This window comes from Amycolatopsis pittospori (assembly GCF_013870525.1).
Classification (GTDB): Bacteria; Actinomycetota; Actinomycetes; order Mycobacteriales; family Pseudonocardiaceae; genus Amycolatopsis; species Amycolatopsis pittospori.
Map to the genome: position 1 here is coordinate 1 of NZ_JACBXD010000045.1, position 57,671 is coordinate 57,671.

47 protein-coding genes, 2 pseudogenes and 1 riboswitch (1 of these 50 running past the window's edge) are annotated in these 57,671 nt (G+C 69.2%); of the genes and pseudogenes, 29 read left to right on the forward strand and 20 right to left on the reverse strand.

Translation table 11 applies throughout. The annotated features are described in order from the left end of the window. A pseudogene (locus tag H5J31_RS23860) lies at positions 1–405 on the reverse strand (PucR family transcriptional regulator); the annotation flags it as partial. A gap of 4 nt (positions 406–409) precedes the next feature. Beyond that, complete coding sequence (locus H5J31_RS23865) at positions 410–988, reverse strand: TetR/AcrR family transcriptional regulator (protein ID WP_181774867.1); 579 nt, start codon at positions 986–988, stop codon at positions 410–412. Between the two features lie 83 nt (positions 989–1,071). On the opposite strand from H5J31_RS23865, the gene H5J31_RS23870 reads away from it, so the two are divergent. Then, a complete protein-coding gene (locus tag H5J31_RS23870) occupies positions 1,072–1,977 on the forward strand; it encodes an SDR family NAD(P)-dependent oxidoreductase (protein ID WP_181774868.1) in 906 nt (301 codons plus the stop codon). Positions 1,978–2,124: 147 nt separating this feature from the next. Here H5J31_RS23870 and H5J31_RS23875 read toward each other — a convergent pair whose 3' ends face one another. The 5 genes and pseudogenes from H5J31_RS23875 to H5J31_RS23895 all read right to left on the reverse strand — a co-directional run bounded on the left by H5J31_RS23875 (position 2,125) and on the right by H5J31_RS23895 (position 7,139). Continuing rightward, positions 2,125–3,522, reverse strand: coding sequence for a PepSY-associated TM helix domain-containing protein (locus tag H5J31_RS23875; protein ID WP_181774869.1), 1,398 nt, complete (start codon positions 3,520–3,522; stop codon positions 2,125–2,127). Between the two features lie 115 nt (positions 3,523–3,637). Further along, the gene (locus tag H5J31_RS23880) at positions 3,638–4,177 is read right to left on the reverse strand and encodes a hypothetical protein (RefSeq protein ID WP_207898630.1); all 540 of its coding nucleotides are present in this window, start codon (positions 4,175–4,177) and stop codon (positions 3,638–3,640) included. Between the two features lie 373 nt (positions 4,178–4,550). Next, positions 4,551–5,066: pseudogene (locus H5J31_RS23885) on the reverse strand (ABC transporter ATP-binding protein); the annotation flags it as partial. Beyond that, positions 5,063–6,154, reverse strand: a complete 1,092-nt coding sequence (locus tag H5J31_RS23890) for a FecCD family ABC transporter permease (protein ID WP_181774871.1) — start codon at positions 6,152–6,154, stop codon at positions 5,063–5,065. The gene H5J31_RS23890 and the pseudogene H5J31_RS23885, both read right to left, overlap by 4 nt. Further along, the gene (locus H5J31_RS23895) at positions 6,147–7,139 is read right to left on the reverse strand and encodes a helical backbone metal receptor (RefSeq protein WP_181774872.1); all 993 of its coding nucleotides are present in this window, start codon (positions 7,137–7,139) and stop codon (positions 6,147–6,149) included. The genes H5J31_RS23890 and H5J31_RS23895 overlap by 8 nt, the downstream gene beginning before the upstream one ends. A 103-nt stretch (positions 7,140–7,242) precedes the next feature. Between H5J31_RS23895 and H5J31_RS23900 the strand changes: the two genes are divergently transcribed. After that, entirely contained in the window at positions 7,243–8,427 is a 1,185-nt protein-coding gene (locus tag H5J31_RS23900) for an MFS transporter (protein WP_181774918.1), read from the forward strand. A 23-nt stretch (positions 8,428–8,450) separates the two neighbouring features. Here the strand turns inward: H5J31_RS23900 and H5J31_RS23905 are convergent, their stop codons facing one another. Then, positions 8,451–9,152 carry a hypothetical protein gene (locus H5J31_RS23905; RefSeq protein WP_181774873.1) on the reverse strand — a complete coding sequence of 234 codons (702 nt, stop codon included), beginning with the start codon at positions 9,150–9,152 and terminating at the stop codon, positions 8,451–8,453. Positions 9,153–9,236: 84 nt separating this feature from the next. Between H5J31_RS23905 and H5J31_RS23910 the strand changes: the two genes are divergently transcribed. The 5 genes from H5J31_RS23910 (at position 9,237) to H5J31_RS23930 (ending at position 15,265) form a co-directional block, all read left to right on the forward strand. Beyond that, positions 9,237–10,238, forward strand: coding sequence for a LacI family DNA-binding transcriptional regulator (locus tag H5J31_RS23910; RefSeq protein WP_181774874.1), 1,002 nt, complete (start codon positions 9,237–9,239; stop codon positions 10,236–10,238). 187 nt (positions 10,239–10,425) lie between these two features. Then, the gene (locus tag H5J31_RS23915) at positions 10,426–11,802 is read left to right on the forward strand and encodes an ABC transporter substrate-binding protein (protein WP_181774875.1); all 1,377 of its coding nucleotides are present in this window, start codon (positions 10,426–10,428) and stop codon (positions 11,800–11,802) included. After that, positions 11,780–12,754, forward strand: a complete 975-nt coding sequence (locus H5J31_RS23920) for a carbohydrate ABC transporter permease (RefSeq protein ID WP_181774876.1) — start codon at positions 11,780–11,782, stop codon at positions 12,752–12,754. The genes H5J31_RS23915 and H5J31_RS23920 overlap by 23 nt, the downstream gene beginning before the upstream one ends. Further along, positions 12,751–13,620 carry a carbohydrate ABC transporter permease gene (locus H5J31_RS23925; protein ID WP_181774877.1) on the forward strand — a complete coding sequence of 290 codons (870 nt, stop codon included), beginning with the start codon at positions 12,751–12,753 and terminating at the stop codon, positions 13,618–13,620. Before H5J31_RS23920 ends, H5J31_RS23925 begins: the two co-directional genes overlap by 4 nt. Before the next feature lie 46 nt (positions 13,621–13,666). Next, complete coding sequence (locus tag H5J31_RS23930; protein WP_181774878.1) at positions 13,667–15,265, forward strand: glycoside hydrolase family 13 protein; 1,599 nt, start codon at positions 13,667–13,669, stop codon at positions 15,263–15,265. Here the strand turns inward: H5J31_RS23930 and H5J31_RS23935 are convergent, their stop codons facing one another. Then, on the reverse strand, positions 15,266–16,825 hold the full coding sequence (locus tag H5J31_RS23935; protein ID WP_181774879.1) for a BTAD domain-containing putative transcriptional regulator: 1,560 nt from the start codon (positions 16,823–16,825) through the stop codon (positions 15,266–15,268). It abuts the gene before it with no gap. 138 nt (positions 16,826–16,963) lie between these two features. Here H5J31_RS23935 and H5J31_RS23940 point away from each other — a divergent pair, with 138 nt between their 5' ends. Beyond that, complete coding sequence (locus tag H5J31_RS23940) at positions 16,964–17,395, forward strand: organic hydroperoxide resistance protein (protein ID WP_181774880.1); 432 nt, start codon at positions 16,964–16,966, stop codon at positions 17,393–17,395. Between the two features lie 30 nt (positions 17,396–17,425). On the opposite strand, the gene H5J31_RS23945 is transcribed toward H5J31_RS23940, so the two are convergent. Next, positions 17,426–20,119: a helix-turn-helix transcriptional regulator gene (locus tag H5J31_RS23945; RefSeq protein ID WP_181774881.1), complete on the reverse strand. Its 2,694-nt coding sequence runs from the start codon at positions 20,117–20,119 to the stop codon at positions 17,426–17,428. 156 nt (positions 20,120–20,275) lie between these two features. Between H5J31_RS23945 and H5J31_RS23950 the strand changes: the two genes are divergently transcribed. The 4 genes from H5J31_RS23950 (at position 20,276) to H5J31_RS23965 (ending at position 25,113) form a co-directional block, all read left to right on the forward strand. Further along, entirely contained in the window at positions 20,276–21,853 is a 1,578-nt protein-coding gene (locus H5J31_RS23950) for a tannase/feruloyl esterase family alpha/beta hydrolase (RefSeq protein ID WP_181774882.1), read from the forward strand. 301 nt (positions 21,854–22,154) lie between these two features. Further along, complete coding sequence (locus H5J31_RS23955; protein ID WP_181774883.1) at positions 22,155–23,495, forward strand: alpha-lytic protease prodomain-containing protein; 1,341 nt, start codon at positions 22,155–22,157, stop codon at positions 23,493–23,495. Continuing rightward, positions 23,480–24,121, forward strand: a complete 642-nt coding sequence (locus tag H5J31_RS23960) for a sigma-70 family RNA polymerase sigma factor (RefSeq protein WP_236005351.1) — start codon at positions 23,480–23,482, stop codon at positions 24,119–24,121. The genes H5J31_RS23955 and H5J31_RS23960 overlap by 16 nt, the downstream gene beginning before the upstream one ends. After that, positions 24,118–25,113 (forward strand): LysR family transcriptional regulator, encoded by a 996-nt coding sequence (locus tag H5J31_RS23965; RefSeq protein ID WP_181774884.1) that lies wholly within the window; start codon positions 24,118–24,120, stop codon positions 25,111–25,113. The genes H5J31_RS23960 and H5J31_RS23965 overlap by 4 nt, the downstream gene beginning before the upstream one ends. 19 nt (positions 25,114–25,132) lie before the next feature. Here H5J31_RS23965 and H5J31_RS23970 read toward each other — a convergent pair whose 3' ends face one another. Next, positions 25,133–25,378, reverse strand: a complete 246-nt coding sequence (locus H5J31_RS23970) for a hypothetical protein (protein ID WP_181774885.1) — start codon at positions 25,376–25,378, stop codon at positions 25,133–25,135. A 158-nt stretch (positions 25,379–25,536) separates the two neighbouring features. Between H5J31_RS23970 and H5J31_RS23975 the strand changes: the two genes are divergently transcribed. Both H5J31_RS23975 and H5J31_RS23980 read left to right on the forward strand, forming a co-directional pair. Continuing rightward, positions 25,537–26,016 carry a DUF6130 family protein gene (locus tag H5J31_RS23975; protein WP_236005352.1) on the forward strand — a complete coding sequence of 160 codons (480 nt, stop codon included), beginning with the start codon at positions 25,537–25,539 and terminating at the stop codon, positions 26,014–26,016. Between the two features lie 60 nt (positions 26,017–26,076). Continuing rightward, positions 26,077–27,168: an aldo/keto reductase gene (locus H5J31_RS23980; protein WP_181774886.1), complete on the forward strand. Its 1,092-nt coding sequence runs from the start codon at positions 26,077–26,079 to the stop codon at positions 27,166–27,168. A gap of 476 nt (positions 27,169–27,644) precedes the next feature. On the opposite strand, the gene H5J31_RS23985 is transcribed toward H5J31_RS23980, so the two are convergent. Then, positions 27,645–28,652, reverse strand: a complete 1,008-nt coding sequence (locus H5J31_RS23985) for a hydroxyacid dehydrogenase (protein ID WP_181774887.1) — start codon at positions 28,650–28,652, stop codon at positions 27,645–27,647. A gap of 181 nt (positions 28,653–28,833) precedes the next feature. Here H5J31_RS23985 and H5J31_RS23990 point away from each other — a divergent pair, with 181 nt between their 5' ends. From H5J31_RS23990 to H5J31_RS24030, 9 genes are all read left to right on the forward strand, one after another. Continuing rightward, positions 28,834–30,162: a sugar ABC transporter substrate-binding protein gene (locus tag H5J31_RS23990; RefSeq protein ID WP_181774888.1), complete on the forward strand. Its 1,329-nt coding sequence runs from the start codon at positions 28,834–28,836 to the stop codon at positions 30,160–30,162. Next, positions 30,159–31,115 (forward strand): carbohydrate ABC transporter permease, encoded by a 957-nt coding sequence (locus H5J31_RS23995; protein ID WP_181774889.1) that lies wholly within the window; start codon positions 30,159–30,161, stop codon positions 31,113–31,115. The genes H5J31_RS23990 and H5J31_RS23995 overlap by 4 nt, the downstream gene beginning before the upstream one ends. Further along, a complete protein-coding gene (locus H5J31_RS24000) occupies positions 31,112–31,978 on the forward strand; it encodes a carbohydrate ABC transporter permease (RefSeq protein WP_181774890.1) in 867 nt (288 codons plus the stop codon). Before H5J31_RS23995 ends, H5J31_RS24000 begins: the two co-directional genes overlap by 4 nt. A gap of 27 nt (positions 31,979–32,005) precedes the next feature. After that, complete coding sequence (locus H5J31_RS24005) at positions 32,006–33,301, forward strand: alpha-L-fucosidase (RefSeq protein WP_181774891.1); 1,296 nt, start codon at positions 32,006–32,008, stop codon at positions 33,299–33,301. A gap of 13 nt (positions 33,302–33,314) precedes the next feature. Next, entirely contained in the window at positions 33,315–34,757 is a 1,443-nt protein-coding gene (locus H5J31_RS24010) for a polysaccharide lyase 6 family protein (protein WP_181774892.1), read from the forward strand. Positions 34,758–34,827: 70 nt separating this feature from the next. Continuing rightward, the gene (locus H5J31_RS24015) at positions 34,828–35,865 is read left to right on the forward strand and encodes a LacI family DNA-binding transcriptional regulator (RefSeq protein WP_181774893.1); all 1,038 of its coding nucleotides are present in this window, start codon (positions 34,828–34,830) and stop codon (positions 35,863–35,865) included. Further along, entirely contained in the window at positions 35,862–36,623 is a 762-nt protein-coding gene (locus H5J31_RS24020; protein WP_181774894.1) for a sugar phosphate isomerase/epimerase family protein, read from the forward strand. Before H5J31_RS24015 ends, H5J31_RS24020 begins: the two co-directional genes overlap by 4 nt. Further along, on the forward strand, positions 36,620–37,252 hold the full coding sequence (locus H5J31_RS24025) for a GDSL-type esterase/lipase family protein (protein WP_181774895.1): 633 nt from the start codon (positions 36,620–36,622) through the stop codon (positions 37,250–37,252). Before H5J31_RS24020 ends, H5J31_RS24025 begins: the two co-directional genes overlap by 4 nt. Before the next feature lie 65 nt (positions 37,253–37,317). Then, positions 37,318–38,634, forward strand: coding sequence for a protein kinase domain-containing protein (locus H5J31_RS24030; RefSeq protein ID WP_181774896.1), 1,317 nt, complete (start codon positions 37,318–37,320; stop codon positions 38,632–38,634). On the opposite strand, the gene H5J31_RS24035 is transcribed toward H5J31_RS24030, so the two are convergent. The 3 genes from H5J31_RS24035 to H5J31_RS24045 form a co-directional block, all read right to left on the reverse strand. Next, a complete protein-coding gene (locus H5J31_RS24035; protein ID WP_181774897.1) occupies positions 38,631–39,641 on the reverse strand; it encodes a LacI family DNA-binding transcriptional regulator in 1,011 nt (336 codons plus the stop codon). The genes H5J31_RS24030 and H5J31_RS24035 overlap by 4 nt on opposite strands. 2 nt (positions 39,642–39,643) lie before the next feature. Next, entirely contained in the window at positions 39,644–40,288 is a 645-nt protein-coding gene (locus tag H5J31_RS24040) for a flavodoxin family protein (protein ID WP_181774898.1), read from the reverse strand. Between the two features lie 76 nt (positions 40,289–40,364). Next, the gene (locus tag H5J31_RS24045; RefSeq protein ID WP_181774899.1) at positions 40,365–41,069 is read right to left on the reverse strand and encodes an alpha/beta fold hydrolase; all 705 of its coding nucleotides are present in this window, start codon (positions 41,067–41,069) and stop codon (positions 40,365–40,367) included. Between the two features lie 126 nt (positions 41,070–41,195). Here H5J31_RS24045 and H5J31_RS24050 point away from each other — a divergent pair, with 126 nt between their 5' ends. Then, on the forward strand, positions 41,196–41,756 hold the full coding sequence (locus H5J31_RS24050; protein WP_181774900.1) for a TetR/AcrR family transcriptional regulator: 561 nt from the start codon (positions 41,196–41,198) through the stop codon (positions 41,754–41,756). A 348-nt stretch (positions 41,757–42,104) separates the two neighbouring features. Continuing rightward, entirely contained in the window at positions 42,105–43,688 is a 1,584-nt protein-coding gene (locus tag H5J31_RS24055; protein WP_181774901.1) for an AMP-binding protein, read from the forward strand. A gap of 46 nt (positions 43,689–43,734) precedes the next feature. Here the strand turns inward: H5J31_RS24055 and H5J31_RS24060 are convergent, their stop codons facing one another. Then, complete coding sequence (locus H5J31_RS24060) at positions 43,735–45,324, reverse strand: FAD-binding oxidoreductase (protein WP_181774902.1); 1,590 nt, start codon at positions 45,322–45,324, stop codon at positions 43,735–43,737. A 470-nt stretch (positions 45,325–45,794) separates the two neighbouring features. Between H5J31_RS24060 and H5J31_RS24065 the strand changes: the two genes are divergently transcribed. Together H5J31_RS24065 and H5J31_RS24070 are read left to right on the forward strand one after the other, a co-directional pair. Beyond that, complete coding sequence (locus H5J31_RS24065; RefSeq protein ID WP_181774903.1) at positions 45,795–48,248, forward strand: LamG-like jellyroll fold domain-containing protein; 2,454 nt, start codon at positions 45,795–45,797, stop codon at positions 48,246–48,248. A gap of 131 nt (positions 48,249–48,379) precedes the next feature. Then, positions 48,380–49,339: an amidohydrolase family protein gene (locus tag H5J31_RS24070; RefSeq protein ID WP_181774904.1), complete on the forward strand. Its 960-nt coding sequence runs from the start codon at positions 48,380–48,382 to the stop codon at positions 49,337–49,339. On the opposite strand, the gene H5J31_RS24075 is transcribed toward H5J31_RS24070, so the two are convergent. The 4 genes from H5J31_RS24075 to H5J31_RS24090 are packed head-to-tail and all read right to left on the reverse strand — an operon-like array spanning position 49,325 to position 54,518. Continuing rightward, a complete protein-coding gene (locus H5J31_RS24075; protein WP_181774905.1) occupies positions 49,325–50,971 on the reverse strand; it encodes a DUF885 domain-containing protein in 1,647 nt (548 codons plus the stop codon). The two genes, H5J31_RS24070 and H5J31_RS24075, sit on opposite strands and share 15 nt — an antisense overlap. 40 nt (positions 50,972–51,011) lie before the next feature. Beyond that, positions 51,012–52,133 (reverse strand): bifunctional 2-methylcitrate synthase/citrate synthase, encoded by a 1,122-nt coding sequence (locus H5J31_RS24080; RefSeq protein WP_181774906.1) that lies wholly within the window; start codon positions 52,131–52,133, stop codon positions 51,012–51,014. Between the two features lie 10 nt (positions 52,134–52,143). After that, positions 52,144–53,037 (reverse strand): methylisocitrate lyase, encoded by an 894-nt coding sequence (gene prpB / locus H5J31_RS24085; RefSeq protein WP_181774907.1) that lies wholly within the window; start codon positions 53,035–53,037, stop codon positions 52,144–52,146. Next, positions 53,037–54,518: an MmgE/PrpD family protein gene (locus H5J31_RS24090; RefSeq protein ID WP_181774908.1), complete on the reverse strand. Its 1,482-nt coding sequence runs from the start codon at positions 54,516–54,518 to the stop codon at positions 53,037–53,039. Before H5J31_RS24090 ends, prpB begins: the two co-directional genes overlap by 1 nt. Positions 54,519–54,732: 214 nt before the next feature. Here H5J31_RS24090 and H5J31_RS24095 point away from each other — a divergent pair, with 214 nt between their 5' ends. Further along, the gene (locus H5J31_RS24095; protein ID WP_181774909.1) at positions 54,733–56,133 is read left to right on the forward strand and encodes a short-chain fatty acyl-CoA regulator family protein; all 1,401 of its coding nucleotides are present in this window, start codon (positions 54,733–54,735) and stop codon (positions 56,131–56,133) included. Between the two features lie 103 nt (positions 56,134–56,236). Then, a riboswitch (cobalamin riboswitch) is annotated at positions 56,237–56,404 on the forward strand. A 165-nt stretch (positions 56,405–56,569) separates the two neighbouring features. Next, positions 56,570–57,671: the 5' portion of a CoA-acylating methylmalonate-semialdehyde dehydrogenase gene (locus tag H5J31_RS24100; protein WP_181774910.1), read on the forward strand. Its footprint extends 398 nt past the window's final position; the window shows 1,102 of its 1,500 coding nt (coding positions 1–1,102); the start codon lies at positions 56,570–56,572; its stop codon lies beyond the right edge, outside the window.

A 57,671-nucleotide genomic window follows, 5' to 3' on the forward strand; every position in this document is an offset into this window, starting at 1 on the left:
CAGCAATTCGACCAGCGCGGGATCGGCCAGATGCGGTGCCGGTCCGACCGGCTCGGCGCGGCCGAGCAACCGGGCGGCCATCGCGAACCGTTCCAGGACGAGGTCGTCGAGCGGCCCCGGCGACCCGGCGCGCTCCAGCCACACCTGCCCCGCGGGATGCCGGCCGAGGTCCGCCGACGTGGGTTCGGCCGTCGCCTCACCGGCGCGCTCGCCGTCCGGCGTGAACCGCAGCTGCGTGCCGTCCCTCGTCAGCCCGGCCACGCAATCCGCCAGCACCGCGGTGGCGCGCACGAGATCGGAAAGGCGGGCCTGCCGGGCCACGAGTTCGTCGAAGTAGGCGATGACCCGGACCGCGGCTTCCGCGTCGGCGTCCACCGCGGACAGTCGCAGGAGCAGACCCTTCATCTCTTCAGATTAGCCCCGGCCAGCCTCGTCGCAGGTGGGCGAAAGCGGCGTCCAGCGCGGCGGGCGGATCCGGTTCGGTGCCCGCCAGATCGGGGATCTCCAGGACGTAGCGGGCCAGCAGACGCGCGGAGAACGCCTCCTCGCCCGCCTGCTCGGCGATCACCTCGGCCAGCGCGGCCTCGCAACCGGTCCACAGCGTCCTGGCGTAAGCACGCAAGGCCGGGGTGGCGACGACCAGATCCGCGACCCGGCGCGACAGCGGATCGGGCGCCGGGTCGAACGGACCGCGAGTCGCGAGGAAGTCGCGCAGCGCTTGCAGGATCGTGACGCCGTCGGCACGGTTCCGCACCGCGGCGGCCAAGGCCTCTTCGCGTTCGCCTCCGTGGCCGAGGACCAGCGCTTCCTTACCGCCCGGAAAGTGCGCGAACAGCGTCGACACCGCCGTATCCGCCGCGTCCGCGATCTCGGCGACGGTGACGTTGTCGAAACCCCGCTCCAAGAACAGGTCCCGCGCCGCCCCCGAGAGCGCCTGCCGGGTCGCCGCCTTCTTCCGCTCACGCCTGCCCGGCTCTGCCTGTGCCATGCGAGTCATGATACATCGAAGTCACTCCGAACTCAGAGTGAGTATATATTCGAAGTGACTTCGACTTTGAACAAGGGGCCATCATGTCGCACTGGGACGTCCACCACCCGCCTCGCGCCGAGGGCAAGACCTTCCTCGTCACCGGCGGCAACGCGGGGATCGGCTACTTCGTCGCCGAGCAACTGGCCGGGACCGGGGCCACCGTGCTCCTCGGCAGCCGGAACGCCGCCAAGGCCGAGGCGGCGATGAAGTCGATCCGGTCCCGAGTCTCGGACGCCCGGCTCGGTCATCTGGAACTCGACCTTTCCGATCTCGCGTCCATCGAGTCCTCTGTGGACACACTGGAGATCGAGCGGCTCGACGCGGTCGTCTGCAACGCGGGCGTCCTCCTGGAGGAACCGGCTCGACGCGAGACGCCCGAGGGGCACGAGTTGATGTTCGCCACCAACCATCTCGGGCATTTCGTCCTGGTCCACCGCTTGATGCCCCTGCTCGAGGCGGGCGGGCGTGTCGTCACGACCGGCAGTTTCGTGGGCAAGTCGGCCGAACTCGACCTCGACGACCTGCAGAGCGAGCGGGATTACCAGCCCAAACGCACCTACTCGCGATCGAAGCAGGCCCAGATGCTGTTCGCCTTCGAGCTCGACCGGCGGCTGCGCGCGACCGGGAGCAAGGCGATGAGCGTCGTCGACCATCCGGGCGGCGCCCTCGACTCCCTGACCCCGGCCAGGCCGGTGCACGAGACGCCGAGCGGACGGAAGTTCCCGGCGGGACTTCTCCTGCAGGGCAAGGAGGCCGGCGCCTGGCCCGCGGTCCGTGCGGTACTGGACCCGGCCGTGCGCGGTGGCGAGATGTTCGGGCCCAGGGTGTTCGGCCTGCGCGGTGAGCCCCGGCTCGAACCGGTCCGCGGCAGGCTGGCCGACGCCGATCTCGCCGCCCGGTTGTGGACGGCGAGCGCCGACCTGACCGGCGTCGGGATCAGGTCATGAATCCGGGCCCCGCGCCGTCACACGGCAGGACCCGGCAAAGTCGCACAACTGCCGAGCAGGTGGGGTCGTGAGTGGCGTTTCGGGTTCTAACCCGAAACGCCACTCACGACCCACCTGGCTCGGTAATCGACCTTGCCGGGACCTGCGTCACACGGTGACGTCGGTGGAATCGGGTTTCGACCTGCTGCCGGACCGGAGGCCCAGCAGCAGATCGATCACCAGGAACGCCAGCAGGCTGATCCCGAACAGCGGAATGAACCAGCCGACCGCCGCGGCGAGCACGAGGAGCCCGATCATCAACGCGGGCGGGACCTTCCGCCATTGCCCGCGCGCGATGGGACGGCCGAAGGTCAGCCCCGTGGCGCGGGTCGGCCTGCGCTTCCACCACATCCGGTAGCCGAGCACGACGAGCGTGACCAGCCCGGCGCCGAGCAGGAGCAACGCGATCTGGTTGGGCCAGCCGAAGAGCACACCCATATGCGCGTCGATCCCCCAGCGGGCGAGCTTCGCCATCAGCGGGTAGTCGTCGAAGCGGACCTCGCCGAGGATCTGCCCGGTGGTGCCGTCGACCGCGACGGCGTCGACCTGGGTGGGCCAGCCGCGTTCGACTTCCGCCACCTGCCAGGGAGATCCGGGTTTCGTGGGCAGTCCGATCTCCACCGAGGCCGCGTCGATTCCGGCGGCGCGGGCGGACGCCAGCATCGCGTCCACGCTTTCCGGCCGCGCGGGAGCGGGAGCGGCGGGTGCCTCCCCGTGCCCTGAATGCCCGGCGTGCTCGTCGGTCCCCGTCACCTTCAGCGCCGGTGTCGACCAGCCGAGGGATTCACGCAGGGAGGACACGTTCTCTCCCGCGTACGCCGACCACGTCAACCCTGTCGCGGAAAGGAACAACGCGCCGAGCAGCACCCACAGACCGACGGTTCCGTGTTTGCGGACCGATTTTCCGCGCGGGGACTCGGTTTTCGCGGCCTTCTCGTTCCGGCGGGTACGACGACGGCTCACCCACAGCACGAGACCACCGAGCGCGACCACCCACAGCCACGAGGCGGCCAGCTCGCTGTAGAGCCGCCCCGGTTCGCCGAGCAACAGGTTGCGGTGCAACTGATCGAGCGTCGTCCGGAGAGGCAAGGCGCCGCTCGAGCCGTACGCGACGAGATCACCGCGCACCTGTCCGGTGGCGGGGTCGACGAAGACCGCCCGGCGTTCCGACTCGCCGAGTCCTTCTTCGGCGAACAGCACCCGGGTCGTGTCGCCCGGTTCGGGCGCGGGACGGACGGCGACGAGGTCGGCGCCGGGTTTGGCGGCCTGCGCCGCCTTCACCTGATCGGCGAGGGAAACCTGGTTCAGGCCGACGGGGGCCCGCAACTGGTCGGAATAGACCCAGGACTCCATTTGCGGGGTCGCCGCGTACAGAACACCGGTGAGCGCGGCGATGAGGACGAAGGGGCCGACGAGGACGCCGGCGTAGAAATGCAGCCGGAGGAACAGCCCGCGCCAGGCGGAGGCGCGCGGTGGGCTCGTGGTCGGTTCGGTTTGCGTTGCCATGGGGGAACTCCTGAGGCGTCGGTGGGGAGGCGTGCGCCTGCGCCGCGCGCCGGAAGTGGTCACGGCGCACGTGCTGAGCCCTGCCGCGACACGGGTCTCGGCAGGGTTTCGGGGATCAGGCGAACGACACCGGCGGACCGCGCCTGGAGAGCACGTCACGCAGGAGCGCCTCGGTCGCGGGGTGCTCCACCGCGAGCGGGACGTGGATCCGCAGCGGCGCCGTCGCGGGCCGCGGCGTCAGGCGGCGCGGAAGGACCGCGGCGATCAGCTTCGTGAGGGCGAAGACCACGCGTTCGGCTCCGGACAGCACCGCGACGACCACGAGGGTGGCGATCGCGTGGCCGGCCGTCATGAGCAGGCCGTTGCCCGGGGCTTCGGTGTGATGGGAGTGCGCTTCCCAGACCAGAAAACCGAGCGACGCGTGCATCGCCAGTTGCCCGCCGGCCACGAGCCCGAGGATGGCGAGCGGACCGCGCTGGCGGCCCGCGAACGCGTACGCCACCCAGCTCAGCAGTGCGACGAGCAGCACGACGACACCCATGTCGGGGACGCGTCCGTTGGCGCCCAGATGGGCGCCGGTCGCGAGCGTCCCGGTCAGCAGGCCCACGGCCCCGCCGCGGAGACGCCGCGCCGGGCCTCCGGTCGGGGTCAGCATGCGCACGGGAGGCAGAGTAGAGCGCGGGAGGGCCCTGTGTCGCGCATCGAGGACGCCCGGGCCATACCGGGTACTACGGACTGGGATCGGCCGTGGATCACCGCGTTACCCGTTCGTTATCCTTCCTGCTCGCTCCCCGGTAGCGAACGGAAAGGTATCCGTCCTGGTCGAGGCCCACTTCGGCGTCCACTTCGAAGACCTCCCGCAGTGACGACGCGGTGAGGACGTCGCCGGCCGGGCCGTCCGCCACGAGCGTGCCGTCCCGCATCAAGACCAGACGATCGCAGTACCGCGCGGCGAGCGTGAGGTCGTGCAGGACGATCACGACGGTCTGCGAGGTCTCGGTGACGAGGTCCATGAGATCCAGCTGATGGCGGACGTCGAGGTGGTTGGTCGGCTCGTCGAGCAGCAACGCCCACGGACGTTGCGCCAGCGCCCGCGCGAGATGCGCACGCTGCCGTTCCCCGCCGGAGAGCTGTTTCCACGGCCGGTCGGCGAGCGGCCCGAGGTCGAGCCGGTCCAGCGCCGCCGCGACGATCGCCCGGTCCGTCGTGTCGGGCGCCCGCCAGCGGGAGCGGTACGCCGTGCGGCCGAGCATGGCGACGTCGGCGACGCGGAGGTCGCTGTCGGTCTCGGCGCTCTGCTCGACGAAAGCCGTGTGCCGCGCCCTGACTCCGGCCGGCCAGGTAGAGATGTCGACACCGTCGTAATGGACCTCGCCCGCCGTCGGGACGCGCAGTCCCGCGAGGCAGCGCAGCAGCGACGACTTGCCGGATCCGTTCGGTCCGATCACGCCGACGGTCTCCCCCGGCTCGACGACGAGATCCACGTCGCGCACGATCGCCTTGCCGGGCACACCCCAGCCGACCCCGCGGGCCTCGATCCTCACAGTTCTCCCCGTCTACGCAGCACCAGCAGGAACAACGGAACCCCGATCAACGCGGTGAACACCCCGACAGGCACCTCCAGCGGCGCGAACAGCACCCGCGCCACCGCGTCGGTCCAGACCAGGAACACGGCGCCGGCCACCGCCGAAAGCGGGAGCAGCAGCCGATGCGACGGCCCGGCCAGGAACCGCACGCCGTGCGGGACGATCAGGCCGACGAAGCCGATCGCACCGACGGCCGCCACCGCGACCGCGGTCAGCAGGGACGTCGTCACCAGCAGGACGGTTCGGGTCGTGCGGACGTCGATGCCCAGGGACGCGGCGGTGTCCGAGCCGAACGCGAACCCGTCCAGCGCGGCCGAGCACGACCAGATGACCAGCAGGCCGATCGCGGCGGCGAGCGCGCAGACGAAGACCGACTGCCAGCGGGCCGGTGCCATCGAGCCGAGCAGCCAGTGGGCCAGCGCGCGGGTGCTGTCCGCGTCGCCGGAGGACATGATCACCAGTGACGTCAGCGCCGCGAACAGTTCGGCGACCACGACGCCGGTCAGCACGATGCGCACCGAGTCGACACCCCGCCGCCGCAACAGAAGCATCAGCAGCCCGAACGACAGGAGCGCCCCGGCGAACGCACCACCGGTGACGCCGAGCTGCGAACCGGCGAACCCGAGCACCACCACGACGACCGCGCCGGTGGACGCGCCCGAAGAGACGCCCAGCAGATAGGGGTCGGCGAGCGCGTTGCGGGTGACGCTCTGCAGGGCCGCGCCGCAGACCGCGAGGATCGCGCCGACCAGTGCCGCCAGCAGGACCCGCGGCACACGCAGATCCCAGATCAGCGAATCCGCCAGCCTCGGCAGCGGTTGGACCGGAAGGCCGAGCCGCGTCCCGGCGGCCCGGCCGAGTTCCGCCCAGCCGATCCCGCCGCCCTGCCCGACGCGCGTCGCGACGACGAGCGAAACGACCAGCAGGAGCAGCCAGACCGCGATCAGCAGCCCGCGGCGCCGGACCGGTTCCGCCGCCGGACGTGCCTCGACGACCGGTTCGGCAGCGGGGTCGAACGCGGGGTCGAGCAGCGCCGGGTCAGCCATGGCCGAGGGCGGCGAGCCCGGAACCGAAGGCGCGCAACGCGTTGACCGTGCGCACGGAGGCGTCGAGTTCGATCCCCGGCAGCTTGATGATCTTGCCGTCGCGCACCGCGGGTAGCTGCCCGAGCACCGGATGCGCCCGCATCATCGCGAGCTTCTCGTCCGCGGTGTCACCGGGATTCCCGCGTTCGGACAGGTCGCCGATCACGATGACGTCGGGCGCGCGGCCGGCGATCGCCTCCCACGAGACCTCGGGCCATTCCTGGTCGATGTCGTCGAAAACGTTGGTCACGCCGGAAATCCGGCTCATCTCACTCGGCATCCCGGTGCGTCCGGCGACGTACGGGACGTCTTTGAACACCGAGTAGACCCAAGCGACTTTGAGGCCCTGCGGTCGTTTCGCCGCCGCCTGGCGTGCCTCGGCCAGAACGGCGCGCTGCATCTTGGCGAGTTCGCTCGCGCGGTCGGCGACGCCGAGGACCTTGCCCAGGTTCTCATAGTCCCGGAACAGCCTCTCGAACGCCTCGGTGGCGCCGTCCGGGCAGTTGACCGCGCTGACGTAGGTGGGGACGCCGAGGGCTTCCAGCTCGTCGCGGGTGCCAGCCCGGTCGGCGGTGAAGAGTTCCTTGAACGACGCCGTCACGAAGTCGGGATTCGCCGCGCGCAACGGCTCGGCGGTCAGGACCTTGGGCGACAGCACCGGGATCTTCGCGTACTCGGCGGCGTACTCCGGCGACACCTTGGTCTTCAGGTTGGCCGTGCCCGCCAGTTTGCCGCCCGCCCCCAGGGCCAGCAGCGTCTCGGTCGACGACTGGTCCAACGCGACGACGCGCTGCGGCGCGGCGGCGAACGCCGACCGCTTACCGCAACTCTCGATCGCGCCCGGTGCGGCGGCGGCCGGCGCCCCCTGATCGGATGTGCCGGTGGCGCAGCCCGCGACCAGCGCCATGACGACGGACGCGGTCGCCAGCCGTACGGGAAATGCCATGGATCCTCCAGCCCTCACAGTGTCACCCGATAGAGTTACCGATAACGATTACCGATTTCAAGTGAGTTGAGGTGCGAACCCAGTGACCGACGACACCGTCCCGGTGTTCCGCAGCCTGCCCTTCGTGCGACTCTGGACCGGGAACACCGCGTCCGGGCTGGCGACATGGGCACTGCCGTTCATCCTCGGGCTGGCCGTGCTCGAACGATCGCTCTCGGCCGTCGAACTGGGCGTCGTCCTGGCCGCGCGCACCGCGGGTTTCCTGGTGGCCGTACCGGTGGCCGGGGTGCTCGCGGACCGGCACTCACGACGTCGCGTGGTGCTCTGGGCGGGTCTCATCGCGGGTCTCGCCACGCCGCTCATCGCCTTCGGGATGGGCCGGTCGGTGCTGCTGATGGCCGTCGCGTCCGCCGTCGTCGGGGTCGGACAGGGGGCGTGCCGCCCGGCGTTCCAGGCGCTGACCGCGGAGGTGATCGCCGAAGACCGGCGCCAGCAGGCCAACGCCGCGATGACCCTCGCGGTGCGGGTCACGACACTGGTCGCTCCCGGCCTGACGGCGTTGCTCGCCGTCGTCGCCTCGACGTCCGTCCTCGTCATCGGCACCGGGGTCTTGTGGGTGGGCGCGGCACTGATCCCGCCACGAGGCACCTTCACGCCGACCCGGTCCGCCACCAAGACCCACTTCTTCCGCGAGTTCGCCGACGGGCTCCGGGAAGCTCGCCGTCACCCGTGGTTCCTGGCGGGCCTGGGCGCTCTGACCGCCGTGATCGCCACCGGCTACTCGGCCACCGGCGTCGTACTGCCACTGGTCAGCCGCGATCGCTACGACACCGAAGCCGTCCTCGCGGGCGGGCTGACCGCGTACACGCTCGGCGCGCTCGCGGGCGCCGTCGTCATTTCACGCTGGCGGCCACGACGGCAGGGCTGGGCCGCGCTGATCGGCCTGGGCTGCTACGGATTCGCGCCACTGAGCCTGCTGTTCCCGGTGCACCCGGCTTTCGTCATCGCCGCCTACGCCGTCGCGGGGCTGGGCATCGAACTGTTCAACGTCCCGTGGTTCACCGCGACCCAGCGGGAGGTCGAGCCGGACAAGCTCGCGCGAGTGTCCTCTTTGGACTTCCTGTTCTCGTACGGCCTGGCTCCGGCGGGACTCGCGCTCATCGCTCCCGCGATCGCCCAGTTCGGGGCAGTGCCGGTACTGGCGGCATGCGCCGTGATCTGCTTCGCCGCACCCGCGGCCGCCGCCCTGGTCCCGTCCTCACGCGACTTCCGGGTCACACGCGTTTAGCCCTCTGAACGCGCCGCCGGAGTTCAGGCCATAGCGAGGATCTCCAGCAACACTTCGGCGACGTCATCGTCGGATACCTCTGCGGCCGCGGTCACCGCAGTGGTCGCCCCGGGGCCGGAGAGCCACGCTTCCACCGTGGCCGCGGCAGCGGTGGGCCACCCGGGCACCCACAGCCGGCGCCGGGGCTCCAGCCACCCGTAGCACTGCCGCATGAACTCCAGCAGACGAGTCGCCCCGGCGTGTTCCGTGAGCGCGGCCTCCCACTCCGTCAGATACGGACCGAGATCCTCCCCCAGTTCGGCGATCGCGCCCAGCACCGGTTCCGCTTCGACGTCGGGGGAAGCCAACGTGCGGCGCCATAACGCGTGCGCGAGCCCGGACACGGCGTCCCGCTCGGCGGCGGGCCAGTCCCGCAGGCCCGCCGAGGCGACCCGCCGCAGGACGAAGTCCAGGTCGCACAGGAGAAAACCTTCGGTCACGGCGATATGCAGAATGCGCGGAAGGAAGTAGCGGTAGTCGTCCACCGTCCCGGCGTCGACAGGCGCGCCGGCCACGTAGCCGCGGAGCGCGTCCACGGGGATCTCCCGAACCGGCCCGGGCGCCAGCATCCGCTTGATCTCGGCGTCGGGCACGCAGTGTGAGCAGTGATCGATCCTCTTCGGACGGCGCTCGCTCGCGAAGACGGCGTACAGCCGGTCGACGGCGTCTTCCAGCGAAGTGGGCATGCGGAGATCATGCCGCAAACCCCGATCGCCACCCATGACAGCTGATGTCTAGGTTTTGCGCTCGATTGCGGTAAAGTTTCACTCATGACGCGTCGTCTTGCCGAAGTCGCCCGCACGGTCGGGGTCAGCGAAGCCACGGTCAGCCGGGTCCTCAACGGCCGGTCCGGGGTGTCCGCGAGCACCAGGGCCGCCGTCCTCACCGCGCTGGACGTGATGGGCTACGAACGGCCGACCCAGTTGCGCGGCGACCGCGCCCGCCTGGTCGGCCTGGTCCTGCCCGAGCTGCAGAATCCCATCTTCCCCGCCCTGGCCGAGATCATGGGCAACGCCCTCGCCCAGCAGGGTTTCACCCCGGTGCTGTGCACCCGCACCGCGGGCGGGGTGTCCGAAGCGGAGTACGTCGAACTGCTGCTGCAACAACAGGTTTCCGGTGTCGTGTTCGCCGGCGGGCTGTACGCGCAGGCCGACGCGGTGCACTCCCACTACCACCACCTCGCCGAACGTCGCCTGCCGACGGTGCTGATCAACGCCGCCGTCGACCACCTCGGGCTGCCGCAGATCTCCTGCGACGACGCGGTGGCCGTGGAGCAGGTCGTCGGCCATCTGAGTTCGCTCGGGCACGAGAAGATCGGACTCGTCCTCGGCCCGACGGACCACGTGCCTTCACAGCGCAAACTCGAGGCTTTCCGTGCCTACGCCGGAAAACTCGGACTCCCGGTGCTCGACGAACTGGTCGAGCACGGCATGTTCTCCATCGAGGGCGGACACGCGGCGGCGGCCCGGCTGTACCCACGCGGCGCCACGGCCGTTCTGTGCGCGAGTGACCTGCTGGCCCTCGGCGCGATCCGCGCCGCGCGACGGCAGGGACTCTCGGTGCCCGACGACATCTCGGTGGTCGGCTACGACGATTCCGCGCTGATGAACTGCATCGACCCGCCCCTGACCACCACCCGCCAGCCGATCGAGGCGATGGGCCGCGCCGTGGTGGAACTGCTGGTCAAGCGCATAAACGGGGGCGAGGTGGCGGCCGAGGAACTGCTGTTCGCGCCCGAACTCGTCGTCCGGGGCTCCACCGCCCGCCGGTAACCCGGCTTTCCGCAACCAGGCACCTTCTCGCTCAGGGCGTGTGCGAGAAGGTGCCTGGTTTGCGTTCGGCGTTCGTCATTGTCGGTAAGTTGCAAGTTCTCATCCAGTTATTGCGTCAATCTGGTCTTCACTTTAGAGTGACCGCAATCACGTGACAGCCGTCGCGATCCCGAGATGAGGCTTGAAGATGAGCAGCACTTGGTCCCCACCCGTGCGCCGCCGGATGTTCTGCCTGCTCCTTGCGGGTGGGCTCACTCTGGGGGTGGCCGCTTGCGGTTCCGGCACCGGCGACACCGGCGCCGGAGGCAAGGTCAAGATCACCGTCACCGGCCAGCCGCCGACCAGCCAGCCGTTCGAGCGCGGCGTGTTCGACGCCGATGTCAAGGAGTTCGAGGAGTCCCATCCGGACATCGACATCGAGCCGCACGAAGGGTTCATGGACCCGAAGACCTTCTCCGCCAAACTCGCCAGCGGGCAGCTGGAAGACGTCTACTACGTCTACTTCACCGACCCCGCGCAGATCATCGCGCGCCGTCAGGCGGCCGACATCACCGAAGCGGCCAAAGGCTTGAAGAACGTCAACGACATCAAGCCGGAGCTGCTGGACAACTTCCGCGACTCCAGCGGCAAGCTGTACGGCCTGCCGACGATGAACTACAGCATGGGCCTGCTCTACAGCCGCCCGCTGTTCCAGAAGGCCGGGCTCGACCCGAACAAGCCGCCGTCGACCTGGGACGAGGTCCGCGAGGCCGCGAAGAAGATCGCCGCGCTGGGCAACGGCACCGTCGGGTACGCCGACTACAGCAAGAACAACCAGGGCGGCTGGCATCTCACCGGCTGGCTCTACTCGATGGGCAGCGAGGTCGCCCGCAAGGACGGCGACAAGTGGGTCGCCGCGTTCAACAACGACAAGGCCAAGGCCGCCCTGAACCAGCTGCGCGCCATGCGGTGGGACGACGACACCATGGGCGCCAAGCAACTTCTCGAAGCACAGGACGTCCAGCGCATGATGGGCGCCGGCCAGCTCGGCATGTACATGGCCGCTCCGGACAACGTGCTGGTGCTGGTCAAGCAGTTCAACGGCAAATACGAGGACTACGGCGTCGCCGGGATGCCGGGCGGGCAGGGCACGCTGCTCGGCGGCGAGGGCTACATGATCAACCCCAAGGCCACGCCGGAGAAGATCAAGGCGGGCCTCGAATGGGTCCGGTGGAAGTACCTCAACCCGGAGCGGTTCGAGAAGCACGTCCAGCAGTACGTCGACGGCAAGCAGCCGGTCGGGCTGCCGGCCGAGCCGACGCCGGACATCTGGCAGGGCGCCGTACGCGATCAGCAGCTCGCGCTCAAGGCCAAGCACGCCAACGTCCCGGCCGAGAACTTCAAGTCCTATGTGGACGCCAGCTCCAGCATCAAGGGCAGCATCGAACCGCCGAACGCGCAGCAGGTCTACGCGATCCTCGACAGCGTGATGCAGGCGGTGCTCACCGATCGGAACGTGAACATCGATCAGCAGCTTTCGTCGGCCGAGTCGAAGGTCAACAGTGTCCTCGCCCAAGTCAAGTAGCGTCCTCGACTGGCCCGCGACCTCGTCGTCGCGGGCCGGTCGCCCGGTCGCGTCCGCGGCCGAACGCCGCCGGATCCGGTTGCGCCGCAAGCTCAAGGAGAACCTCACCGCGTACGGCCTGTTGTGCGCCGCGCTCGTGGTCTTCGCCCTGTTCTCCTGGTACCCGATCGTGCGCGGGGTACTGCTGAGCTTCCAGCAGGTCGACTTCGTCAACCCGGCCACGTGGGTCGGCTTCGACAACTTCACCCGGCTCTTCGACGACCCACTGTTCGGCGTCGCCTGGCGCAACACCCTGCTGTTCACCGGACTGGCGTTGGTCTTCGGCTTCGTGGTCCCGTTCCTGACCGCGGTGCTGCTCAACGAACTCAGGCACGCCAAGGCGTTCTTCCGGCTCGCCGTCTACCTGCCGGTGATGTTGCCACCGGTGGTCACCGCCCTGATGTGGAAGTGGTTCTACGACCCAGGTTCCGGCCTGTTCAACTCGGCGCTCGGCGCGGTCGGCCTGTCCGGCGGGCAATGGCTCGACTCCAGTGACACCTCGATGCTCTCGCTCGTCTTCGTGTCCACGTGGGCGAACATGGGGAGCACGACGCTGATCTACCTGGCGGCTCTCGGCACGATCCCCGGCGAGCTCTACGAAGCCGCGGAACTCGACGGCGCCGGGCTGTGGAAACGCCTGATCCACGTCACCCTGCCGCAGACCCGCTTCGTGCTGCTGGTGCTCCTGCTGCTGCAGGTCGTCGCGACCATGCAGGTGTTCACCGAGCCGTACGTGATGACCGGCGGCGGACCGGACGACTCCACCGTCACCGTGCTCCTGCTGCTGTACCGCTACGCCTTCGTCTACAACGACTTCGGTTCGGCCAGCGCGCTGAGCCTGCTGTTGTTCGTCGCGCTCGGTGTGTTCTCCGCGCTGTACGTGCGCCTGACCAGGAAGGCGGATCAGTCATGAGGACGCTGGTCTCCCCCGGCGCGCTCCGCAGCCGCCGCGGCAGGATCGGGTACGCCGTCGTCTTCGGCTGCACGCTGCTGCTGTTCATCCTCGCGTTCCTGTTCCCGCTGTACTGGGCCGTGACGGGTGCGATGAAGTCGCCGCAGGAACTGGCGCGGACACCGGCGACGTTCATCCCGGCCGAATGGCATCCGGAGACCTTCGCCGATGCCTGGGATCAGCTGAGTCTCGGCAAGTACTTCCTCAACACGATCATCGTCGCCGGGGGTGCTTGGCTGGCCCAGCTGGCCATCGACGTTCCCGCGGCGTTCGCGTTGTCGAAGCTGCGGCCGAAGTTCGGCAACGTCGTCCTGGGGCTGATGCTGGCGACACTGATGTTGCCGGCGGCCGCGCTGCTGGTGCCGACCTACGTGACGATCACCGATCTGCCGCTCCTGCACGTCAACCTGATCAACTCACCGGCGGCGGTCTGGCTGCCCGCCGCCGCCAACGCGTTCAACATCTATCTGCTGAAACGGTTCTTCGACCAGATCCCGGACGAGCTGCTCGAAGCCGCGCGGCTCGACGGCGCCGGGCCGGTGCGCACGCTGTGGCGGATCATCCTGCCGATCTCGCGGCCGATCCTCGCCGTGGTCTCGATCCTCGCGGTGGTGGCCGCGTGGAAGGACTTCATCTGGCCGCTGCTGGTGTTCCCGGACACCGAAAAGCAGACGCTTTCGGTGATGCTGCAACGCGTGGCCATCGACATGCCGCTGAACGTGCTCGTCGCCGGCATGGTGCTGGCCAGCCTGCCGATGGTGGCGCTGTTCCTGGCGTTCCAGCGGCACATCCTCGCCGGGCTCACCGCCGGCGGAGTCAAAGGCTGAATCTCGCCGCATTCGGGGTTTCCACAACGATTGAGGAGGACACTTCGTGACCGCATTGGGGCAGTCCGCCGGATGGTGGCGGAGCGCGGCGATCTACCAGGTCTACATCCGCAGTTTCGCCGACGGGAACGGCGACGGCGTCGGCGATCTCGCCGGGGTCCGCGCGCGGCTGGACTACCTGGCGGAACTGGGGATCGACGCGATCTGGTTCACCCCGTGGTATCCGTCGCCGATGGACGACGGCGGCTACGACGTCGCCGACTTCCGGGAGATCGACCCGCTCTTCGGCACACTCGCCGAGGCGGAGGACCTGATCACCGCCGCCCACGCGCGCGGCATCCGCGTGATCATCGACATCGTGCCGAACCACTGCTCCGACGAGCACCGCTGGTTCCAGGAGGCGCTGGCGGCCGAACCGGGATCGCCCGAGCGGCGACGGTTCTGGTTCCGCCCCGGCCGCGGACCGGACGGCTCCGAGCCGCCGAACAACTGGAAGTCGCGTTTCGGTGGTTCCGCCTGGACGCGGGTGCCCGACGGCGAGTGGTACCTGCACCTCTACAGCTCGCGGCAGCCGGACTTCAACTGGGACAACCAGGACATCCGCGCGGATTTCGAGGACGTGCTGCGGTTCTGGTTCGACCGCGGTGTCGACGGGTTCCGGATCGACGTCGCCGACGGGCTGGTCAAGGACCCGAGGCTGCCCGACGTCGACCCTGGCGACGAGACCCCGTTCTCGGATCAGGAGGGGCTGCACGAGATCTACCGGTCGTGGCGCAAGATCGCCGACAGCTACCCGGGAGACCGGGTCCTGGTCGGCGAGATGTGGCTGCCGGACATGTCCCGCGCCGCCCGTTATCTCCGTCGCGACGAACTGCACGCGGCGTTCAACTTCGACTTCCTGGTGTGCCCGTGGGATTTCTCGCGGTTCCGGGATGTCATCGAGCGGACGCTGACGGCGCACAAGGAGGTCGACGCTCCCGCGGCCTGGGTACTGTCGAACCACGACGTCACCAGGCATGTCACCCGCTACGGCCGTGAGGGCGACACCGGCTTCGCGTTCGCGGACCGGCTGCACGGAACGCCGGTGGATCGCGAACTAGGCACCCGCCGGGCACGGGCGGCGGCGCTGCTGACCCTCGCGCTGCCCGGTGGTCTGTACGTCTACCAGGGCGAAGAGCTCGGCCTGTGGGAGATCGAGGACATCCCGGACGGGCTCCGGCAGGACCCCGTGTGGGCGCGGACGAACGGTGCCGACCCCGGTCGCGACGGCTGCCGGGTGCCGCTCCCCTGGTCCGGCGACGCCCCGCCGTTCGGCTTCGGCGCGGGCGGGACCTGGCTGCCCCAGCCCGCGGAGTGGCGCTCCAGCACGGCGGAGGCGCAGGCGGCCGATCCGGCGTCGATGCTCCGGCTGTACCGCGAGGGCCTGCGCCTGCGAGGCGACCATCCCGCGCTCGGCCCGGGTGAGTTGGAGTGGCTTTCGCTCGGTGACGGCGTTCTCGCGTTCACCCGGGAGCCGGGGTTCACCTTCGTGCTGAACTTCTCGGCGTCGCCGGTCTCCTTGCCACCGCACAGTGAAGTGCTGCTGGCCAGTGGCCCGCTCGACGGCGATCTGCCGACGGATACGGCGGTATGGCTGCGCGCCTGATCACCGCGGGGTCGTGACCCGGGCGATCCGGTGGTGCATCCGTGCGCGACCGGCCGGGTCACGCCAGCGGAGGTGTCTGTCGAGCACCTCACGGAGTACGCCGTCGAGGACCAAGCCATGCGTGGACGCCTCGACGCAGGGATGGCCGCGGAGCCAGTCGAACAGCTCCGTAGGCCGTCCTCCCGGCAGCACCGCGCGGAGGAGTTCTTCGGTGGTGTGACGGGCCTGCGCGCAGACGTACAGCGCCCACCGATGTGCCTCCGACGGCGGGTTTCCCGCCAGGTGCGTGTACACGGTGTCGATCACGTAGCGTGCGGCGTCGTCTCGCGGCGACCTGCTGACCTCCGCGGCCAGTGACAAGGCGAACGGATTGCCCGCCGCGAAGTCCACAATGGACTTCATGAGGCCGGGATCGGTCCTGCGTGCTTCGAGCAGCGCCACGGACTCGTTGGTGCTCAAGGGTTCGAGCCGGCGGTGCCTGATCTTCCCCGACCATTCCGGATCGACGAGCCAGGTGGCGTCGGGTCCGGTCCGGCTCGCGATCACCACGATCCCGGCCTCGGGCGAACGACGGAGAAGGTACGGATCGGTGAAGTCGTCGAGCAGCAGGACGGTCTTACCCGACGTTTCGGCGTCCTCGGCCAACTTCCGCAGCAGCGTCGTCTTCCCGATCCCGGGCGGGCCGCTGAAGAACAGCACTTCGACGCCATCAGGATCCCTCGCGAGCAGACTCCGGAACTCGGCGCGCTCGCGTTCCCGCCCGACGAACAGCGCGTCCGGCTTCAGGGCGACGGGCGCCTGTTCGTCTTCGGCGCGGAGGACCTTCTCGTGGATCGCCCGCAGTTTCGGCCCCGGCAGGACGCCGAGTTCCTCGTCGAAGAGGGCGTGGACCGTCCGGTAGAGCTCAAGCGCCTCCGCCCGCCTCCCACTGCGCTGGAGGGCGAGCAGGTAGATCTCGTAAAGCGGTTCTTCGAGGCGGTTTCGCTCGATGAGCAGAGGCAGCTCGGCGACCACTTCGGCGTGTTCCCCGAGCTCCAGCCTCAGCCGGAGCAGTTCCTGGGTAGCGGTCAGCCTCAGTCGTTCCAGACGTGAGCGCTCGTGTTCGGCGGCCTCGCCGGGGACGCCGGCCAATGCGGTGCCTGTCCAGAGACCGAGCGCCCTCTCCAGCAGTTTCGCCGCCATTGCCGCGGTGCGACTCTGGCGGGCGCTTTCGACCAGCCGGGCGAATTCCGTGGCGTCCACTTCGAACGATTCGGGCTCCAGTTTGTAGCCGCCGGACTGGGAGATGATCGCCGATCCCAGGCCCTGCAATGAAAGAAGCCGCCGGAGGCGGGAGATGTAGGTGCGGATGACGGCCTCGCCGGTGGCGGGCGCCCGCTCACCCCAGAGGCCATCGATCAGCTCGCTGGTCCGGACGAAACTGCCGGCGTTGGCCAGCAACGACGTCAGGACGGCCTGCTGCTGCGGCGAGCCGAGATCCAGCCGGGTGCCGCCACTCGTGAAGCCGGGCGGGCCGAGCACGGTGAAGCGGTACCGGACTTCGTGCGGCGCGAGGGACATGACCGGAAGGTAGGTCGGCCGGGACGGCGGCCGCGACCGTCGGATGACGTCAGTCGCGTACGTCGCCCAGGGGCGACGTACGTAAGTGACGTCATGCGACAGTCGCCGCCGCGGCCGGTCGGTTTCTAGGTTTGCGACATGTCTGAAACCACGTATACCGCCGTCGCCACTTCGACCGCGGAGGGCCGCAACGGAGGCCGCGCCACCTCCGACGACGGCGTGCTCGACGTCAGCCTCGCCGTGCCGAAGGCCTTCGGCGGTGCCGGCAACGGCACGAACCCCGAGCAGCTGTTCGCCGCCGGCTGGGCGTCCTGCTTCGTCGGCGCCGTCCGCCGCGTCGCGGGTGTGAAGAAGGTGCCGCTGAACGACCTCGCCGTCGTCGCCGAGGTGACCCTGCACCACGACACCGACGCCGGTGAGTTCCACCTGAGCGCCGTCCTGCACCTGGAGGCGTCCGGCATCGATCAGGCCACCGCCGACGAACTGGTCCAGGGCGCGCACCAGGTGTGCCCCTACTCGAAGGCGACGAGGGGGAACATCGAGGTCAAGCTGGACGCGACCGTCGCGTGACCGTCGGGGTCGTGAGTGATCCGGGTCGTTCTAACGACCCAAATCACTCACGACCTTCTTGAGTTCCGCGCGGGAGGTGACGCCCACCTTCGGGAAGATCCGGTGCAGGTGCGTGCCCACCGTGCGGTGGGAAAGGTAGAGCCGCTGCCCGATTTCGCGATTGGTCAGGCCCTCCGCGGCCAGTTGGACGATGCTCAGCTCGTGCGGGGTCAGCTTCTCCCGCGCGTCCGGGCCGCGGTTGGGGCTGGACTCCCCCGCGCTCCGCAGTTCCCGCCGGGCCCGCTCGGCCCACGCGGTCATGCCGAGCGCGTCGAACGTCTCCCGCGCCGTGCGCAGATGCGCCCGCGAGTCCACGACGCGCCGTTGCCGCCGCAGCCATTCGCCGTAGGCCAGGTGCAGCCGGCCACGTTCGGCGGGCCAGCCGTCGAGATCCGCGCTCAACGCGGTCTCGAACAGCTCGTCGCTCGGGTCGAGCACCGCGCGGGCGTAACGCAATCCGATCTGCAGCGCGGGTGCCGGTGTGGCCAGCTGTTCCATCTCCGTCACGACTTCCCGCAGCTCCTCGACCTGCCCCGCCCGGATCGCCGCCTCGGCGAGTTCCGCGACGAAGTAGACGCGCAGGGCCAGCTGGTAGGCGGGATCGGCCGGGTCGAACAGTCGTCGCAGGTCGGCGAACGCGTCGTCGAAACGGCCTTCGCTCGACGCCGCGATACCTCGGGCGAGCTGGACGGTCGCCAGGACCGGCCGGGCACCGGCGGGGAGCCCGGCCCGCTCCGCCTCGTCGGCCAGCGCCTTGGCCTGCTTGTGCTCCCCACGCAACGCCGCGATCTCCGCCTGGACCGCCGTGGCGAGCCCGTACATGAACGGCTGCCCGGTCTCTTTGGCGAACTTCGCCGCCTCCGCCGCGACAGGAACGGCCGCGGCGAGGTCGCCCAGCCGGACCCGGCTCCACGCTTGGACCGCAAGCGCCCGGGGCAACAGCCCGAGCCTGCCTTGCGCCCGCAAGCCCGGAGCCGCGGCCGCCGAGAACCGGGCGGCCAGGTCGACCGCGCCGATCTGCAGCGACGCGCTGCCGAGAAAACGGTCGACCTCAGGGTCGGTGCCGGTCGTGGCGGCGAGTTCGCGAAGTCCGCCGAGCACGGCTTCGGCCCGCTCGAACGGCGCGACGTACGCGGCGACGGCGATCAGACGCGGATCCGAGTTCTCGATCGGGAGCCCGTCCGCCACGGCCAGCAGCGTCCGCCGGGTCTGCGGGCCCGGTTCGGACCAGAAGCAGCGCATGGCCGCGCCCCAGAGGATCCGCATCGCCGGATCCGGCTGCCCGTCGGCCGCGACCGACTCGGCCAGCCGTGCCAGCTCCGCGACGCGGGAAAGGTCTTCTCGCAGGCCGTCTTCGAAGCCGCTGAGCAACCAGCTCGCGGTCGATCGCTGCCGGGGCGTGAGCTCGCCCGCCCGCGCGTCCTCCACCAGACGCCCGGCCGTCTCCCGGCCGCCGGACTCGACGGCCAGTTCGGCGGCGCGCAGCAACCTGTCGGCCCGCCGTTCCGGATCGGCGCTCAACCGCGCGGCCTGCTCCAACGCCGCGATCGCGGCCGTCGTCCCACCTCGGTGCCGGGCTCGGTCGGCGGCGTCTTCCAGCCGGCCCGCCACCTCCTCGTCGGCGCCGGTGGCCGCCGCGGCCTGGTGCCAGGCTCGCCGGTCGGGCTGCCCGCGCAGTGTCTCGGCCAAGGCCAGATGAGCGTGACGACGTTCCTCGGACGACGCCGACGCGGGGATGGCCGAGCGCATCAGCGGATGCCGGAACGTCACCGTGCCGGGTTCGAGGTCGATCAGACGCGCCTCAGCGGCGAGCGCCAGAGCCTCCGGCCCGACGCCCGTGCCCAGCAGGGCCCCGGCGGCCGCCAGCGTTTCGGCGACCGACCCGGTTTCGTCGAGCGCCGCGACCAGCAGCGTGGTGCGGGCAGGCTCGGGCAACACGGTGAACCGGTCGCCGAAGGTGCGCTCGAGCCGTTCGGTCAACGGCAGCACCGAGTCGTCCCGCGACGCGGCCGACGGCAACTCGGACAGGGCCAGCGGATTCCCCGCCGCCTCGGCGAGCACCCGTGCCCGGACCGTGGTGGTGAGCCGCGGGGCCACCGAGTCCAGCAGCTCGGCCGCGACGTCGCCGGGCAGCGGAAACAGGTCCATTGAGGACAGTCCCGCGTCGCGCAGTGGAGAGGGTTCCCCGTCGCGGAGGGTCGCGATCAGGACGATCGGTTCCGACTCGATCCGCCGGGCCACGAACGCGAGGACGTCGGCGCTCTCGCGGTCCAGCCAATGGACGTCCTCGGCGACGATCAGCAATGGCTTGACAGCCGCCTCTTCCGAAAGCAAGGTCAGCGCGGCGAGCCCGACCAGATACGCGTTCGGCTCCGCCGTCTCGGCGAGGCCCAGCGCGGTCCAGAGCGCCGATCGCTGCGGCGCGGGCAACGTGTCCACACTGGCACGGACGGGGTACAGCAACTGGTGCAGCCCGGCGTAGGCGAAGTTCCGCTCGGCCTCGACACCGGTGGTGCGCAGTACCCGCAGGCCGCCGACCGTGGCCGCGGCCACCGCTTCCGCCACGAGGGCGGACTTGCCGACACCGGCCTCCCCCTGGACGACGACACCGCCGCAGCCCGCAGCGGGCCCGTCGACGAGTTCGCCCAGGTCCTTCAGCTCGGCTTCCCGTCCGAAAAGCGGCATGGTGCGGCATTCCTCCCCTCAGCCGTGGCGGCTGTCCGTCCGACGATACCCACACGGTCCGGTTTGGACATACCGGCGGCGTCCACAGGATGTAGACGGCGTGTCAACACGTTCGGCCTACTTTCGGCCTCAAACGGAACGCCACGAAGGAAAGTGATGAGACGCAAGAAACTACTCCTGGCCGCGGCCCCGCTGGCCGCGCTCCTGCCACTGGTGCTGACCTCGGTCACGCAGACCGCGCCCGCCGAAGCGGCGACGTCGTCGTGCTCGGCCGTCCCGGTTTCCGCGCCACCGGGGGCCCGGATCGAGTCGGTCGAGGCGGCGCGGAAGCCCGGCGGGACCGTCACGTTCCCGCAGACCCCGTTCTCGGCGCCGGCTCCGATCACCGACGTACCCGCGTACTGCGAAATCACCGTCACGCTGACCCATGGGAAGGCGGGCGACCACGTCAAGGTCGCCGTCGCGCTCCCACTCAGCGGATGGACCGGCAGGCTCCAGGCCGTCGGGGGCAGCGCCTACACGGCCGGTGACTTCGGCGCGCCGCTCGTCCAGGCGGTCAAGGACGGCTACAGCGGCGTGACGACCGACGCCGGTGTGCCCCTGACGTTCCTCGACACCTCGTGGGCGCTCACCGCGAAGGGCGAGCTCAACAAGCCGCTGGTGAAGAACTTCTCGACCCGTTCCGTGCACGAAGCAGCTGTCGTCGGCAAGGATGTGACACAGCGGTTCTACCAGCGAGACGTCACCTACTCGTACTGGAACGGCTGCTCGACCGGCGGCCGTCAGGGCTACTCCGAAGCGCAGCGTTACCCCGGCGACTTCGACGGCGTCCTGGCGAACGCGCCCGCCGTGCACTGGGCGGAGTTCGCGGTCGCGACCCTCTGGCCGAGGGTCGTGATGAACCAGGACAAGACCTTCCCGAGCGACTGCGTCTTCACCGCGCTCCGGCAGGCCGCGATCAAGGCCTGCGACGGCCGCGACGGAGTCACCAACGGCATCGTGGACCGGCCCGACGAGTGCGGCTACGACCCTCGTTCCTTGATCGGCACGAAGGTGGCCTGCGAAGGCAAGGAGGTCACCGTCACCGCGGCGGATGCCGAGGTCGTGCGGAAGATCTGGGACGGACCGACCGATGAGCACGGACGGAGGCTCTGGGCGGGACTGCCCAAGGGCGCGGACTTCAGCCAGCTCGCGTCCCCCACCGGCTTCCCGGTGGCCGTGGGCTGGGTTCAGTCGTTCGTGAAGAAGCAGCCCGGATTCGACACCTCGCAGCTGACCTATCGCCAGTTCGCGGACGTTTTCCGCCAGTCGGTGCGGGAATTCGACGACGTCATCGGGACCTCCGATCCCGACCTGTCGGACTTCCGCCGGGCGGGCGGGAAACTGATCACCTTCGTCGGCTCCGACGACCAGTTGATCCCGCCCGGCGGCACACTCCAGTACCGCCGTGAGGTGGAACGCGAGATGGGCGGGCCGCAGCGGGTGAACGACTTCTACCGGCTGTTCCTCGCGCCGGGCGTCGCGCACTGCTTCGGTGGCGCGGGCGCGGCGCCGACGAACGCGCTGGGTGCGCTCGTGGACTGGGTCGAACACGGCAAGGCCCCGGCGACCCTGCCCGCGGCGAACCGTGACCAGAGCCTCGCCCGCGATCTCTGCCCGTACCCGCAGGTCTCGCGGTACCGGGGTCACGGCGACCCGGCGCTCGCGACCAGCTATCGCTGCGCTTCCCACTGAGGATTCCTCACTCCGTGAGAAGTTCCGTCGTTCCCTTTGCCATACCCGTCAAAAGTACGGTATTGACGAAGTGAGCAGCACGGCGAGCCGAATCGGACATACCGGTCCGGCCCTCTCCTCCGATTGATGAAACCCTTGCAGGGCAACGGAATCTCCTATCGGAAGAGCTTGATCGAACGTCATATCGCCCGGCGCTCAAGCCGGGCGATATGACCCAAATGGTATGTACCAGTCGTGTGATGCGCCTCGTACGGTCGGGAACGAATCCCCCTCCCCCGCCCGTTTCGAGGAAAGCGTCGACATGAACAAAAAGATCCTCGCCGCCACAGCCGCGGCCATCACCGGGGCAGGCTTGGTCACCGCCATCGCCCTGACCCCGAGCGCGAGCGCCGGTCAACAGGCCACGCCTGCCGACCAGGCGCAGTCGGAAATGCTGGCCGCGATGTCCCGAGACCTGAAGATCAGCCCCGAACAGGCCAAGATCCGGCTCGCGAGCGAACAGCGCGCCTCGATCACCGACAACACCCTCAAGCGGCAGCTCGGCGCCTCCTACGCCGGATCCTGGCTGGACGCCGCCGGAACCGCGCTGACCGTGGCCGTCACCGACGCCGCCCAGGCCGACCTGGTCCGCGCCGCGGGCGCGACCCCGAAGACCGTCGCCCGCAGCGCCGCCCAGCTCGACGTGGCGAAGCTGCGGCTGGACGCCAAGGCCACCAGCGCGCCGAAGACCGTGCCCGGCTGGTTCACCGACGTCACCACCAACTCGATCGTCGTCCTGGCCAACGCCGGTGGCGAAGCCGACGCCAAAGCGTGGGCGGCGAAGTCCGGCGTCCAGGCCGACCTGGTCCGCGTCGAGGCCAGCACCGAGAAGCCTCGCCCGTTGATCGACATCATCGGCGGCAACGCCTACACCTTCGGCTCGGGCCGCTGCTCCATCGGCTTCGCGGTCGAAGGCGGCTTCGTGACCGCCGGCCACTGCGGCACCACCGGCACCCGCACCTCGAACCCGAGCGGGTCCGTCGCCGGCTCCAGCTTCCCCGGCAACGACTACGCGTGGGTCCGCGCCGACGCGGGCAACACCCCGCGTGCGCTGGTCAACCGCTACCCGGGCACCGTGCCCGTCGCCGGTTCGACCGAGGCTCCGGTCAACTCGTCGGTATGCCGTTCCGGCTCCACCACGGGCTGGCGCTGCGGCACCATCCTGCAGAAGAACACCTCGGTCACCTACCCCGAGGGCACCATCACCGGCCTGACCCGGACCAACGCCTGCGCCGAGCCCGGTGACTCCGGCGGTTCGTGGATCACCGGCGACCAGGCGCAGGGCGTCACCTCCGGTGGCTCCGGCAACTGCACCTCCGGCGGCACCATCTACTTCCAGCCGATCTCGGAGATCCTGAGCGTCTACAGCCTGCGTCTGACGGTCACCGGCAACCCGCCGTCCAGCACCACCACGACGCCGACCACCACCCCCACCAGCCCGACGACGTCGAACCCGCCGGGTGGCACCTGGGCGCCGTACACCTACTACGGCTCGGGCGCGACCACCACGTACGGCGGGAGCACCTACCGCGTGATCCAGCCGCACACCTCCATGCCCGGCTGGGAGCCGCCGAACGTTCCCGCGCTTTGGGAACTCGCCTGACCTGGACCGCCCCCGGCGAAAGCACCTCGCCGGGGGCGGTTCCGCCCCCTGATGACGGCGCGCTGACGGCGGATCTCGAGTCCCTCGTCCCCCGCGCCCGCGGCGGTGACCCCGCCGCGACTTCGGCGTTGATGGGTCTCGTCCAGCCCGTGGTCGAGGACTACTGCCGCAGCCGGATGGGCGGGACCGAGGTGCGCGTGGTCGCCGCGGACGACGTCGCGCAGGAGACCTGCCTGGCCGTGCTCACCGCACTTCCCACCGCCCGGACCACCGGCGGGTCGTTTCTCACGACCGTGCTGGGGATCGCCGCCCGGAAGGTCGCCGCTGCCTTCCGGGGGCGAGCCCGGGACCGCTCCGAACCCACCCCTGAGCTGCCCGAACTCGCGACGCCGGAGCCGAACGAACCCGAACGGCACGCCCTCGCCGCGGACGGCCACGACCGGCTCACCCGGCTGATGAGCACCCTGCCCGGGATCCAGCAGGACATCCTCCGGCTGCGCATCACTGTGGGCATGTCGGCCCCCGAAACCGGCGCCGTCCTGCGGGTCAGCCCGGGCCTCGTCCGGGTCGCCCAGCACCGTGCCCTGCACAAACTCCGCACGATGGTCGACCGGGACGAACGATGATCGGCCCGGTGATCCACTCCCGCCGCAGCCGTACCTGGCCGGTGGAACTCGACGTCCGGCACCTGCGTCTGCTCGCCGCGATCGCGAACGCGGGCAGCCTCGCGAAGGCCGCGACCGTGCTCGGGCTGTCCCAGCCGGCGTTGAGCGCCCAGCTCCAGCGGGTCGAGCACGTGCTGGACCGGACGGTGTTCGACCGCGACCGGCACGGCGTCCACCCCACCGCGCTGGGCGAAGTGGTGCTGAACCATGCCCGGGAGGTTCTGGCCGCCGCGGACGATCTCGAGCTCGCGCTCCGCCGGTTCCATGCCCCGGAAGGGCTCCTGCGGATCGGCGCGCTTCCGACGGTCGTCGCGGAGACCTTGAGCGAGGCGGTCGCCGCGACCGCTCCAGAACGTCCGGTCGCGCCGATCACGATGACCGACCGGGCGGCGGTGTTCTCCGCGCTGCTCGACGGCACGGTGGAACTGGCGCTGTACGTGGACCACCCCGGCCATGAACTCCTCGCACCGGAGGGTGTTCACCTGCTTCCCATCGGGACCGAACCGATCTTCGTGATCGTCTCCCCCGACCATCCCGCCGCCGGACGCGGGGAAGCGTCCCTGGCGGAACTCGCCGGATCGACCTGGCTCACGACGGCCGGCGGAGACGACGAGCTCCACGACCATCTGGCGGACGAGTGCGCCCGCGCCGGACTCGGCACGATCACCGCGCGGGCGGTGGAACCGGTGGTGCTGCGGCAGATCATGCGACGCGACCCGCGGGCGGTCGCCTTGTCGCAGTCGCTCGGCTCCAGGACGGCGATACCCGGTTCGTTGGTGGCCCTGCGGGGTGTGCCGCTGCGCACACGACATCTCCTGCTGTGGCGGGACGGAACCGCGGTGGACGTCCCGGCCGTCCGAGGTGGACTGATGACCGCGATCGCCGAACTGGCCGCCACCCGGCATCGCCTGCCGGCGTGGGCCGCCGCGAACCCCGGCTGGCTCGGCACCTGACCGAGCCGGCCGGTTCCGCTCAGCGCTGGATGCAGTCGAGCCCGAGCCCGAATCCGGTCATCACGTACTGGCAGATATGGGTCGCGTGCACTTCGTCGCTTTCCAGGCATCCCACCGGAATACCCAGCAGATCGACGGCGCAGGTGGCATAGAACCTGTTCGGGCTGCCGGGCACCGGGTCCGCGGAGGCCGGCGCCGCGGCGATGGCACCCGCGGAGACCATGAGCGTGACGGTGGCCGCCAAGGCGGCGATCCGAGAATTCATCGTTCTCTCCTTTTCCTCCGCCCCAGGAACGGTGTTCCTGATATTCCCCGGATCACGCCGGTTCACCTGGCCATCACCGGAAAGTGTCACGGGTGACGTACACCGATGACGTCGTCCGACGGGCGCCGCGGCCCCGATGGCCGTCCTAACGTGATCGCATGCCCTCCCTCGGGAAACTCGCCTTCGCCTTGACCGCCGCGGTTCTCGCCGCTGCCTGCAGCAGCGCTCCTCCCCCTCCTGCCGAGGCCGCTCCGGTCCCTGCCGCCGCCGCCGACTGGTCACCCGCTCCCGTGGTGCCGCTGCCGTCACAGCCGCGTCCGTCGCTGGTCGTGGACGCGCCGTTGCCCGAACAGCTCGCGATGGGCCTGGTCGTCCTGCGCTACCGGGCGGAGAACCTCCGGATCGTCCCGGTCTACGGCCCGGCCGCGCTCGACGTCTCGCCGCGGATCGGCCACATCCACGTCACGGTCGACGACGCGCCCTGGCACTGGGCGGACGGCAGCGGCGAACCGCTCATCCTGCAGTCGCTTCCGGCGGGACCGCACAAGGTGTGGATCGGCCTGGCCGATCCGACGCACAAGATCCTCGACGAGAAGGCGGTGAACTTCGTAGTTCCGGTCCAAAGTGGACATCACTGAGGCCGCTATCGCCTGTCACGCGACCGGCCCCGGTCGCCTCTGAAGCTTGGAGTTCCCTTCATGGCACTGGATCAGTACTACCTGCTCGGCCGGTCGGGCCTGCGCGTCAGCAGGATCGCGCTCGGCACGATGAACTTCGGCACCGGCGGTTTCCATGCCGCCTACGGGAAGACGGAGGACGAGGTCCGCCCGATCTTCCGCGAGTATCTGGACGCGGGCGGCAATTTCATCGACACCGCGGACTTCTACACCGCCGGAGAGAGCGAAACGATCCTCGGCCGCCTCATCGCCGAAGCGAACGTGCGCGACCGGGTCGTGCTCACCACCAAGTACACCAACAGCGTCGATTCCGGCGACCCGAACGCGGGCGGCAACGGGCGCAAGCACTTGATCCGGGCGCTGGAAGCGTCGCTGCGCCGGCTGGGCACCGATCACGTCGATCTGTTCCTGCTGCACACCTGGGATCGGATCACGCCGGTCGAAGAGGTGATGCGGACCTTCGACGACCTCGTCAGGGCGGGCAAGATCCGCTATGCCGGACTTTCCGACGTCCCCGCCTGGTACGCCGCGCGGGCACAGACCCTCGCCGAGGCCCACGGATCGACGCCGGTGGTCAACCTGCAACTGCCGTACTCGCTCGTGGAACGCGAGATCGAGACCGAACACGTCCCGATGGGCCAGAGCCTCGGACTCGGCGTGACCGCGTGGAGTCCGCTCGCGGGCGGGTTCCTCACCGGCAAGTACAGCCAGTCCGGACAGGCCCCGTCCGGCGAAGGCAGGCTCGGCGATCCGGGAAACCCCGGTCGCTCCTGGACGGAACGCGACTGGAACCTGCTGAAACCCCTGAAAGAGGTCGCGGGCGAACTCGGCGTCACGATGGCCCAGGTCGCGATCAACTGGGTCGCCACCCAGCCGGGCGTCGCCTCCGCGATCGTCGGGGCGAGCAGCGCCGGCCAACTGGGCGCGAGCATGGCGGCCCTGGACTTCGAACTCCCACCGGACCTGCGGGCGATCCTCGACGAGGCCAGTGCCGTACCGCCGGAGTCGGTTTACCGGATGTTCACGCCCGCCTACCAGAACTGGGTGATCAGTCCCGGCGTCAAGGTCGGGGACAAACCCGAGGGCTACGCGTCTTCCGTGCGGAACTGGTGAGGCGACGACGGGGCGCGGTATAGGGCGTTATACGCGAAGTGTCGGCCGAGGGGGTCGTGAGTGATAAGGAGGGTTATTGAGGGGTAAGGCAAACGTTTCGTGTCTCAGCTACCCGCTCGTCAAGGTTGCGAAAGCCACTTTCGCAACCTTCGACGTTGCGAAAGTGGCTTTCGCAACACCTGCCACGCGGCCGGACGCAACGACCGGCGCCGACCACGCCACCTTTGCCTTACCTCTCGATAGAAAGCAATGCCAGGTAGCTTAAGTTGATCTTGGGATGCGTCCTTCGCCGTCTGCCGGCCTGATCTCCTTCACTACCCTCAAGGTAGGCAAGGAGGCCTTCACACCCAGCCGAGCACCTCCATGGTCACGATCGAGACCCACCCAAGATCAACCCAAGCTACGTGGCATTGGGTTAGAACGACCCTTTTCACTCACGACCCCGAGGAGTTCGGCCACCTCGTCGCATCGCCCAGTTACGCCCGCAGGTGCGCCCGGTCCGGCTCGACAGCGTGCTGGAGCGGCTGTCCGAGCACGAACCGCCGCAGTTCGCGCGCGACGAGCTCGCCCATCCGCGCGCGCTCGGCGCCCAGCGCGCCGGCCAGATGCGGCGTGAGCACCACGTTCGGCAGCGTGTAGAGCGGCGAGTCCGGTACCGGCGGTTCGGGCCAGGTGACGTCGAGGATCGCCGTGAGATCCGGGCGTTCGCCCAGGACCGGGACGACCGACGGCTCGTCGACGACCGCGCCGCGCGCGGTGTTGATCAGGGTAGCGCCGACGCCCATCCGTGCCACGAGCTCGCCGTTCACCAGGCCTTCGGTCTCCGGCAGCAGCGGCGCGTGCAGGCTCACCACCGCGCAGGTGCCGAACAGCTCGTCCAGATCCACCAGTCGTACGCCGAGTCCGGCGGCGGCCTCGGCGTCGACGACGGGGTCGCTCGCGAGTACCTCCACGTCGAAACCCCGCAGGTGCGACGCGACGAGAGCACCGATCTCGCCGAGGCCGAGCAGGCCGACCTTGGAGCGGTAGGCCCCGGCGACCCTCGGGTCGGCCGGGTAAGCCCGCCGGTCGCGGATCTCACGCGAGATCCGGTGCACCTGTTTGAGTCCCAAGAGGATCTGGGCCAGGGTGAACTCGGCGACCGGGACGGCGTTCGCGGCCGCGGCGGACACGATCGGGATCCCACGCGCCCAGAAGTCCGGCGTGGTCAGCGGGCGGACCGATCCGGCCGCGACGAGCACGGCGCGCAGGCCGGGCGCGTGTCCCAGCAGGACGGAGTCCAGGACCGGCGCGCCCCAGCCCGAGAGCAGGATTTCGACGCCGTCCAGTGCCCCTGGGTCCGTTGCCAGCTGCTCGCGCGTGAGCGGCTCGCGCAGGTGCGCGAGGGCCCCGATCTCCCGCAGGACGGCCTCGGGGTAAACGTCGTCGCGGCGGCGTTCCTCCATCACGAGGACCGCTTCCGGCCGGTGGTGCTGCTCCGTCATCTCTGCCTCCGGCGGCGACCATACATCGGATGCTTAACCCGGTCCACGGGCGGTGAGGCGCACACAGAGCCAACCCCGGCCGATTGAAATTCGTAATCATCGGACCATTGACCGGACGCCGGGAAAGCGCTTACCGTCCCTCCGGAGTAGACAGCGTGGTCCACAGTGAACAGGAGATGCGATGCGGAAATCGCGGTGGATCGGCGTGGGACTCACTGTCTCAGCGCTGGTCCTTTCGGGCTGCTCGGCAGGCCCCGCCGGAACGAACGTCGCGCAGGACACCAAGGCGCCACTGGAACTGTGGACCCGGACGACGCCCGGCGGCCCCGGCGAGCAGGCCACCAAACGCCTCGCCGAGGCCTTCGAGAAGGCCACCGGTTTCAAGGTGCAGGTCACCGCGATCTTCGACGACTTCGAGACGAAGCTGGCCCAGCGCGCCGCCCAGCGCGACCTGCCCGACATCGTGATGAACGACGTCACGCAGATCGGCACGCTGAAGAGCCAGGGTCTCGTCCGTGAGATCGAACAGGGCAAGATCAAGCACGCCTCGGAGCTCACCGAGCAGGCGCTCAAGTCGAACCAGACCCCGGACGGCAAGCTGTACGGCCTGCCGTACTCCGCGCAGGCCTCGGCGCTGCTGATCCGCAAGGACTGGCGCGAAAAACTCGGCAAGACCGTCCCGCAGAGCTGGCCGGAACTGGTCGACCTCGCCAAGGCGTTCACCACCGGCGACCCCGACGGCAACGGCAAGAACGACACCGCCGGACTGACCGCGACGCTGTCGACCAAGCGGGGCTACGCCTCCTGGTACTTCTCGAACTTCCTGTGGGCGGCGGGCGGCGACTTCATCACCGGGGCCGGCGGCGGCAAGTACAAGCCGTCGATGAGCACGCCGGAATCGGTGGCCGCGGTGCAGTGGTTCCGCGATCTCGGCTGCAAGGACAACGTGATCCAGCCCGGCGCGGTCACCATGCCGACCCCGGCGACCAACGAGACGTTCGAGGCCGGCAAGGCCGGGATGTACGTCGTCGGCCCGTATCTGCTGCCGCGCTTCGACAAGTCGCTCGGCAAGGACAAGTACGAGGTCGTCCCGATGCCGCAGGGCGCCAAGAACGCCGACGTCCTCGCAGAGGGCCTGTCCATCTACATGATGGCCGGTTCGCCGAACCAGGCCGGACAGGACGCCTTCGGTGATTACGCGATCTCGGCCGACGGCCAGAAGATCGGCATGGAGGGCGAATCGGCCTTCATCGTGCAGCTCCCGGTGAACAAGAACGTCGACATCGCCCAGGTCCGCCCGGACCCGCGATGGAAGACCTACGCCGAGATCTACGCCAAGTCGGGCCACTACGCACCGTCCATCCCGAACTGGACACCGGTCCGCCAGGACACCGCCGACACGGTCAGCGCGCTCGTCGCCGACTGCAAGCTCGACACCAAGGCGGAACTGTCCAAACTCGACACCAAGCTCACCGCGACCTTGCAGCAACAGGGGATCAGCGCGTCATGACCGTAGATCACGCCAAGCCGGCGACCGTCGGCGCGGAGCGTCCCGCCACCCGGCGGACGCCCGCGCCGAAGGCCCGCAGGCGCAGCGACCGCGACGGGAAGTGGTGGACGCCGTGGCTGTTCCTGGCCCCCGCCCTGATCCTGTTCGTGTACTTCAAGTTCATCCCGATGGGCACCGCGGTGGTGATGTCCTTCCAGGACGTCCAGCCGTACCTGGGCAACCGGTGGGTCGGCGGGGAGAACTACAGCGCCGTCCTCGGTGACGAGGCGTTCCACTCCGCGATCTGGCACACCGTCGTGATCGCGATCGGGCAGACCGCCGGGTCGATGATCATCGGCCTTGCGCTGGCACTGCTGATGGAGGGCCAGAGCAAACGGCTCAAGTTCCTGCGCTCGGCGGCGTTCCTGCCGGTGGTCGTGCCGATCGCGGTGGTCGCCGAACTCTGGCGGATCATGTACCACCCGACCGAGGACGGGATGCTGAACTCCCTCCTCGGCCTGATCGGGATGGGCCCGTCGGGCTTCATCAACGACCCCGACACGTCGATGGTCTCGGTCATCATCACCGGCATCTGGCGTGGCGCGCCGTACGACATGATGATCTTCCTCGCCGGGCTCGCCGGAATCGACCGCGGTCTGTACGAAGCGGCCACTGTGGATGGTGCCTCCCGCTGGCGCAAGATCCTCCACGTGACACTGCCCGGTCTGCGCTCGGTGTTCTCGATCCTGTTCGTCCTCGCGGCGATCCGCGGTCTGCGCGTGTTCACCGAGGTGTTCCTGCTGACCAACGGCGGGCCGAACGGCTCGACCGAGGTGGCGATGACCCTGATCTACAAACTCGGCCTGGAACAGAACCGGCTGGGCGTCGGCGCGGCGGGAGCCGTCCTGCTGTTCCTCGCGACGCTCGTGCTGACGCTGTTCGTCCAGCTGCTCCGACGGAGGCGAGACGCATGACCGCGGCCAACGATTCGGCCCTCGGCCTCGACGCCGTCAAATCCCCGGGCGGGCGGATCCTGAAGTTCGTCCTGTACGCCATCCTGCTTCTGGTGTTCGCCGGCCCACTGCTGGCGCTGCTGGTCAGCGCGTTCAACGACGTCTCCGATCCGACGGCGCTGAGCGTCATCCCGTCGAGCCCCACCCTGGAGAACTTCGGCATCGCGTTCGACCAGGGTGTCGGGATGTACCTGCTCAACTCGTTCCTGGTGGTCGGCTTCGGCCTGCTGCTCCAGGTCGTGGTGTCGGTGCTGGCGGGCTACGCCTTGGCGCGCAAGAAGTTCCGCTTCATGACCCTGGTGCTGGTCGCGATCCTCGCGACGCTGATGCTGCCGGAGGAGATCCTCGCGATCCCGCTGTCGCTGATCCTGTCCGACCTGCCGGTGGTGCACTTCAACCTGATCGGCAGCCTCGCCGGGATGATCGTGCCGCTGGGCGCGTGGGCGTTCTCGATCCTGGTGATGACCGAGTTCATGAAGGACGTCCCGCGCGAACTCGAAGAGGCCGCCCGTATCGACGGCGCCGGGGATCTGCGGATCTTCGCGCAGATCATCCTGCCGATGTGCCGTCCCGCGCTCGGCGTGATCGGCGTCTTCGGCTTCACGATGATCTGGGACCAGTACCTGTTGCCGTTGCTGGTTTCCACCGACGCCTCGACCTACACCCTGCCGCTGGCCCTGCGGACACTGCGGATCGACCCGACCGTCACCCCCGGCGTGATCATGGCGGCGTCGCTGCTGGCGCTGCTCCCCTCGGTCGCGGCGTTCCTGTTCTTCCAGCGTTCGTTCGTCCGGGGCCTCGCCTCGGGCGCGCTCAAGGGCTGACCCACGATCTCGAGGAGCGATCCTGAAGTGAGTTCCACCGCCTGGTTCACCCACGACCGGTTCGGGATGTTCGTCCACTGGGGACTGTATTCGCTGGCCGCCCGGCACGAATGGGTGCAGAACCGCGAGAAGCTGACCGACGAGCAGTACCGCGTCTACTTCGACCACTTCGAGCCGGACAAGTACGACCCGCGCTCCTGGGCGAGGGCCGCGAAGGACGCGGGCATGACGTACGTCGTGCTCACCACCAAGCACCACGACGGTTTCTGCCTGTGGGACAGCGATCTCACCGATTTCAAGGTGACGAACACGCCGTACGGCAAGGACTTGCTCGGCCCGTTCGTCGACGCCTGCCGCGAGGAAGGGCTGAAGGTCGGCTTCTACCACTCGCTGATCGACTGGCACCATCCGGCGTTCCCCGTCGACGGCACCCATCCCCGCCGTGACGACGCGGAGTACATCGCCGCGCACCAGTACGCCGACATCTCCGAGTACCGGCTCTATCTGCACGGTCAGGTCCGCGAACTGCTCACCCGCTTCGGCACGATCGACTACCTGTTCTTCGACTTCTCCTACCAGGGCCGCAAGGAATGGTGGGGCGGCAAGGGACCGGACGACTGGGACTCCCCCGGCCTGCTCGCGATGGTCCGTGAACTGCAGCCCGGCATCCTGGTCAACGACCGCACCGGGATCCCCGGCGACTTCATCACCCCCGAGCAGTACCAGCCGTCCGGTCCGATGACCCGCGACGGCGTCCCGGTGGTGTGGGAAGCGTGCCAGACCCTCAACGGCAGCTGGGGATACGACCGCGACAACCTCGACTACAAAAGCCCCGAACTGCTCATCCGGATGCTGGTCGACGGCGTGTCCAAGGACGGGAACCTGCTGCTCAACGTCGGCCCGAACGGCCGTGGCGAGATCGACCCGCGGGCACACGCCACCCTCGCCGAACTGGGCCGGTGGATGGACCGGCACGAGCGGTCGATCCGCGGCTGCGGTCCCGCCGAGTTCACCGCGCCCTCGGACTGCCGCTACACGCGACGCGGCGACCGGCTGTACCTGCACCTGTTCAGCTGGCCGCTCAACCACGTCCACCTGCCCGGCATGGCCGGACGGGTGCGCTACGCCCAACTGCTCGACGACGCCTCGGAAATCCGGCAGGTCCACACGGATCCCGGGCAGACCGCGCAGAACACGCAGATGGGCGGGCAGCCGGAAGGCACGCTCACCCTCAAGCTCCCCATCCGGAAACCGGACACCCCGGTCCCGGTGATCGAGCTGTTCCTCACCAGCCCCGCCGCCGCCACCCTCCCCACCGATTGAGCACGGAGGCATCATGGATCGCAGAAGGTTTCTCAGCGGCGCCACCCTCGGCGCCGCACTGGTCACCGTCCCCTGGGTCACCGCGGGGACGGCGTCGGCCAAACCGCAGGGGCTGTGCGCGCTGAACGTCAGCTCGCTGACCGAACTGCAGAACGCCATCAACTCGGCCTCCGCCGGTGCCGTCATCACCGTGAACAACGGCACGTACACCGTGCCCACGGGCAAGCCGATCAGCATCAAGGGCAGGCGCGGCACCAAGGACCAGCCGATCACCATCGTCGCCCAGTCCACCGGCGGGGTGACCCTGAACGGTGAGCAGAGCTTCGTCTTCGACGACTCCACCGGCGTCACGATCAGCGGATTCAATCTCCGGCAGAGCACCACGCTGGAAATCCCGCCGAACTGTTCCCGGATCCGCCTGACCCGCAACGATCTCCAGTTCGCCGACATCACGGACCTGCACTGGGTGATGGTCCGCGCCGACAACAGCAAGATCGACCGCAACCACTTCCACCACAAGACGACGCTCGGCGTCATGCTCTGCATCGAGGGCGCGGACGAAGACAAGATGGCGGTGGGCGTCCACGTCCTGCGGAACTACTTCTCCGATCACACCTTCGCCGGCGACAACGGCGGCGAGCCGATCCGGCTCGGCGTCAGCCCGCGTGCGCTGAGCACCGCCGGCGCCACGGTGGAGTACAACCTGTTCGAACGCGCGAACGGCGACCCGGAGGCGATCTCGGTCAAGTCGTCGGGCAACTTCATCCGCAACAACACCATCCGGAACAGCCTGGGCGGCATCGTGCTGCGCCACGGGAACAAGACCGTCGTCGACTCCAACTTCATCCTCGGCGGTAAGGAAGGCATCCGGATCTACGGCAACGACCACAAGATCCTCAACAACTACGTCGCCGGACTGTCCAGCAACGCGCTGGTCGTCGGCAGCGGCTCCGTCCGGGACCACTTCCCGGGTGAATCGAAGGAATCACGGCGCGGCAACGACGCGGCGGACCGCGTGCTCATCGCGCACAACACGCTGCTGAACAACAGCGGCACGCTCTCCGGCGAGACCAAACGGACGATCGAACCGCGCGACTGCACGATCTCCGACAACATCTTCGTCGGCGGCAACGGCGACCTGGTCGCGATGAGCACCACCGGCAACTTCACCTGGTCGGGCAACATCCTGTGGGGCTCGGGCGGGAACGGGAACATCCCGTCCGGCGGGTTCCAGCGGGTCGACCCGAAGCTCGTGCAGGCGTCGGACGGGGTCTCGCGCCTCGCCTCGAACAGTCCCGCGATCAACGCCGCCACGCTGTCCACCGCACCGACCACTGTGGACATCGACGGTCAGGCCCGCGGCAGCCAGCGCGACGTCGGGGCGGACGAGTACTCGACGGCCGCCATCGCCAACCGTCCGCTCACCCCCGCGGACGTCGGACCCGGCGCTCCGTAGCGAAAACCGGGCCCACGCCGGCGTCTGCCCTCGCCGGCGTGGGCCCGCCGCACCACCCGAGGGAGGAACCATGCCGCAGCGCGCCGCGGGTTCGATCACCCTGGCCGACGTCGCCCGTGAGGCGGGAGTTTCGCTGGCGACGGCGTCGAGAGCGCTCAACGGCGGGACCAGACAGGTCAGCGGGGAACTGCGGAAATCCGTGCTCCAGGCCGCGGAACGGTTGCAGTACACGGCGAACGTACCCGCGCAGGCGATGGCCCGCGGCCGCGGCAACGTCGTGGGACTGCTGGTGCACGACATCGTCGACCCGTACTTCTCTTCGATCGCTTCCGGTGTCATGCGGGTGGCCGCACGGCACGGTCTGACGGTCACGATCGCGAGTACGGAGAATCACCCGGAGAAGGAACTCGAATACGTCACGACGTTGCGCGGCCAGCGGGCGCGTGCGGTCATCCTGGCCGGGTCGCGCAACGAGGACAGTGCCCTGCAACGGAATCTGACCAAGGAACTCAAGGCGTTCGAGGCCGCCGACGGCCAGGTCGTGGTGATCGGGCAGCGGAAACTGCCGTTCGACACGGTCATGCTGGAGAACCGGGCGGGGGCGGCTGATCTGGCCGGACACCTCGCCGGGCTCGGCCACCGTGAATTCCTCGTGCTCGCCGGACCGACCGGCCTGATGACCTCGCGCGATCGCGTCCTGGGCTTCCGCGACGGCCTCGCCCAGCACGGCGTCACCCTGCCCGCGAACCAGGTCCTGCACGCGGAATTCACGCGTGACGGCGGCTACGCGGCCATGGTGCGCGCCCTGGAGAGCGGCTTCCGCGGGTGCGTGTTCGCGGTCAACGACGTGATGGCCGTCGGCGCGATGGCCGCCTGCCGCGATCACGGACTCGACGTGCCGTCGCGGATCGCGGTCGCGGGGTTCGACGACATCATCACCTTGCGCGACATCAGGCCTTCGCTGTCCACCGTGCGCGTCCCGATCGAGCGGATGGGCGAACAGGCCCTCGACTTCATCCTCGCCGACCGCGGGGACCTCCCCCGCGTCAAGCTGATCACCGGCGAGGTCGTGCTGAGGGAAAGCACCGACATCTTGGAGGGGAAATGATCCGGCCGGGACTCTGTTCGGTGACGCTGCGGCGTCTGGACGCCGAGGAGGTCGCCCGTCGTGCCGAGGAGGCGGGACTGAAGGTGGTCGAGTGGGGCGCCGACGTGCACGTGCGTCCCGGCGACGACTGGGCGGCCGACCGCGTTCTCGAAGCCATGGCCCGCTATGGGCTGACCTGCGATTCCTACGGGTCCTACTTCCGCGCGACCCCGATCGAGTCGGGGAAGTTCGGCGAGATCGCCGCGACCGCGGTCCGCCTCGACGCGTCCAGGATCCGGGTGTGGGCGGGCAAAGCGGGTTCGGCGGACGTCGACCCCGACGAACGGGAGCAGGTCGTGACCGGGCTCCGCGAAGCCGCCGACGTCGCCGCCGGTCACGGTCTCGAAGTGGCGCTGGAGTTCCACGGCGGCACACTGACCGACACGGCCGAGTCGACCGTCCGGCTGCTCGACGAGGTCGGCCGCGACAACCTCGGCACCTACTGGCAGCCGCCACAGGATCTGCCGGACGAGCCCGCGCTCGCCGGGCTGGAACTGGTCCTAGACCGGGTCCTCGCCGTGCACGTCTTCTCGTGGTGGCCCAGCAACGAACGGCATCCGCTGACCGCGAGGACGGACCTGTGGACGCAGGCGTTCGCGCTGCTCGCGAAGGCGGGACGGCCACTCGACGCGCTGCTGGAATTCGTGCCGGACAACGATCCCGACCTCGTCCCCGGCGAGGCCGACTCGCTGCGCAAGCTGATCGAGGCGGGCGCGTGAGGTTCACCGGAACCGACCGGCTGGTGTTCGCCGGCGACTCGATCACCGATTCCAGCCGCGACCGCGAAGACCCGGCATCGCTCGGAAAGGGCTATGTCCGGGAGATCGCGGACCGGCTGTGTGGTGGACCCGAGGTGATCAACAAGGGGCTCAACGGCAACCGGATCTACGACCTCGAAGCCCGGTGGACCACCGACGTCCTCGCGCTTCGGCCGACCGTGCTGACCATGAAGATCGGCATCAACGACACCTGGCGGACGTTCGACCGGAATCTGCCGAGCCCGATCGGGAAGTTCCGCGCGGCCTACCGCCGGCTGCTGGCGGGCGCGCGGCACCATCTCCCGGCCGATCTGTACGTCATCACGCCGTTCCTGCTGCCGGTGGAACCGGAGCAGCGCGAGTGGCTCGAAGACCTCGCACCCCGTATCGACGTCGCGCTCGAAGTGGCCACCGAATTCGGCGCGCATACGATCCGGGCGGATCTGTTCATGCCGGAAGCCGCGGCCGAGCACGGGGCGGCGGCCCTCGCCCCGGACGGCGTCCACCCCAGCCCCCTGGGGCACCGCCTGCTCGCCGAGGCCTGGCTTAAGGCGGCAGGTGTGCCGGTCAGCGAGAACTCGCGGCCATAACCGATACAGTTGCCTCGGTGAACCGGACCGCCATCGGATCCGTGTGATCTCCAAAAGGGGGCGGCGTGACGCGAGAAGACGAGCTCATCGCGGGCCGCTACCGGCTGGAGCGCCAGGTCGGCCGCGGCGCGATGGGCGTGGTGTGGCGGGCGCGGGACGAACGGCTGAACCGGACGGTCGCACTCAAACAGTTGCTGCCGGACACCTCGCCCGACGACGCCGCCCAGTTCCGGTCGATCGTGCGCGCGATGCGCGAGGCCCGGGTCGCCGCGCGGCTCAAGCATCCGCACGCCGTCACCGTGTACGACGTCGCCGAGCAGGACGGAACCCCGTTCCTGGTCATGGAATTCCTGCCGTCACGGCCACTGACCCAGCTCCTCGACGACGGTCCGCTCCCGGCGGGCCGGGTCGCGGAACTCGGCGCGCAGATCGCCTCGGCGCTGGCCGCCGCCCATGAGGACGGGATCCTGCATCGCGACGTCACGCCCAACAACGTCCTGATCACCGAGGACGGTACGGCGAAGATCGCCGACTTCGGGCTTTCGCACGCGACGGGCGAAGGGACCATGACCGGCGGCGGGCTCGTCGTCGGGACTCCGGCGTTCCTCTCCCCCGAGGTCGCCGACGGCGAAGAACCCGGCTACCCGTCGGATGTGTTCTCCCTCGGTTCCACGCTTTACACCGCCTTGGAGGGCGCGCCGCCGTTCGGCAGCGACGGCAACCAGATCGCGCTCCTCAAACGGGTCGCGCGCGGGGAGATCACCGTACCGCGGAACACCGGTCCGCTCGCGGACGTCCTTTCGCGGTTGCTCCGAAGGGATCCGCGGGAACGGCCCACCATGGCCGAGGCCGAGCGGATGCTCGCCGCCGTCGCCGACGGACGTCCGGCGATCCTGTCCGGGACGAAACGGCTTCCCGCTCCCCCTCGTCGTTCGCGGTTGCCGTTCGCCATCGCCGGCGGCCTGGCCGTGGCGGGCGTCGTCCTGGCCGGGATCCTGCTCTTCGACGGCGATCCGCCCGCGGAGTCGGTCGCTTCCCCTCCAGTCGCGGAGAAAACGACCGCGCCCGTGGAGAAACCGGTGTGCGAGGCCCGCTACGAGGTCACCAACCGCTGGCCCGGCGGCTCCGAGATCCGCGTCTCCGTGCGCAACGCCCAGGCCACCCGGCTCACCGGCTGGGAGGTCAGCTGGACCCTGCCGCCCGGAACGCGGATCGCCAACCTGTGGAACGGTTCCCTCGTGCAGGACGGCGACCGGGTGCGGGTTTCGGAACTCGACTGGAACGCGGTCCTGCCCGCGGGCGGGACGACCACGTTCGGCTTCATCGCGACGGTCGAGGGCGAGGGCGGGGACACGCCTGTCGCGGCGTGCCGGAGTTCCTAGCGGCTCGTGGATTCCCGTGCGTTGAGCCGCACGGGTACCTCGATCCGGCTTTCGGCGGCGCCGCCTTCGATGAGGTCCATCAGGGCGGTGGCCGCGCGGCCACCCACCTCGCGGGGGTGGACGAACATGCCGGTCACCCGCGGTGAGGTGAGCAGCAGCGAACCGCTGTCCACCGCGCTGCAGATGCCGAGTTCGCCCGGTACCGCGATCCGGCGGCGCCGGGCTTCGTGGAGGACGCCGAGCGCGAGGTTCTCCGACGTCGTGAAGACGGCGTCCGGGCAGATCGGCCGTCCGAGGAGTCTGTCCAGCGCCTCGGCGGTGCCCTCGGTGGTCGGCGGCTCGTCGATCTCGACCACCACGGGCTCCAGGCCGCGGTCGCCGGCCCACTCCGTGTAGCCCGCGACGAGATCCGCCGCGTAGGAGCGGCCGGTGTCGGTGGTGATCATCGCGGGACGCTCGTATCCGTTGTCCGCGAGGTGATCCAGCATCAGCCTGGCCGCCGCGACGAGGTCGTTGTCGACGATGACCGGGACGGGGCACGGTGCCGCCATCGGACGGCCCGTGGTCACCAGCGGGCGGTCGCGGCACCAACCGGTGGCGAAGAACGGTTCGTCGCCGCGGGGGTCCACGAGGATGGCGCCGTCGACGGCGAACGCGTTCAGCCGCTCGAGGTCCGCGTCCGGCGGGGTCAGCAACAGACCGTAGGACCGTTTCGACGCGGCTTCCGCTGCCCCATTGAGGACTTCGAGGAAGTAGTCCGAGTTGGGCACGAGCGCGCAGGCGCTACTCGCGTCGACCGAGTTCGCGAGCTGGATCGCCAGCGTGCGGCTGCGCCGGGTGACCAGTTGCTGTGCGTGGACGCTGGCCTGATAGCCGAGGTCCGCGGCCGCCTGAGCGACACGGCGCCGCGTGTCCTCCGAGATCCGGCCCTGCCCACTGAGCACATGGGACACCGTGGTGATCGAGACCCCCGCGGCGGCGGCGACGTCACGGATGGTCGGCGACACGGTCAGGCCTCCACGGGCGGTCCCCAGACGCGGTTCGGCCGGTCGGTGTCCAGCCGATAGTCGGTGACATGGGCGTCGCCCAGCCTACGGCCGAGATCCGCCGCGGCCTCCAGTGGCCGGGCGGGATCGCGGGCCACCTCGCCCCGGCTGTTGCCGATGCCGACCACGACACCGGTGAGGTCCTGGCGGAGATAACGGGTGAGTTCCTGGAACTGGGCTTCGAGTCCGGCGGTCGCGCCCCGGTAGCTCTCCTCGCACGAGATCACCACGGCCGCGCGCTTGTTCATCAGCCCCGGGACGACCTCGCCGGTATGCGGTGAACTGCCGGACGTGTAGCAGAAAAGCCGGTCGAAGAACGATTTCAGGCGACCGGTCATGCCGTACCAGTGCAGCGGTGTCGCGTAGACGATCGCGTCCGCCGGGAGCACGTGATCGAACAGCAGCCGCTCGTAGCCGTCGGCGATACCGCAGGAGCGGTCACTCAGCCGGCAACCGCGGCAATCCCCCAGCGGTGCTTCGACGAAGTCGTCGAGATGGACGAAGTCGATCGTGTGACCGGCTTCCTCCGCTCCCTTGGCCAGCGACTGGGCGAGCGCCCAGGAGTTTCCTTCACGGCGCGGGCTCGAACTGAGCACCAGGACCTTCACGTGGTTCTCCCCGGAGAGACTGCTAAAACGCTTTTGCAGTCTCTCCGGGGAGGTTTCACCTGTCAAGCGACCGAGGTCAGGCGACCTTGGCGGCAGCCGCGAGGACGACCTCCGCGACGACGTCCGGCCGCGAAACCGACACGGCGTGCGAAGCGTCGACCCGGGTGACCTCCGAACCGGCGCGCTCGCTCATGAACGCCTGCGCGGCGGCGGGGATCGCGTGGTCCTGCTCGGCGATCAGTGCCCACGACGGCACGTTCTTCCACGCCGGCTCGCCGTCGAACGGCGTGCCCAGCGCGGCCTCGGTGACCGGACGCTGGGTGACCGCCATGACGTCGGCGATCTCCGCGGGGACGTCGGCGGCGAACACGTCCGAGAAGTTCTCGGGCTTGATCGACAGCTCACCCTGCGCGGCGAGGACGTTGGTGGTGTCCGGGCCGAGCTTGCCGCCTTCGAAGCGGCCGGACAGCTCGAACACGCTCTCCCCCGCCTCCGGCTGGAAAGCGGCGATGTAGACGAGCGCCTTCACGTTCGGCGCGGTGGCGGCCGCGCGGCTGATCACCACGCCGCCGTAGGAGTGCCCGGCCAGCACCACGGGGCCGTCCACGCCGTTGACGACGTCCGCGACGTAAGCGGCGTCGGACTCGATCCCACGCAGCGGGTTCGACGCCGCGAGCACCCGATAGCCCTGCTCACGCAGCTTCGGGACGACGCCGTTCCAGCTCGACGAGTCGGCGAAAGCACCGTGGACCAGGACGATGGTGGGCTTCTGGTTGGTCATGGTTGCTCCTTCAGAGCTGGAGAGAATGATCGGTCTTTCTGCTTGAACAGTGCCCGCCCGCGAGGTCTTCCACAACGTGATGAACACGACCTAGTGGAATGACTGTTCTTTCTCTATAGTTGAGTAATGACGACTATCGACCGGGACGTGCACCCGAAGATCCGGCTGCTCGAAACCGCGTCGCGACTGTTCTACGCCGAGGGCATCCACGCCGTCGGAGTGGAGCGCCTGGTCTCCGAAGCGGCGGTGACCAGGGCGACCTTCTACCGCCACTACCCCACCAAGGACGACCTCGTCGCCGCGTACCTGCGCACCACGAGCGAGCGGATCCGCGAGGGCGTCGGCGCGGTGACGCAGGACAAACCCGCCCGTGAAGCGCTGCTCGCCGCACTGGGCATCATCGGCGACCGGACCCTCGACGACGACTTCCGCGGCTGCCAGTTCCTCAACGCCGCCGCCGAGTACCCGGACCCCGCACACCAGGTCCGCCAGGTGATCGACGACCACCGCGAGTGGTTCTTCGGCGTGCTTCGCGACCTGGCGCGCGACGCGGGACATGCCGACCCCGCGCACGCCGCACGAGCACTGGTCCTGCTTCGCGACGGCGCGCTCCATGGCGGAAACCTCGACGACCCCGCGACGGTGCGCGAAACCCTGCGCCGGGCCGTGGTCGACGTCGTCGCCTGACCGCACAGCGCGCTCCGGTCAGGCGGTCGCGACGGAACGAAGGCGTGACTCGCGTGATCAGGGACGTGACTCGCGTGCCTGGAAGCCGCACTCGGGTCCACGGCGTCCGAGCACGCGAGATCCGCCTTCAAGCACACGAGATCCGTCTCGGAGTACGCGAGTGCGGCGTCGCGTCACCCAGGCCACCAACTCGAAACCGGGTCCGGTCAGCCCGCGCGTACGGCGACGGACCTGATCCGTATCCCTCATCCGGCATCGCCGTCACGGGCAAGACATAGCGTCTTCTCGACGGTCGTAACAAGTGCTACCTTCGCGTGGGAGGGGGCACTGCCGGACCGAGGAGCGGCGATGAGGCTTTCTCCCAGCGCACACGTCGACGCGTTCTGCCGCGACCGGCTTCCGCCCGCCGAGCAGTGGCCACGGCTGGAATTCGCCCTGCCGGAACTGCGCTATCCCGACAGGCTGAACGCCGCGACCGCGTTACTCGACGACACCATCGCGCGCTTCGGCGCGGATCGGCCTTGCCTGTCGTCACCGACGGACACGTGGACGTACGGGGACGTACTCGCCCGCGCCAACCGGATAGCGCACGTCCTCGTCACCGATTTCGGCGTGGTCCCCGGCAACCGCGTCCTGCTGCGCGGCACCAACACACCGTGGCTCGCGGCGGCGTGGCTGGCCGTGCTCAAGGCGGGCGCGGTGGCCGTCACCACGATGCCGATGCTGCGGCGGACCGAACTCGACAAGATCGTCGACCGCGCCCAGCCCGCGTTGGCCCTGTGCGACGAACGCCTGCTGGACGAACTCCCGCCGGACCTGCCCGTCGTGTCCTACGGACCGGACCTCGCCGCTCGTTCGGAACGGCATCCGGAGATTTTCGCCGACGTCCCGACCGCGGCGGACGACGTCGCGTTGCTCGCCTTCACCTCCGGCACGACAGGCTCGCCGAAGGCGACCATGCACTTCCACCGCGACCTGCTCGCGATCGCGGACACGTTCTCTCGGCACCTTGTACGCCCGGTCTCCGACGATCTCTTCTGCGGCACGCCACCGCTGGCCTTCACCTTCGGCCTCGGTGGCTTGGTGATCTTTCCGCTGCGCGCCGGAGCGGCGACGCTGCTGATCGAACGCGCCACCCCGGCGGAGCTCGCGGGGATCGTGGCCGCGAAGGGTGTCACCGTGCTGTTCACCGCCCCGACCGCGTATCGCGCGATCCTGAACTCCGGCGACGGACGTCTTCTCGCCGGCGTGCGCCGGGCGGTCTCGGCGGGTGAATCGCTACCCGCTCCCGTGGCCGAGCAGTACCGGGAGGTCGTCGGGAGGCCCCTCATCGACGGCCTCGGCAGCACCGAAATGCTGCACGTGTTCATCTCCGCCGCCGACGCGGACGCCCGTCCGGGCGCGACCGGGAAGGTGGTGCCCGGCTACCGGGCCGCCGTCCTCGACATCGACGGCAAGCCGGTCCCCGACGGCACGCCCGGTTTCCTCGCCGTGCGAGGCCCCACCGGCTGCCGCTATCTCGAAGACCCGCGCCAGCGCGACTATGTGCGCGACGGCTGGAACATCACGGGCGACACCTACGTCCGGGACGCCGACGGGTACTTCAGCTTCGTCGCACGGAGCGACGACATGATCATCTCTTCGGGCTACAACATCGCCGCCCCTGAGGTCGAGGAAGTACTGCTCACACATCCCGACGTCGAGGAATGCGCGGTGATCGGGACGCCCGACCAGGATCGCGGCTCGATCGTGACGGCGTTCGTCGTACTGCGGTCCGGCACTCCCGACGGCCCCGAGGTCGCGCGGGCACTGCAGGAGCACGCGAAAGCCACGGCGGCGCCGTACAAGTACCCGCGGCGTGTCCGGTTCATCGAAGCGTTGCCGCGGAACGCGAGCGGGAAACTGCAGCGATACCTGTTGCGGGAGTTGTGAGGCGTCAGCGAACCCTCATCGCCACTCAAGGCCGGCCCGCCTCAGGTCAGCGGATCAGCACACCCGGGTTGAGGATCCCCGCCGGGTCGAGGGCGCTCTTGGCCGCGGTGAGCGCGGCGGCGAACGGATCGGGACGCTGCCGGTCGTACCAGGGCCGATGATCGCGGCCGACGGCGTGGTGATGGGTGATCGTGCCGCCGTGGCCGGCGATCGCCTCGGAGACCGCGGCTTTGATCTCGTCCCATTGCGCGACCGTGCTCCCCCAGCGCCCGGCGGCGTAGATGCCGTAATAGGGCGCGGGGCCGTCGGGATAGACATGGGTGAAGCGGCAGGTCACGACGCCGGCGCCCCCGCACACCTCGTCGATCGCGGCGCGGGCGGCCGACGTGATCGCTTCGTGGAACGCCTCGAAGTCGTCCCATGTGCAAGCGGTTTCGAAGGTCTCCACGATCAGGGAGCGCCGGGCGAGCGCGTCGCGCTGGTAGGGCATCCGCAGGAACGAAGACCGCCATGCCGACGCCGAATCCCCTTCCCGACGGGCCGAATCCTTGCTGCGCCTGGCTTTCACCGTCCCACCGTGACCGACGGCCAGCTCCACCGCGCGATCCAGCCATCCGTCGACCGGATGGTCCGCGGACTCGAACCCGACCAGCAGCAATCCCCCGCCCACGCTCGCACCGGCGTTGATGAAGGCTTCGGCGGGATCGAGCAGCCGGCAGTTCGACGGATGCAGCCCGGACTGCGCGATGGCGCGCGTGGCGCTGGCGGCGTCTTCCTGACGCTCGAAGGCGATCGACGCGGTGACCTGCCAAACGGGCCGGTCCTGCAGGCGCATCCACGCTTCGGTGATCACGCCGAGCGTGCCTTCGGAGCCGAGGAACATCCGGTCCGGCGACGGACCGGCGCCCGACCCGGGCAGACGTCGCGACTCGCTGATCCCGGCCGGGGTGACGACGCGCATCGATTCGGTGAGATCGTCGATATGCGTGGCGAGTGTGGCGAAATGCCCGCCCGCGCGGGTGGCGAGCCAGCCGCCGAGCGTGGAATGGGCGAACGACTGCGGGAAATGCCGCAACGTCAGCCCCAGCGGGCGAAGCCGGTCTTCCAGCGCGGGTCCGTGGATCCCGGCCTGGATCCGGGCCGCGCGGCTGACCGTGTCCACTTCGAGCACCGTGTCGAGGCCGGTCAGATCCATCGACACCGCGGGCCCGTCGAACCGCGGCTCGACGCCGCCGACCACGGAACTCCCGCCACCGTAAGGAATAAGTGCGATCGCGGCGTCCGAGCACCAGTCGAGGAGGTCGACGACGTCCTGCTCCGAACGCGGGCGGGCGACCAGATCCGGCAGGTGGTCGACCTGCCCGAGGAGGTTGCGGACGACGTCACGGAACGCTTTGCCCCGACCGTGGGACAACCGGTCGACGGGGTCGTCACCGCACAACGCGGCCAGCGCCGACGGCGGTCGGATCCGTGACGGCGGTACGGCGAGATCCGACGGCTCGGGCGGGCCGTGGTCGGTGAAGTCGTGACCGGGCAGTACCGCCACAGTGCGCGCGACGAGCGCGTCGGACTCCTCCGCCGACAGGGCACCGGCTGTGGTGCCCCAACCCCACCAGGAACGTTCCTCGGTCGACATCGTTGTCCCCGTCCAATCTGACTCCCCAGTAAGTTACTTTTCGGTCAGTTGCCATGTCAACGAACGCTCCCCGAACTCGACGAACTCGCGTGCCGTCCGTCCAATCACGTGTGCCGTCCGTCCAATCACGCGTGCCGTCCGCCCAATCACGCGTGTTACGCCTTGAGTCACAAGCGTCCTCCAGGACAGCTCCGGCCAGACCGACCGATTCGAGGCCTTCGACGCTTTACAACGTTGTATCAACGATGTAAAAACATCCTGACGGCTTGCCGTGGCCCGGCTCACACCTGCTCCCCACTCGGCCACGGGGTCGTTTCCACGCCTGCACAAGTCCAGCGGGAGGCGCACCTCCGCCGAGGCGGCCGCCCCCGGAGAAGGGTGTCGAGCAGATGTTGTCAACGTTGTCACCACATCGCCCCCGAGGTACGGCCAGAACCACCGGACGGTTCCGAAAGACCCTGACCGCCGCGGTGGCCGTCGTCTCCGCCCTGGCGTTGACCTCGGGCGCCGCGACGGCCGCGGAGAGCGGCTGGAAGATGGGCAAGCCGCGGATGATCACGCCGTGGACCAATCAGGTGTCGCCCACCAACGCCTTGCCCGAGTACCCGCGGCCGCAACTGGTGCGCGAGGACTGGCAGAACCTCAACGGGGTGTGGGAATTCGCCGGCGCCGCCCCCGGCGAGGTCCCGCCGTTCGGCGAGAAGCTCGCCGAGAAGATCCTGGTCCCCTACCCGGCCGAATCGGCGCTTTCCGGGATCCAGCGCCACGAGGACTTCATGTGGTACCGCCGCACGTTCACGGTGCCGAAGGACTGGAAGGTGGGCAAGGACAACAACCTCCGGATCAACTTCGGCGCCGTCGACTACAAGGCGAAGGTCTACGTCAACGGCAAGGAGGTGGCCGCACACCAGGGCGGCTACGGCGCGTTCTCCGCGGACGTGACCTCGGCACTGAAGGCCAAGGGAGACCAGGAGATCATCGTCGGCGTCGAGGACCGTGCCGACGCCACCTGGCAGCCTGTCGGCAAACAGCGGCTGGTCCCCGACCGCGGGATCTTCTACGAAGGAGCCTCGGGCATCTGGCAGACGGTGTGGATGGAACCCGTCGCGGCCAAGCACATCGGCACCCTCGGCATGGTCCCCGACCTCAAGTCCTCCACGCTCAAGCTCACCGTCGACACCGGCGGGAACTCCGGGCTGACCGTCGAGGCCGTGGTGCGCGACGGCAAGAAGGTGGTCAGTCGCAGCAAGGCCTCCGCTGCCGGGACGCTCTCGCTGCCGGTGCCCAAGGCCAAGCTCTGGTCACCGGATTCGCCCTTCCTCTACGACCTCGACGTCGAACTGAAGGACGGCCGCCGCACCGTCGACAAGGTTTCGTCCTACTTCGGCATGCGTGAGTTCGGCACCGCGAAGGGCGCCGACGGCAAACTCCGGTTCACGTTGAACGGCAAGATCCTCTTCCTGCAGTCCACTTTGGACCAGGGCTACTGGCCGGACGGCATCTACACCGCGCCCACCGACCAGGCGCTGCGCTTCGACCTCGAACAGCACAAGGTCCTCGGGTTCAACACGGTCCGCAAACACATCAAGACCGAACCCGATCGCTGGTACGCCCACGCCGACAGGCTCGGCCTCCTCGTCTGGCAGGACATGCCGTCGATGCGTACCGGCGGACGTCCGCCGGTCGACGCCCAGCAGCAGTTCAAGGTCGAGCTGAAAGAACTGGTGGAGCAGAAGAAGAACTGGACCTCGATCGTCGGCTACGTGCCGTTCAACGAGGGCTGGGCCGAGTGGTCGCGCGAGGAGACCGGGAAGGTCGCCGAAAGCGTCAAGGCGCAGGATCCGACACGGCTGGTCAACGCGCACAGCGGGGTCAACTGCTGCGACTCCCTCGGTGACTCGGGCAAGGGAGACGTCCTCGACTGGCACGCCTACCCCGGTCCCGCGAGGCCGATGCCCGACGCCAAGCGGATCTCGATCGACGGCGAGCACGGTGGCTACGGTCTCGAAGTCAAGGACCACATGTGGTTCGGCGAAGGCCACGCCTACGAGATGGTGAAGGACCAAGCGACGCTGAACAGCCGCTACGTCCAGAACCAGCGCGACGTGCTCACCTCGGCACAGAGCTGCGGCATCAGCGGCTCGATCTACACGCAGATCACCGACGTCGAGCATGAGGTCAACGGCTTCTTCACCTACGACAGGCAGGTGAAGAAGATGGACTTCGCGCAGGTGCGCGCGGTCAACCAGGCGATCATCCGCAACGCCGACGGCAGTGGTTCCGGCGCACCCGACCCGGGCCCCGGCACTCCGGGACTCACCGGCGTGCATGCCTACAAGTTCGACGAGGGCACCGGATCCAGCGCGGCGGATTCGGTCGGCGGCGCCAACGCGACGCTGACCAACGCGCAGTGGGCCGGCGGAGTCGAGGGTGGTGCGCTGGCGTTCGCGGGCAACGGCCAGGCCGACACCGGAAAGAACCTCGTCGACACGGCGGGCAGCTACTCGGTCTCGGCGTGGGCGAAGCTGGACGAGGCGAGCGGCGCGTTCCAGACCGTCGTCAGCCAGGACACCGACCGCGACAGCGCGTTCTTCCTGCAGTACTCCGGGCAGGACCAGCGGTGGGCGATGAGCTTCGTCGGTCTCCGTGCCTTGTCACCGGAGAAGCCGGAAGTCGGCCGCTGGTATCACCTGACCGGCGTCCGCGACGCGAAGGCCGGCACGTTGTCGCTCTACGTCGACGGTAAGAAGGTCGCCTCTCAGAACGCCTGCTCCGCTCAGCCGAGCACCGGCCGCACGGTGATCGGCCGCGGGCAGTACGGCGGCCAGCAGGTCGACTTCCTGCGCGGGGCGGTGGACGACGTCCGGCTCTACGACCGGCCGCTGTCCGACGCCGAGGTCGCGACCCTCGCGAAACGCGACTGACGGACACGCGGCGCCGGGAACCACTCCCGGCGCCGCGTGATCGGTTCCGCACTTCCGAAGAACCCGACAGGGCGCGAAACGAGAAGACTGGACATCGAAAGTCCAGTGATCGCGCGCGTGGAGGGGTCTAGTTGAAGGTCATCGCCATCGAGGAGCATTTCACCCACCCGACCTTGTACAACGAGGAAGGCGAGGGTGAGCTGGGCGACCACCCGATCATGGCGGGGATCCGGAAGAAGCTCCGTGACCTGGGCCGGGGCAGGATCGCCGACATGGACGCGGCGGGCATCGACGTCCAGGTCCTCTCGCACGCCGTCCCCGGCGCGGAAGCGCTGAAGCCCGAGGAAGCACACCGGGCGAGCCAAGCGAACGACGCGCTCGCCGACGCGATCTCCCACCATCCCGACCGGTTCGCCGGTTTCGCCGCCCTCCCGGTCCAGGCACCGGACGCCGCGGCCGACGAACTCCGCCGCGCGGTGGAAGAACTCGGGCTTAAGGGCGCGATGCTCAACGGCCTCACCACCGGCCGGTTCCTCGACGACGCCGCGTTCCAGCCGGTGCTCGCCGCCGCCGAAGCACTCCGGGTCCCCCTGTACCTGCATCCCGCGCTCCCGCCGAAACCCGTGCTGGACGCCTATTTCTCGGGGCTTTCCGAACTGCAGGCCGACAATCTCGCGACCGCCGCCTGGGGCTGGCATTCGGAGACCGCGGTGCACCTGCTGCGCCTCATCGTCTCCGGTGTCCTCGACGAATACCCCGGCCTGCAGATCATCATCGGGCATATGGGCGAGATGATCCCGTTCGCGTTGTCGCGGATCGACACCGTGCTGACGCCGATCAACGAGCACCTGCGTCAGCCGGTCGCGGACTATTTCAAGACGAACGTGCACATCACGACCAGCGGCTACGCCACGTTCCCGCCACTGCAGCTCGCGCTGGCCGTACTGGGCGCCGACCGGATCATCTTCTCGGTCGACCACCCGTACACCCCGAACGAGCCCATGGTGAATCTGCTCAAGACCGCGCCCATCGACGAGGCCGACCGCGAGAAGATCGCGCACGGCAACGTCGAGAAGCTACTGCGTCTTTAACTCCACCCAGTCCTGGACGATGTCGCCGAGCACGGGCAGGGTCACCTGCCCGTGGCTCAGCACGACGTCGTGGAAGTCCCGGATGTCGAAGGCCTCGCCCAGCCGTTCCTCGGCGAAGGCGCGCAACCGCTGGATCTCCAGCCTGCCCGTCATGTACGACAGGGCCTGGCCGGGCCGGTCGATGTAGCGGTCGATTTCGGATTCCGCTTCGACGTCGCTGAGCACGCAATGCTCACGAAGGTAATCGAGGCACTGCTGACGGCTCCAGCCCAGCGCGTGCAGCCCGGTGTCGACGACCAGCCTCGCCGCACGCAGTGAGTCCTCGGCGACCATGCCGAGCCGCATCACGTCGCTGGAGTACAGGCCCATCTCGTCGGCGAGCCGTTCGGTGTAGAGCGCCCAGCCTTCGTCGAACGCGGACAACGGGACCAGCGTCCGCAACCGCGGGACCCCGGCCAGGCCATAGGACAGGCCCGCCTGGAAGTGGTGCCCTGGCACGGCTTCGTGGAAGGCGACGGATTCCGCGGTGAACCGGAATCGCTCGGTCACCCGGTAGGTGTTGGTGTAGTAGAGGCCCGGACGGCTGCCGTCGGCCGACGGCGTCAGGTAGTACGCCGAGGCGGCGACCGGCCCTTCCGATTCCGGAACGGCCCGCACCACGCATTCGGTGGACGGCGTCCGGCGGAACCAGCCGGATGCGGCGGCCGTGGCCCGCGCGACCGCCTCCGTCGCGGTGTCGAGCATGTCGTCGGCGTCCCGCCAGCGCAGCGACGGGTCGGTGCGCATCCGGTGACGGACCGCCGCGGGGTCGCTCTCGCCGAACGCGGCGACGCCGAGCCGCCGGTACTCCTCGTCCAGCGCGCGGCCGAGTTCGAGGCCGGCGCGGTGCAGTTCCACCGGCGAGATCCCGGTGGTGGTGTGCGTGCGAGCCAGCCGTTCGTAGTACTCCTTGCCGCCTTCCAGCCAGCAGAGCCCCGGCCGTTCGTCGGGACGGCCGCGACCGGCGATCTCTCGGGCGAGCATCTCGCGGTAGGCGACGAGCGCAGGCCGGACCTCGTCGGCGAGCAACCGCTCCCGCCGCGCCGTCCGATCTCCGGACAGCGGCGGGAGCAGCAAGGCGTTGGGTTCGGCGGCCAGGAACCGGTCGACGTGGGCGATGGCGCCGCGCACCCCGCGTTCCACCGGTGTCCGGTCCGCCTCGATCCCGGCGCGGTGCCGGTCCGCCAGCGCCGCGAAGAACCCCGGAATCGCCGCCATCCTGGCGAGGTAGTCCTCCTCGGCCTGGTCCCCCGACGGTGTCAGTTGCGGGAGCCAGGCCAGCGCGCCCGCTCCCTCCGCCGCCAGCGGATCGGCCAGGGTGAACTCGAGCAGCCGGGCATCGAGCCGGGCCAAGAGCGATTCCGCGTGGTAGACGACGACGCCGAGCGTGACGTGGTCCGGATCGGTCGACCGCGCCGCCAGGTCGGCGACTCGTACGGCGACCTCCCGCAGCCGCGCGTCACCCGCTTCGGAGACGTCTCGCAGTTCGTGGTCGTGCCCCGGAATGTTGTCGAGGGTCGCCATCAGCGGAAGCTCGGCCGCGAGGGCGTCCAGGATCTCGTCGGCGAGCTCGGCCGCGGTCGGGTGGTTCATATCCGATGACTACCAGACACCGTCGGGTTCCCGCTGGCATTCACCCGACGAGGCCGATGACCCGTTCCGTCGGTCCCGTGTACGCGCTCGACGGCCGGATCAGGCTGTTGTCCGCCAGTTGCTCGGCGATATGCGCGGTCCAGCCGGTGATCCGGGCGGCCACGAAGATCGGGGTGAACACCGGGGTGTCGAAGCCGATCAGGTGGTACGCGGGGCCTGCCGGGTAGTCGAGGTTGGGGTGCAGGCCTTTCGCGTCGCGCATCGCGCGGGCGAGGGCTTCGTAGAGGTCGAGCAGGTGGTGGCCGCCGCGCAGTTCGGCGATCTCCTGCAGGGCCCGGCGCATCGTGGGGACTCGCGAATCGCCCTTCTTGTAGACGCGGTGCCCGAAGCCCATGATCTTGCGCCTCTCCGCGAGAGCCTTGTCGAGCCAGGCTTCGGCGTTGTCCGAGGTGCCGATCTCCTCGAACGTCGTCATCACCGCTTCGTTGGCGCCGCCGTGCAGCGGGCCCTTGAGCGCGCCGATGGCGGCGGTGACGGCACTGTAGAGGTCCGAGAGTGTGGAAGTGACGACGCGGGACGTGAACGTCGAGGCGTTGAAGCTGTGCTCCGCGTAGAGGACCAGCGACGTCTCGAAGGCGCGGACGATGACGGGTTCGGGAACCGCGCCGAGCGTCATGTACAGGAAGTTCTCCGCGTAGCCGAGGTCGTCACGCGGCGCGAGCGGGAGCAGGCCATGTCGCCGCCGCTGGGTCAGGGCGACGACGGCGGGAAGCGCGGCGAACAACCGCAGTGCCTTGGCACGGTTGGCTTCCAGGCTGTTGTCGTCCTCGTGCGGGTCGTGTGCGCCGAGGATGCTGACCGCGGTGCGCAGGGTGTCCATCGGATGCGCGGTCTCGGGCAGCGACAGCAGGGTCATGACCAGATCCGTCGGCAGGGCCCGCTGGGCGCGCTCGGCTTCGGACTGCGCGGCGAGTTGGGCCGGAGTCGGCAACTCCCCGTACCAGAGCAGGTAGGCGACCTCCTCGAACCGGCACCGCCGGGCGAGGTCCTGGACGGGATAACCCCGGTAGGTCAGTGAATTCGTGTTTGGATTGACCATCGACACCTCGGTGGTGTCGACGACGACACCGGCGAGTCCTTTGTGGATATCGGGTGCGGACATCGTGTTCCCCTCAGACGCGGAAAGTGTGGACGTTCTCGTCGAAAGTGCTGTAGGCCTGGTAATCGAGGAGGTCGTAGAGATCGCGGCGGTGCTGCATCCGGTCGAGGAGACCTTCCTGAGTTCCTTGTCCGGCAAGGACGTCCAGGCCGGCTTCCGCGGCGTGCATCGCCAGGCGCAGCAGGGTGACCGGGTAGATCACGATGTTCACGCCCAGGGATTGCAGCGTTTTCGCGTCCAGCAGCTCGCTCTTCCCGAACTCGGTCATGTTCGCCAGGATCGGGACGTCGACGGCGCCGCGCAGCCGTTCGAAGTCGGCCGGATTCCGCATCGCTTCGGGGAAGATGAGGTCGGCTCCGGCATCGGCGTAGGCCTTCGCGCGGTCGATGGCGTCGTCGATCCCGTGCACGGCGGCCGCGTCGGTGCGGGCCGCGATGACGAAGTCGGGATCACGGCGAGCGGCGACGGCGGCGGCGATCCGCCGGACCGCGACGTCGGTCTCGACGACGTCCTTGCCGTCGAGATGGCCGCAACGTTTGGGGTTCACCTGATCCTCCAGGTGCATCCCGGCGACGCCGGCGTCTTCGAGGATCTGCACGGTGCGGGCGGCGTTCATCGGCTCACCGAACCCGGTGTCGGCGTCGACCAGCGCGGGCAGCGCCGTGACCCGGGCGATCTGCTGCGCACGCGTGGCGACCTCGGTGAGTGTGGTCAGCCCGATGTCGGGCAGGCCGAGATCCGCCGAAAGGACAGCCCCGGAGATGTAGACGCCCTCGAAACCGCGTCGCTCGACGAGTTTCGCCGACAACGGGTTGAACGCGCCCGGAAAGCGTTGCAGTGTCCCGGAGTTCAGCCCGGTACGGAACGCGGCCCGTTTCTGCCCGGCGGAGGGAGCGGCGTGCAGCATCAGAGGATCCCCTTGGTCGTCGGCACGGCGTCGAGTCCGGCCGGGAGCGCGATCCCGGCGACCTCGGCCGCGTCCAGTTCCCCGAGCCGGGTGACCGTGTCGAGGAACCGGTCCTGATCCGCGGGGGCGATCACCCCGTCGGTCAGCGTACGGAACTTGGTGATGTACTGCTCGCGGGCGAACGGCCGTGCCCCGGCCGGGTGAGCGTCGGCGACGGCGATCTCGTCGGACAGCACGGTGCCGTCGGCGAGGGTGATCTCGACGCGGCCGCCGAACGCCGGCTCGGGCGCGTGGTAGCGGCGAGTCCATTCGGGATCCTCGACGGTGGCGACCTTCTGCCACAGTTCGACGGTGTCCGGCCGGGTCGCGCGGGCCCGGTCGTAGGACTTCTCGTGGTGCCACACGCCGTCCTGCAGGGCGACCGCGAAGATGTACGGGATCGAGTGGTCCAGCGTCTCGCGGCTGGCCCTCGGGTCGTACTTCTGCGGGTCACCGGAGCCCGAGCCGATCACGTGGTGCGTGTGGTGGCTGGTGTGGATCAGGATCCGTTCCACCTTGCCGAACTCGCCGATCCTCGGGCCCAGGCGTCGCGCGAGGTCGATCAGCGCCTGACTCTGGTACTCGGCCGAGTGCTCCTTGGTGTAAGTGTCCAGAATGGACCGCTTGCCCTCGCCGGGAGCGGGCAACGGAACGGTGTATTCGGCGTCCGGGCCGCTGAGCAGCCACGCGATGAAGCCGTCCTCACCTTCGTAGATCGGGCTCGGGGCACCCTCGCCGCGCAGCACCCGATCGACGGCCTCGATCGCGGCCTTGCCTGCGAACGCGGGCGCGTAGGCCTTCCACGAGGAGATCTCACCCTTGCGGGACTGGCGGGTCGTCGTCGTGGTGTGCAGCGCCTGTCCGATGGACTGGTACACGGTCTCGGTGTCCAGGCCCAGCAACGCGCCGAGTCCGCCCGCGACCGACGGGCCGAGGTGCGCGATGTGGTCGATCTTGTGTTCGTGCAGGCAGATCCCGCGGACGAGGTTCACCTGGAGTTCGTAACCCGCCGCGATCCCGCGGAGCAGGTCCGTCCCGGAGCGCCCGGTGTGCTGCGCGACGGCGAGGATCGGCGGGATGTTGTCGCCAGGGTGCGAGTAGTCCGCGGCGAGGAACGTGTCGTGGTAGTCCAGTTCCCGCACGGCGACGCCGTTCGCCCAGGCCGCCCATTCCGGCGAGAACCGGCCCTCGACGCCGAACACCGTGGCACCGGGTTCGCCGGGATGCGCCAGTGCCTGGTCACGAGCGGAACGGACGGGGCGCCGGGACAGCGACGCGGCGGCGACGGCGGCGTTGTCTATCACCCGGTTGATCACCATTTCGGCGACCTCGGCGGCGATCGGGACGTCGTCCGTGGCGACGGCGGCGAGCTTCCAAGCCAGCTGCTCCTCGCGGGGCAGCGCCTCGGCGGACCGGTAGGTGCGGACGGAGTGGTCGATCATCACTTTCCTTCGTAGACGTAAAAACCGCGGCTCGACCGCGGACGAGGTGTTCGACGCGAGGATCGCGGCCGGAGCGTGTCCTACTCACAGACCAGGACGTTGTGGTGCTCTGTTCCGAGCGTGGCACCGACCTCGCACCGGTCGCCAGCCCGGAGCGCTGTGAAGAGTTGTGAACGTCCAGAGCCCGCTTGTAAAAGTTGTTACAGTCCCGCTTGTGGAGAAGATGTACGCGGGAGCACGGCTGCGACAGCTGCGTGAAGGCCGGTCCATGACGCAGTCCGAACTGGCACGCCTGCTGGAGATCTCGCCCAGCTACGTCAACCAGCTCGAACACAACGGCAGGCCGCTGACCTTGCCGGTCCTGCTCAAACTCACCGAGACCTTCGGTGTGGACACGGAGTTCTTCGCCGCCCGCGACACGGCGCGCCTGGTCGCCGACGTCCGCGAGGTGTTCGACGACAACACGGTCAGCGGCGCGATCTCCGCCGGTGAGGTCGACGCGCTGACCACCACCCTGCCCGAGGTCGCGCGGACCCTCGTCGCACTGCATCGCCGCTACCGCGAGGCGGTGGAGAACATCGCCACGCTGGTGACCGAACAGGGGCTGGACCGCTCGACGGCGCAGCAGCCGCACGAGGAGATCCGCGACTGGTTCTACCTGCGCCGCAACCACGTCGCCGAACTCGACGCCCCAGCGGAGAAGCTCGCCGCCGGACTACGCCTCCACCCTGGCGAAGTCCGCAATGGACTGACCGCCGGGCTTCTGGACCGCCACGGCGTCAGGGTCATCGCCGAATCCCTCGGCGCCGATCAACATCACTTCGACGCGCGCGAGAAGATCCTGCGCCTCTCCCCCGCCCTGCGCCCCGGCCAGGCCGCGTTCCGGCTCGCGTCCGAGCTCGCACTACTGGAAGCGGGCGACGTCATCGACCGGCTCGTCGACGGCGGGAACTTCAGCGGCGACACCGCCCGAAGGCTCGCGCGGATCGGCTTGGCCAACTACTACGCGGGCGCGCTCGTGCTGCCGTACCGCGTCTTCCTCGGCGCGGCCGAACGGTATCGCTACGACATCACGCGCCTGTCCGACCACTTCGGCGTCGGCTTCGAGACCATCTGCCATCGGCTGTCCACCTTGCAGCGTCCAGGTACCCGCGGTGTCCCGTTCTCCTTCGTCCGGGTCGACCGGGCCGGCAACATCTCGAAACGCCAGTCCGCCACCGGGTTCCACTTCTCCCGTGTCGGCGGATCGTGTCCACTGTGGATCGTCTACGAGGCGTTCGGCTCGCCGGGCCGGATCCTCACCCAAATCGCCGAACTCCCCGACGGCAAGAAGTACTTCTGGCTCGCCCGCACCGTCTCGCGCGCGGCGGGCGGGCACGGCGATCCCGGGAAGACGTTCGCGATCGGACTCGGCTGCGAACTGAGGCACGCCAAGCGCCTCGTCTACTCCGACGGGCTGGCGCTCGGCACCGGCGCGGCGATCACCCCGATCGGCATGGGCTGCAAGGTCTGCGAGCGGCCGGCCTGTCCGCAGCGCGCCTTCCCCGCGATCGGGAAGCCGATGCGCGTCGACGAGCATTCCTCCAGCCTGCTGCCCTATCCGCCGCTCGGCTGACGTCCGGTCGTGAGTGATTCGGGTCGTTAGAACGACCTTTGTCACTCACGAGCTCGACTGAGGCGTACGCCACAACCTCGACATAGTCGGACTTCCTACTTTATGGTGTCCACAGGTCTGCGGTGCAGGGAAGCCGGTGAGAATCCGGTGCGGTCCCGCCACTGTGACCGGGGAGCGGCGCTCCATGAGTACGGCCACTGGCGAAAGCCGGGAAGGCCGGAGCCGTCGTCGATCCGGGAGCCAGGATACCGGCCGCAGGCGTGTCGTGTTCGTCCACGAGGATGGAGCTGAACGCATGCGGATTCTTGCTGCCTGCGCGAAAGACGCCGACCCGCCACAACCAACAGGTTAGCGGCGCGTCCGTACTCCCCTGCCCGGCCACCGATCGTGGTCCTCGGGCGGCTTCGTCCTGCGTACTTTCGCCGAAAGGGCATCCATGAGCACCGAACTCAGTCACTTCGTCGGCGGCAAGCCGGTATCGGGTACTTCCGGTCGCTTCGCCGACGTCTTCGACCCCAGCACCGGCGCCGTCCAGGCCCGCGTTCCGCTGGCGTCGGCCGCCGAGGTCGCCACGGTGGTCACCGACGCGGCACAGGCCCAGCTCGAATGGGCTCGCTGGAACCCGCAGCGCCGCGCCCGCGTGCTGATGAAGTTCGTCGACCTCGTCCGCGCCGAGGAGGATTCCCTCGCCCGGCTGCTGGCCTCCGAACACGGCAAGACCGTCCCCGACGCGCGCGGCGACATCCAGCGCGGCCTCGAAGTGGTCGAGTTCGCCATCGGCATCCCGCATCTGCTCAAGGGCGAGTACAGCGACAGCGCGGGCACCGGGATCGACGTCTATTCGATGCGGCAGCCGCTCGGCGTGGTCGCCGGCATCACCCCGTTCAACTTCCCCGCGATGATCCCGCTGTGGAAGGCCGCTCCGGCGATCGCCTGCGGCAACTCCTTCGTGCTCAAGCCGTCCGAGCGCGACCCGTCGGTCCCGCTGCGGCTGGCCGAGCTCTTCCTCGAAGCCGGTCTGCCGCCGGGCGTGTTCAACGTGGTCAACGGGGACAAGGAAGCCGTCGACGCGCTGCTGACCGATCCTCGTGTCGAGGCCGTCGGCTTCGTGGGCTCGTCGTCGATCGCGGAGTACATCTACACGACCGCCGCCGCGCACGGGAAGCGCGCGCAGTGTTTCGGTGGCGCCAAGAATCACATGATCGTGATGCCGGACGCCGACCTCGACCAGGTCGTCGACGCCCTGATCGGTGCGGGCTACGGCTCGGCGGGCGAACGCTGCATGGCGATCTCCGTCGCCGTCCCGGTCGGCGAGGCGACCGCCGACGCGCTGGCCGCCCGGCTGACCGAACGCGTCAAGACACTCAAGGTCGGAGCGTCCCTCGACGAGACGGCCGACTTCGGCCCGCTGGTCACCGCCGAAGCCGTCCAGCGCGTTCGCGACTACATCGACATCGGCATCGCGGAAGGCGCGGAGCTTCTCGTCGACGGTCGCGGGACCATTGTGGACGGTCACGAGAACGGGTTCTTCCTCGGCG

Bases quoted from the DNA above. Each gene is read 5' to 3' on its own strand.
- H5J31_RS23865 (WP_181774867.1), bottom strand. From the start codon at position 988: ATGGCACAGGCAGAGCCGGGCAGGCGTGAGCGGAAGAAGGCGGCGACC.
- H5J31_RS23870 (WP_181774868.1), top strand. From the start codon at position 1,072: ATGTCGCACTGGGACGTCCACCACCCGCCTCGCGCCGAGGGCAAGACC.
- H5J31_RS23875 (WP_181774869.1), bottom strand. From the start codon at position 3,522: ATGGCAACGCAAACCGAACCGACCACGAGCCCACCGCGCGCCTCCGCC.
- H5J31_RS23880 (WP_207898630.1), bottom strand. From the start codon at position 4,177: ATGCTGACCCCGACCGGAGGCCCGGCGCGGCGTCTCCGCGGCGGGGCC.
- H5J31_RS23890 (WP_181774871.1), bottom strand. From the start codon at position 6,154: ATGGCTGACCCGGCGCTGCTCGACCCCGCGTTCGACCCCGCTGCCGAA.
- H5J31_RS23895 (WP_181774872.1), bottom strand. From the start codon at position 7,139: ATGGCATTTCCCGTACGGCTGGCGACCGCGTCCGTCGTCATGGCGCTG.
- H5J31_RS23905 (WP_181774873.1), bottom strand. From the start codon at position 9,152: ATGCCCACTTCGCTGGAAGACGCCGTCGACCGGCTGTACGCCGTCTTC.
- H5J31_RS23910 (WP_181774874.1), top strand. From the start codon at position 9,237: ATGACGCGTCGTCTTGCCGAAGTCGCCCGCACGGTCGGGGTCAGCGAA.
- H5J31_RS23915 (WP_181774875.1), top strand. From the start codon at position 10,426: ATGAGCAGCACTTGGTCCCCACCCGTGCGCCGCCGGATGTTCTGCCTG.
- H5J31_RS23925 (WP_181774877.1), top strand. From the start codon at position 12,751: ATGAGGACGCTGGTCTCCCCCGGCGCGCTCCGCAGCCGCCGCGGCAGG.
- H5J31_RS23935 (WP_181774879.1), bottom strand. From the start codon at position 16,825: ATGTCCCTCGCGCCGCACGAAGTCCGGTACCGCTTCACCGTGCTCGGC.
- H5J31_RS23940 (WP_181774880.1), top strand. From the start codon at position 16,964: ATGTCTGAAACCACGTATACCGCCGTCGCCACTTCGACCGCGGAGGGC.
- H5J31_RS23945 (WP_181774881.1), bottom strand. From the start codon at position 20,119: ATGCCGCTTTTCGGACGGGAAGCCGAGCTGAAGGACCTGGGCGAACTC.
- H5J31_RS23950 (WP_181774882.1), top strand. From the start codon at position 20,276: ATGAGACGCAAGAAACTACTCCTGGCCGCGGCCCCGCTGGCCGCGCTC.
- H5J31_RS23955 (WP_181774883.1), top strand. From the start codon at position 22,155: ATGAACAAAAAGATCCTCGCCGCCACAGCCGCGGCCATCACCGGGGCA.
- H5J31_RS23965 (WP_181774884.1), top strand. From the start codon at position 24,118: ATGATCGGCCCGGTGATCCACTCCCGCCGCAGCCGTACCTGGCCGGTG.
- H5J31_RS23970 (WP_181774885.1), bottom strand. From the start codon at position 25,378: ATGAATTCTCGGATCGCCGCCTTGGCGGCCACCGTCACGCTCATGGTC.
- H5J31_RS23975 (WP_236005352.1), top strand. From the start codon at position 25,537: ATGCCCTCCCTCGGGAAACTCGCCTTCGCCTTGACCGCCGCGGTTCTC.
- H5J31_RS23980 (WP_181774886.1), top strand. From the start codon at position 26,077: ATGGCACTGGATCAGTACTACCTGCTCGGCCGGTCGGGCCTGCGCGTC.
- H5J31_RS23985 (WP_181774887.1), bottom strand. From the start codon at position 28,652: ATGACGGAGCAGCACCACCGGCCGGAAGCGGTCCTCGTGATGGAGGAA.
- H5J31_RS23990 (WP_181774888.1), top strand. From the start codon at position 28,834: ATGCGGAAATCGCGGTGGATCGGCGTGGGACTCACTGTCTCAGCGCTG.
- H5J31_RS23995 (WP_181774889.1), top strand. From the start codon at position 30,159: ATGACCGTAGATCACGCCAAGCCGGCGACCGTCGGCGCGGAGCGTCCC.
- H5J31_RS24000 (WP_181774890.1), top strand. From the start codon at position 31,112: ATGACCGCGGCCAACGATTCGGCCCTCGGCCTCGACGCCGTCAAATCC.
- H5J31_RS24010 (WP_181774892.1), top strand. From the start codon at position 33,315: ATGGATCGCAGAAGGTTTCTCAGCGGCGCCACCCTCGGCGCCGCACTG.
- H5J31_RS24015 (WP_181774893.1), top strand. From the start codon at position 34,828: ATGCCGCAGCGCGCCGCGGGTTCGATCACCCTGGCCGACGTCGCCCGT.
- H5J31_RS24020 (WP_181774894.1), top strand. From the start codon at position 35,862: ATGATCCGGCCGGGACTCTGTTCGGTGACGCTGCGGCGTCTGGACGCC.
- H5J31_RS24045 (WP_181774899.1), bottom strand. From the start codon at position 41,069: ATGACCAACCAGAAGCCCACCATCGTCCTGGTCCACGGTGCTTTCGCC.
- H5J31_RS24050 (WP_181774900.1), top strand. From the start codon at position 41,196: ATGACGACTATCGACCGGGACGTGCACCCGAAGATCCGGCTGCTCGAA.
- H5J31_RS24055 (WP_181774901.1), top strand. From the start codon at position 42,105: ATGAGGCTTTCTCCCAGCGCACACGTCGACGCGTTCTGCCGCGACCGG.
- H5J31_RS24060 (WP_181774902.1), bottom strand. From the start codon at position 45,324: ATGTCGACCGAGGAACGTTCCTGGTGGGGTTGGGGCACCACAGCCGGT.
- H5J31_RS24075 (WP_181774905.1), bottom strand. From the start codon at position 50,971: ATGAACCACCCGACCGCGGCCGAGCTCGCCGACGAGATCCTGGACGCC.
- H5J31_RS24080 (WP_181774906.1), bottom strand. From the start codon at position 52,133: ATGTCCGCACCCGATATCCACAAAGGACTCGCCGGTGTCGTCGTCGAC.
- prpB (WP_181774907.1), bottom strand. From the start codon at position 53,037: ATGCTGCACGCCGCTCCCTCCGCCGGGCAGAAACGGGCCGCGTTCCGT.
- H5J31_RS24090 (WP_181774908.1), bottom strand. From the start codon at position 54,518: ATGATCGACCACTCCGTCCGCACCTACCGGTCCGCCGAGGCGCTGCCC.